Source organism: Bradyrhizobium sp. B120 (assembly GCF_049075665.1).
In the GTDB taxonomy this organism is placed as follows: Bacteria; Pseudomonadota; Alphaproteobacteria; order Rhizobiales; family Xanthobacteraceae; genus Bradyrhizobium.
Map to the genome: position 1 here is coordinate 8,988,804 of NZ_CP185242.1, position 55,829 is coordinate 9,044,632.

Here is a 55,829-nt window from a genome sequence, read left to right on the forward strand (position 1 = left end):
TTCGGCGCTCGCCACAATCCGGCCTAACGGCTGGCAATTCATCGTCCTGCCGAATTGTTCGGCTCTGACTTCCTTTCCTTCCTGCCCAGACTTTCCGCCGGGGACTCCAAGATTATGACAAAGCTTCGTCTCGTGCTGCTTGCCACGACTGCGCTGACGGTGATGCAATTCGCCACCTCAGCGTCGCACGCACAAACTTCGCCGCTGGTCGTCGCACAGGCGCAGCCAAAGGAAGAGCTCGGACCTGACGGAAAGCCGAAGCCACGGCCCGCGCCGGGCGCGCCCGCGCATCCGGCACCGCCTGCCGCTGCACCGCCCGCCGCCGCACCGCATCCGCAAGCGCCGCCTCCGGCAGCCGCGCCGCATCCGGCTCCGCCGCCGGCCGCAGCGCCTGCGCGTCCGACACCGCCACCTCCGCCACCGGCCGCTGCTCCGCCGCATCCGACGCCACCGGCTCCGCCGGCAGCCGCGCCTGCGCGCCCCGCTCCGCCTCCGCCGCCCGCGGCCGCGCCCCCACACCCTGCTCCGCCGGCCGCTCCCGCACGACCCGAACCGCCCGCCGCGCGCCCGGCACCGCCTCCGCCGGCAGCCGCGCCTGTACGGCCCGAGCCGCCTGCCGCGAAGCCGGCACCAGCGCCTGCACGGCCGGAGCCGCCCGCAGCCGCACCCGCGAAGCCGACCCCGCCACCACCGGCGGCAGCTCCCGCACATCCCACGCCGACCCCACCGCCGCCCGCTGCAGCCCCGCAGCGACCGGGCACGCCACCGCCCGGCGCAGGACCCGCGCACACGCTGCCGACCCCAGCACCGGCGGCTACTCCCGCAGCACCGGCTGCCGCTCCGGCAGCACGCCCAGGCACGCCGCCCGCGGCTGCGACGCCGACGCCGACGCCAGCCGCACCGGCGGCTCCGGGAGCTGCAACACCGGCACCGGCCGAGCGCCGGCCTGGTGATCGTCCGGGTGGCGAACGTCCTACCGGTGAACGTCCTGGCGGTGCCAAGCAACCGCCGGGCACGCCGCCCGCGGTGACGCCGCCCGGCGCGACGTCGCCGGCAACGCCCACGCCATCGACAACGACAACGCCTCCCGCAGCAGGCGGACAGCCGCCCGCACGGCCTGGCACGCCCGGCACCCCACCCGCCGTGACGCCTCCCGGCGCGACGCCGACGCCACCGGCGCCGGGTCAGCAGGGACGTCCCGCCACACCGCCCGGAACGGCTCCGACCCCGGGAGCAGCAATAGGCGCTCCCGGCGCGACACCGGCTCCGGGTCAGCCGGCACGCCCGGGCACTCCGCCGGCTGCCGGTGCTGCGCCCGCAGTGCCGTCGGCCCAAGGAGCGGCCATGGGCGCGCCAGCGGCACGTCCGGCCGGCCCCTCGGCACCGGGTGTCGTCCCCGGCTCGGCGGCGGCAACGCCCCCGCCCGACAAGGCGCAATACGCCCCGCCGACGGTCTCGTCCGCGTTCCGGGCCGCGCCAACGGTCACGGCGCCGCTTCCGCCGCCTCCGCGACGTGACAACGTCTCGCCGCTCGCGATCGGTGCCGCCGTCGGCGTCGGCGTGGTCGCCGGTGCGATCATCGGCGGGACCATCGCCGACCTGCACAACCAGCGGCAGGAAGTCGTCGAAGACGGCCGCACCATCTACACCGAGCCGGACCGCATCATCATCCGCGATCCGGGCGGTCAGGCCTATGTGCGCGGCGACGACGTCTATCGCTTCCGCTATGGCGCGCGCGACATTCGCACCGAGACGATCGGCGGCGAGACCCGCACCATCGTGGTTCGTCCCGACGGCAGCGAGATCATCACCGTGGTCGGCCCCGATGGCCAGATGCTGCGCCGGATCCGCAGGGAGCCCGGCGGCCGCGAGCTCGTCATCATCGACAACAGCTATCGTGATCCGGGCGCGGTCGGCGGCTTCTATGTCGACCTGCCTCCGCCGGTGGTCCGCATCCCCTATGATCGCTACATCGTCGAGTCCGACAGCGCGGCGCCGGACGTGATCTACGACACCATGGAGGCACCGCCGGTGGATCGGATCGCTCGACGCTATTCGCTCGACGAAATCCGCTACAGCCCGAACGTCCGCATGCTGATGCCGTCGATCGACGTCAACAGCATCAACTTCGACTCAGGGTCCTGGCAGATCCCGCCGGATCAGGCGGCGAAGCTGCAGGCGATCGCCGACGGCCTCAACCGGGCCATCCAGCGCAATCCGCGCGAGGTGTTCCTGATCGAAGGCCACACGGATGCGACCGGCAACGACACCGACAATCTGTCGCTGTCCGATCGCCGTGCGCAATCCGCCGCCGAGTTGCTGACGCAGCAATTCGGCGTGCCGGCGGAAAACCTGACCTCGCAGGGTTACGGCTCGCAATACCTGAAGGAGCAGACCGACGGACCGAGCCGCATCAACCGGCGCGTCACCGTCCGCCGCATCACCCCGCTGCTCAACGGCGGCACCGCCTCCGCCGCCCCGCCGCGCTGAGCGGGCGAGCATCGCGATACGAAATGGCCGGGAGCAATCCCGGCCATTTTTGTTTGGTGCGATTTGGAGCCAGTGTCAGGGAGTATGCGTCATTGCGAGCCACCGGGTCGCGCGAACGCGCGCCCGATGACAGGCTCCGCGAAGCAATCCATCGCGCCACAAGCGGAACTATGGATTGCTTCGTCGCTACGCTCCTCGCAATGACGGCGGAGCTACTTCCCCAGCCCCAGCGCGTCGACCATCACGCGAAACACCTCGGTGTTGTCCATTGAGCCATGGACGCGCTCGCTGCCCGGCCCGGTCGCGGTGAGGATGACGTCCTCGCCGGAATGCACGCTGGCGCCGATCATCGCCGGCAGATTGCCGAAGCGCAGCACGACACCGGGGACGCCCTTGTATTTGTCGTTGGCCTTGAAGGTGTCGGGCTGATCGCCCTTCACGGTCGGCTCGTTCGGATCGTCGAGCTTCGGGCGAAACGTCTCGTAATGGTCCGGCAGGCTGGCCGAGAAGATCGCGAGCCGCCGGCTGACATCGACGCGTGACGGATAGCCCTCGGCATCGGGCGCCGGGTAATTCGGGAAGCCGGCTTTCTCGTAGACGCCGACGCGCTCGCGCAGCGGCACGTTGGGTACAGCAGTCATGTCGTCATTGATGGTGCCGACCAGGCTGTTCGGATGGTTGTGGTCGGCGACGACCAGGATCAGCGTGTCGTCGTTGCGCGCCTTGGCCCAGTCCTTTGCCAACCGCACCGCGTTGTCGAGCATGATGGTGTCGTAGACCGCGCGCTCCATGTCGAGCAGATGGGCGTATTTATCGATCAGGCCGGACTCGACCATCAGGAAGAAGCCGGCATCGTGCTTCGACAGAACCGTGAGCGCAGCCTGGACCTGCTCGGTCAGGTCGGGCTGCTCGGGAAATTTCTTGACGCCGCCGCCCTTCAGGAACTTGCGGTCGAGCGCGCCGTCCATGTTGCCGGTGGCGAACAGGCCGAGCAATTGCCGCGTCTCCGGCCTGGCGGCGAGCGCGTTCACCTCGCCTGCAGTGGTCGCGACCGGATAGCCGGCGTCGCGGAACCGCGCGAGATAGTCGATGTCGTCCTTGCGTTTCGATCCCGCGGCCGATTGCGGCAGGAAGTTCGCGGCGCCGCCGCCCATCAGCACGTCGGGCCTGGCGTCGAAATACTGCGCGACGATCGCATCATAGGCGGCGCGGCGGCGGGTATGCGCGATCATCGCAGCCGGCGTCGCGTCCTCGACCTCGGTATTTGTGACGATGCCGACCGCGAGCCCGGCCCGGCGCTTGGCAAGACTCGCGATGGTCTCGACCCTGGGATCGTCGAGCGGATCGGGCGTGCGATCGGCATAGACGCCGAGCGCATTGACCGCGGCCTTGTGGCCGGTGGCGTAGGCGCTCGCGGCATTCGCCGAGTCGGTGATGATCGAATCCGAGCCTGCGGTCGCCACCAGAGCCATATACGGCATGTCGTCGATGGCGAGTTTGCCGCGGCTCTTGCCTTCCGCGATTCCCTTGGAGAGGATCCGCGCGGCGACGCGATGCGCCGGCGACATCCCGTCGCCGATGAACAGGATCACGTTCTTCGCCTTGCGCGGCCCGGTGTCGTAGACGGTCCAGGTCACGTTACGGCTCTGTGTGCCGTCGCTGACTTCGACAGCAACCGTGCCGGGCCTGGCGAGCGAGACATCGCGCAGCAGCAGCGCCGACTGATCCTTGCCGGCCTCGCGCGCGATGAACGTGCCGCCCTGGCCGAACACCGTGGCATAGTCGGCGCCGTTCAGCGTCACCTTCAGCCGGGCCTGATCGACGAGGCCGGGAAATTCGACCTTGAAGTCGAACTTGGCGCCGACGAGGATCTCGGCGCGATCGATCGGATAGATGGTCTGCGCCAGCGCCGGCGCTGCCGACAGCACCAGTGTGACGGCCGCGCCGGCCAATGACTTGATCATGATCGATGCTCCGCCCCTTGCGCACGATACGCGCGGGGGCGGAGGCTAGTGGCGGCGGATGACGCCGCAATGAGGCGGCGCCGGGACGTATTGCCGCAAGGCGCGGGTCAGCGCGCCATCTGCTGCGGGTCGTAGAAGAAGCGCTCTTCGACCAGCTCTTCGCCGCGCCAGGTCTGCCAGGCGACCTCCTCCATGCGGCGGACCTTGCCGTCCTTGCCGGTGAATTCGAAGCGCCAGCAGATCGCCGAATGATCGCCGTCGAGCAGCAGCGGCCCGAGCCGCGTGGTCTTCACGCCGGAGACCGCGGCCAGCACCGCCGCCTCGCGCGCCGCCAGCGCCTCGCGGCCGACGCGCCATTCGCCGTCGTTCTCCTGGGTGCGGGCATCGGCGGTATAGAAGTTCCTGATCGCACCGACATGGTCGTTGGATTCGACCGTATCAGCGAAGGCTTGCAGCGTCTTGAGCGAAGGCATCGGGCAATCTCCAGTTACCGACTTATGGTCGGTATTTATCGACTGGGAGTCGGTAAGTCAACTGGCGTCGCTGCGGAACCTGGGTTACAGATGCGCCATGGCAACCCAGGCCGAACGGCGCGAGAAGACCAGAGCCGCCATCATCAAGGCGGCGCGGCGCATTTTTGGCGAGCGCGGCTTCGCAGCTACGACGATGGACGACATCGCCAGTGGCGCGCGCGTCGCGAAGGGCGCGGTCTATCATCACTTCGCAACCAAGGAGGCGGTGTTCGAGGCCGTGTTCGAGCAGGTCTCGATGGACCTCGTCGCCGATCTCGACCGCATCTCTCGCGCCGAGAACGATCCGCTCGCGGCGATGGCGGCGGGAACGCAGGGCTATTTCGCAGCGTGTTCAAAAGGCCCGACCGGCCAGATCATCTTGCGCGACGGCCCCGCCGTGCTCGGCTGGGAACGCTGGCGCGAGATCGACGCCAAGCATTTCGGCGGCAAGTTTCCGCGCGCGCTGACGGCCGCGATGGATGCCGGCGTGATCGCCAAGCAGCCGATCGAGCCGCTGGCGCGGCTGTTGCTCGGCGCGGTGACGGAAGCGGCGGTTGCGGTGTCCGCCGGTCCCGACATCGGCAAGACCGGCACGGATTACGCGCGTGCGTTCCGCTCGCTGCTCGATGCGCTCAGGGTGAAGTAGCACAACTCTCTCCCCGCGTCGTCCCTGCGAAAGCAGGGACCCATAACCACAGGGAGCAGTCGTTGAAGCACGCCGTGGCCCCAGCGTGCTTCGTCACCATGGCCGGTGGTTATGGGTCCCGGGTCGCGCTTCGCTTGCCCGGGACGACACCGAGTTTTTGGCGCCCTCAGTCCTTGTCATTCTCGAGCTGAAAAATCTGCGAGCCTTCGCCGCTCGAGAGCAGGCCGGTCTTGTTGTAGAGGCCGAGCTTGGCGCGGGTGTCGGCGATGTCCAGGTTGCGCATCGTCAGCTGGCCGATGCGGTCGGCCGGCGAGAAGGCGGCGTCCTCGACCTTCTCCATGCTGAGCCGCTCCGGCGCATAGGTCAGGTTCGGGCTCTCGGTGTTGAGGATGGAGTAGTCGTTGCCGCGGCGCAGCTCGAGCGTCACCTCGCCGGTGACCGCGCGCGCCACCCAGCGCTGCGCGGTCTCGCGCAGCATCAAGGCCTGCGAGTCGAACCAGCGGCCCTGATACAGTAAGCGGCCGAGCCGCATGCCGCTGATGCGGTACTGCTCAATCGTATCCTCGTTGTGGATGCCGGTGACCAGACGCTCATAGGCGATGTGCAGCAGCGCCATGCCGGGCGCCTCGTAGATGCCGCGGCTCTTGGCCTCGATGATCCGGTTCTCGATCTGGTCGCTCATGCCGAGGCCATGGCGGCCCCCGATCGCATTGGCTTCCAGGAACAGCGCGACGGGATCGGCGAACGTCTTGCCGTTCAGCGCGACCGGCTGGCCTTCCTCGAAGCGCACCACGACCTTCTCAGGCTTGACGTCGCAATCGGCGCGCCAGAACGGCACGCCCATGATCGGATTGACGATGGTGATGCCGCTCGCAAGACTCTCGAGATCCTTGGCCTCATGCGTCGCGCCGAGCAGATTGCTGTCGGTCGAATAGGCCTTCTCCGCGCTCATCTTGTAGGCGAAGCCCTGCGCGGTCATGAACGCCGACATCTCGGCGCGGCCGCCGAGTTCGTCGATGAACTGCTGGTCGAGCCAGGGCTTATAGATGCGCAGGCTCGGGTTGGTCAGCAGGCCGTAGCGGTAGAAGCGCTCGATGTCGTTGCCTTTGAAGGTCGAGCCGTCGCCCCAGATGTTGACGCCGTCCTCCTGCATCGCGGCGACCAGCATCGTGCCGGTCACCGCGCGGCCGAGCGGGGTGGTGTTGAAATAGGTGATGCCGCCAGTCGAGATGTGGAACGCGCCGGACTGGATCGCGGCGATGCCCTCATGCACCAGCTGGGTGCGGCAATCGACCAGGCGGGCCTTCTCGGCGCCGAAATCCATCGCCTTGCGCGGGATCGCGTCGTAATCGGCCTCGTCGGGCTGGCCGAGATTGGCGGTGTAGGCGAAGACCTTGGCGCCCTTCAGCTTCATCCAGAGCAGTGCCGCTGAGGTGTCGAGCCCGCCCGAGAACGCGATGCCGACTTTCTCGCCGGTGGGCAGGCTTTTCAGAATCGTACTCATGGGACGGTCCAATCGGTCGAAATCGATGAGGTTTCTGCGGTGGCGATATCAAATTTCGGAAGGCGGGGCACGCCTTTAATCAGGCTTGCGTACCGCCGGGCTCGGCCTTGCCGCCCCGGCGCCAGCGCTGCATCAGCCGGTAGCCGGGCATTGCCAGCCGGGTCAGCGCGGCATCGACCTGGGCGTCGGTCAGCCGGGTCGCGGCCCAGCGGTAGATCAGGGCATAGAACAGCCAGACGGTGAAGAAGGACACCAGGCCCGCGATCGCCACGTCGGTGAAAAAGTGCCCGCCAAAGGCCATGCGAAGCCCGCTGGTGACGATGCCGAACACGGTGGCGCCGGCAAAGGCCAGCGGCCGCCAGGCGGGCGGCGTCAGCGCCGCGGGCGCATAGGTCCAGAACGCGGTGGCGCCCTCGCCGGAGAAGAACGAGCAGTTGCGCGGGCAGCCGCCACGCGGGTCCCACCACGGCATGAATTGCAAATCCCCGCCGAACTGCGTCACGAACACCGGCCGCGGCCGGCCCCAATAGTTCTTGAAGGTGAGGTTGGTGAGCACGCCGGCCGACAGCAGCATCGTGGTGAGCAGGAACACCGCGGCGCGGCCGGACATCAGCATCGGCCGATCCGGCCGGATGAATTTCCAGACGATGGTCACGATCGCCGGCAGCACCAGCGCCCAGGCGATCCACATTGCCGCATCGCGCGCGAACGACGCCACCGCGGCGAGCTTCACGGGGAAGGTATTTTCTGCGGCATCGTAGAACAGCGCCGCCAGCTTCAGGTCGAGTTCGGGATAGATCCCGAACACGAGGCCGATGATGAGCGCTAGCGCCAGCGCGATGAAAAGTCCGGTCCGGTTCATGGCGGGCGGTTTAGCCGAGGCTGTGGGGCATGAAAAGTGCGCCTTCATTCTTTACCCTCCCCTGGAGGGGGAGGGTCGGCTCACGTTGAGCGGAGCGAAATGTGAGCCGGGGTGGGGTGATCTCTCAACACGGGCAGTTCTCATGTGGAGGGATTTCACCCCACCTCGGTTCGCATTTCGCTCCGCTTCATGCGAGCCGATCCTCCCCCTCCAGGGGAGGATAAGGAATCGGGTCACGACCGCGGCGATTGCGACGGCAAGGGCGGAGGCGGCGGCAACGGACGCCGCGGCTCGCGCCAGGCGCCGGCGCTGCGGCCGGCGATCAGCCAGTAGACCAGGCCCGCGACGATGCCGGCGCCGGTCATGATCTCCATGTGCCGGCGCACGATGCCGTGGAACTGCATCATGTCGGGATCGAAGGGAACCAGGCCGAGATAGCAGGCCGCGCCGACGATCCCGCCACCGACCGCGTAAGCCAGCACGCTCCGGATGAAGAACGCCTCGGTGATCAGCACCACGACCAGCGCGGGCAGCAGCGCAAAGCCCGATATGAAGATGAAGCCGAGCACGACGTTAACAGCGCTCTGATCGATCTGCCCGCCGAAATCGCTGATCTCGGGATACAGCACCGCGACGACCACGATGATCCCTGCGACGAAACAGGCCATCAGGAAGCCGAAGGCGACGACGAACAGGCGGCCGATCAGGGCCATGCTACGAGCTCCCCGTCATTGCGAGCGGAGCGAAGTAATCCATGTCCCTGCGTGCCGAGACATGGATTGCTTCGTCGCTTCGCTCCTCGCAATGACGCTGTGGAGAGCGTTGTCGCTCACAACACTCAATCCGTCATCGCCATCGCGCGCAGCGCCTGGCGCTCGCTGGCCGAGAGCTTTTCGGTCTCCGACTTGAGCTGACCGCAGGCGGCGAGGATGTCGCGGCCGCGCGGCGTGCGCACCGGCGAGGAATAGCCGGCGTTGAAGATGTATTCGGAGAACTTTTCGATCTGCTCCCAGTCCGAGCATTCGTAGGCGGTGCCCGGCCATGGATTGAACGGGATCAAATTGATCTTGGCCGGAATGCCCTTGAGCAGCTTCACCAGCAGCTTGGCGTCGTCGAGCGAATCGTTGACGCCCTTGAGCATCACATATTCGAAGGTGATGCGCCGCGCGTTCGAGGCGCCGGGATAATCGCGGCAGGCCTGCAGCAATTCCTTGATCGGATATTTGCGGTTCAGCGGCACCAGCTCGTTGCGCAGCTCGTCGCGCACCGCATGCAGCGAGATCGCGAGCATCACGCCGATCTCGTCACCGGTGCGCTGGATGTTCGGCACCACGCCCGAGGTCGACAGCGTGATGCGCCGGCGGGAAATGCCGATGCCTTCATTGTCGCCGACGATCAACAGCGCATCGCGCACCGCCTCGAAATTGTAGAGCGGCTCGCCCATCCCCATCATCACGATGTTGGTGACGCGCCGCGTGCCGTCCTCGCGGTCGGCCCAGTCATTCAGCCGGTCGCGCGCCACCATCACCTGGCCGACGATCTCGCCGGCGGTGAGGTTGCGCACCAGCCGCTGCGTGCCGGTGTGGCAGAACGAGCAGTTCAGCGTGCAGCCGACCTGCGAGGAAACGCACAGCGTGCCGCGATCCGTTTCCGGGATGTAGACGCACTCGACTTCGTGCGGCCGCTCGACCTTGTCGCCGCTCGGCAGCCGCAGCAGCCATTTGCGGGTGCCGTCATTGGAGATCTGCTCGGCGACCACCTCGGGACGGTCGACGGTGAAATGCTTCTCGAGCTCGGCGCGCATATCCTTCGAGACGTTGGTCATCTCGCCGAAGTTCTTGGCGCCGCGGAAATACATCCAGTTCCAGAGCTGCTGGGTGCGCATCTTGCGCTGCGCGGCCTGCACCCCGATCTCGCCCAGGCGATCGGCGATCTCGGCGCGCGACAGCCCGATCAGCGACGGCTTGGCCGGCGGCACATAGGTCTCGAGCGGAACCTTTTCGACCAGCGCGCTGGCGCCGGGCACGGCATGGGTGGTCACGGTGTCGGTCATGAAACCTCAAATAGGCCTTCCAGCCGGTGCTGGAAAGCCACCAAATACCTTGATTTTTACGTCCTAGAGCCGGTCTTAACGCCGGCAGTCCTGCCCCAGCCGGTCGAGCGCCTGCGCCAGGCCCTTCAGCGAGAAGCTGTCGATCGTCTCGGTGCCCTTCGCCGAGACGGCTTTTACCGTCAGATCGGCCGATTTGCGCATGGCTTCCACCATCCGCTCCTCTTCGGCCGCATTCTTGATCCAGAGGCCGTCGCCCTGGGTGTACATCGCATAAGTCCCGCCGCCGACCTGGAGCGTCGATTCCGAGCCCGGCTTCACGGTGTAGCCGATCATGATCGAGACTTCGTTGACGACCTTCTCGGCCGGGCGGGTCGAGATGAAGGCATAGGCCGGATCGCGCGGCCGGTTCGGCGGGTTGGTCTTCGACGACGACGGCTTGGCGAGCGCAAAGCACACCTTCTTGCCGTTGGGCGATGCGGTGTAGGCGCCCCAGGTGCCGAATTGGCCGATCAGCGTCGGCTCCGCGCCGCCCGCGGCAGCCGCGGCGACCGAAGGCGCAGGCTTGGCCGCTTCCTTCGCCGCATCTTTCTTGGGCGCAGCCTGCGCCGGCGCAAGGGAGACGATCCCGCACACGACACAAACAGCCAGCGATGTCAGAATCTGCCGCACGGCCAACTGGTTCCCCCATCATTGTGACTGGAAGATGGCCCGGCGATTCCCCTCCGCCGGCTCGGATGGATAACCGGGAAATGCTTTTTAGGGAAGGCAGTTAGGCCCGGACACGCGCGCCTGCCACAGCCGCACGCGCGTCGATTCCGACTCGGTGCTTGCTCAGCGCTGATGATCGCCGATCATCCCTTGGCGCGCGCCGCGCGCTGGCTCTCCCACTGCGCATCGGTCCATTGCAGCAGGTCCTCGGCACCGGAACTGCGCAAGTGCGCGCCGCCGTCCTGCACCACCATCTCGCCATTGATGTAGCTGGCCTGATCGGAAATCAGGAAGGCCGCGAGATTGGCGAGTTCGGAATGCTCGCCGGCGCGGCCGAGCGGATTGCGCTGCGACCAGGTCTCGCCGCGCGCTTCGGGACGCAACTGTCCGGTGGCACCTGGCGTCGGGAACGCACCGGGCCCGATCGCCACGGTGCGGATGCCTCTCGGGCCCCACTCGACGGCAAGGCTCTTGGTCATCGCCAGCACCGCGGTCTTGGCCATCGACGACGGCACCGTGAAGGCACGGCCGGTGATGGTCGAGGTCGAGAGGATCGAGAGCACAACGCCCTTGTGCTTGCCTTCGATCCAGCGGCGGCCGGCGGCGAGCGTGCAGTACATCGTGCCATGCAGCGTCGGCGCGAGGATCGCGTCCGCGGCACGGAATGACAAATGTTCGCTCTGCGCAATAAAGGTTGCGGCAGCATTGTTGACGAGAACGTCGATCGGCGCCTCCTGCCAGACCTGATCCATCATCGCCTCGACCGCGGCGCCGTCGCGGATATCGCAGCGTGCGGTCGACACCTTGGCGCCGAGCTCGCGGCGGAATTTCGCCGCGGTTTCCTCCAGCAGCGCCTCGCGTCGCCCGCAGATGATCAGTTCGGCACCGAGTTCGGCAAAGCGGGCGCCCATCGCCGCGCCAAGACCGGAGCCGCCGCCGGTGATCAGGATGCGCTTTTTCGCTAGCAGGCCTTTTTCAAACATAGTTTGATCCCTCCGCACTGTATTGTCGCTCCGCCGCAAATCCGGCATGAAGCTTGTAGTCCAAGATCTTGCAGCTCTTTCTGCGTCCGAAACTCAGGTGTGTCCATGAAAGCCATCCTCTGCTCGCAATACTGTCAACCCGACGATCTCGTGTTGGCTGACGTGCCCGATCCGGTGGCGGCTCCCGGCGAAGCTGTGATCGCGATCAAGGCGGCGGCGCTGAATTTCTTCGACATCCTGATGATCCAGGGCAAGTACCAGATCAAGCCGCCGTTCCCGTTCTCGCCGGCCGCCGAAGTCGCCGGCGTGATCGAGAGCGTCGGCGCCGGCGTCACTGACCTGAAGGTCGGCGACCGCGTCGTTGCGTCATGCGGTCACAACGGCGCGCGCGAAAAGATCGCGCTCCCTGCGAATTCGATCGTGAAGATTCCCGACAATCTCGATTACGACCGCGCCGCCGGCATCATCATCATCTACGGCACCGCGCTGCATGCGCTGGAAGATCGCGCGAGCCCGAAGCCGGGCGAGACGCTCGCGGTGCTCGGCGCCGCCGGCGGCACCGGCCTTGCCGCGTGCGAACTCGGCAAGTTGATGGGCCTCAAAGTAATCGCCTGCGCATCGTCGGACGAGAAGCTCGCCTTCGCCAAGCAGCACGGCGCCGAGCTGACGCTGAACTACGCCAAGGAAGATCTGAAAGAAGGCCTGCGCAAGCTGACGAACGGCAAGGGCGCCGACATCGTGTTCGATCCGGTCGGCGGCTCCTATGCCGAGGCCGCGCTGCGCTCGACTGCATGGGAAGGCCGCTTCCTGGTGATCGGCTTTGCCGCCGGCGACATTCCGAAGATCCCGCTCAACCTCGCGCTGCTGAAGGGCTGCGACATCCGCGGCGTGTTCTGGGGCGCGTGGGCGCGACTTAATCCGGAGAAGAACCGCAAGAACCTCGAAAAGCTCGTGCAGTGGACCGCGGAAGGCAAGATCTCCTCGCATGTCGACCGCACCTTCCCGCTGTCGCAGACCGCGGAAGCCCTGAAGGTGCTCGCCGGCCGCAAGGCGATGGGCAAGGTGATCCTGCATCCGGGAAGCTGAGGCTGCGCGACCGCGCGCGTTGCCCTATCACCGTCACCCTGAGGAGCGCGTAGCGCGTCTCGAAGGGTCGACGGCCCTGCTGATGGCCGTGCATCCTTCGAGGCGCGCAAGGGCGCGCTCCTCAGGATGACGGATCGAGAGATTCATCGAGGCTGCGAAATACTCCAAGCTCCCCTTTTTTAGGGGAGACCTTGCCAGGATTACGCTGCGCTCTGGACTACGCTTCCTCCGCGGGCACCCCGCGCTTCAGTGCGGCGCGCGCGGCTTCGCGATGCTCCGGGGTGATGTGGCTTGCCACCATGCGGATCGCGGTTGCGAGCACGGCGGCATCGTCGGTGAAGCCGAGCACCGGCAGCATGTCCGGGATGAAATCGAACGGCAGGATGAAATAGGCGATCGCGCCGAGCAGCGCGGCCTGGACATGGCGCGGCGTTTGCCGGTCGAAGGCGCAGTAATAGGCGGCCAGCAGATCCTCGGCGAACGGCAGCCGCGCCACCACTTTCTTGAACTTGATCCAGAAGCGGCGGCGCACGCTTTCCTGGTCCTGCGCCAGCCGGTCGGCAGGCCCGAATCCCACGCCGCTGTCGGTCGATGGCATCGCCAGGTTCCCTTTGGGGCCGCGCGACGGATCGGCGGCGGACCACGCGAATCTGGGGATGTCGGCCAACCCTTGCAAGGTTGCGCGCAGCCGGGTCAGTTGACCCCGAACTGCCTCGCGATCGCGTTCATGGCCTTGGCGAGGTCGATATCGCGCTTGGTCACCCCGCCGACATCGTGGGTCGCCAGCACGACCTCGACCGTCTTGTAGACGTTCTTCCATTCAGGGTGATGGTCGCTCTTCTCGGCGACCAAAGCGGCGCGCGCCATGAAGCCGAAGGCCTCGTTGAAGTCCTTGAACACGAAGGTCTTTGCGATCGCCTCGCGTCCGGCCAGCTCCGACCAGCCGGCCAGTTCCCAAAGCGCGGCCTTCCTTGCTTCCGCTGACAGCCTTTCGACCATGGCAACCCTCCCGTTTGACGCCGACCTTAGCCTAACCACCGGCCTCCGGGGTGGATCCATGCCGAAAATAAGGCCGAAATAGCGTCCTATCGCCGCTGGTAACCATGACGCAGATGTAACATCTGTGGCTCCAGGAATTTGCTACAAATGCCTTATGTGTGCGCGTTGGTAGTTTTGCGAGATTGAGCCCCGACGATTGTTTGCGAGATCGATGACAGACGGCTCCGCCAGCATATCGCCCAAGCCGTTGCGCTCTGCAAAGCGACGGCTGATGTTCGTCTTGATCGCGGGCGCGCTCGCCATCATCGGCGCGACGATCGCCGGTTATTATTTCGCGGTGCGTCCGGTGACGCTGCGGATCGCGGTCGGCCCCGCAAGCAGCGATGACCTCAGGGTCGTGCAGGCGCTGGCGCAGGCCTTCAACAACCAGCAGCACACCCAGGTCAAGCTCCGCCCGGTGCAGACCGACGGCGCCAGCGCCAGCGCGCAGACGCTGGCCGACGGCAAGGCGGACCTCGCCATCATCCGCGGCGATCTCGATGTGCCGAAAAACGCGCAGGCGGTCGCGGTCCTGCGCAAGAATGTCGTGGTGATGTGGGTGCCGCCCGCAGCCAAGGGTAAGGGCAAGGGCCGCAAGGCCGCAAAGATCACCAAGATCGCACAGCTTGCCGGCCGCAAGATCGGCGTCGTCGGCCGCACGCCGGCCAACGTCAATCTGCTGAAGCTGATCCTGACGCAATACGGCGTCGACCCGATGAAGGTCGAGATCGTGCAATTCCCCGCCAATGAAGCGGTCGAGGCCATCAAGAACCTGAAGGCCGATGCCTATCTCGCGGTCGGGCCGGCCAACAGCAAGCTCACCATCGATGCGATCACGGCGTCGACCAAAGACGGCGGCGAGCCCACCTTCCTGCCGATCGACGCCTCCGAGGCGATCGCGCAGAACCATCCGGCCTATGAGGCCGCGGAAATCCCCGCCGGCTCGCTCGGCTCGGCCGACCGACCCGACGACGAGGTGAAGACGATCAGCTTCTCGCACCATATCGTCGCGCGAAAGGGCCTGTCGGACGCGACGGTCGCGGCATTCACCCGGCAATTGTTTGCGATCCGGCAGTCGCTCAAGAACGATTTCCCGCTCGCCGCCAAGATCGAGACGCCCGACACCGACAAGGACGCCACCATCCCGGTGCATCCGGGCGCGGCCGCCTTCGTCGACGGCGAGGAAAAGACCTTCCTCGACCGCTACAGCGATTACATCTGGTGGAGCCTGATGGCGTTCTCGGCGATGGGCTCGGCCGGTGCATGGTTCGCCGGCTATCTCAAGCAGGACGAGCGCAACACCAACACCTCGCAGCGCGAGCGCCTGCTGGAGATGCTGAAGGCCGCACGGCAGAGCGATTCGACCGACGAGCTCGACCAGTTGCAGGCGGAAGCCGACGACATCCTGCGCCACACGCTCGACTGTTTCGAGCACGGCGCCATCGAGGAAGGCACGCTCACCGCCTTCAACATCGCGCTCGAGCAGTTCCACAACGCGGTGGCCGACCGCAAGGCACTGCTGCTCAGCATGCCGCAGAATTTGCAGCGGACCGCGAGCCAGTTCAGGGCGGCGGGCACGGCGTAGGTCTCCATACTGCACGACTTCGCCATCGGCGAACGGGCTCTCTCCGTTCCCTCCCCCCTTGTGGGGGAGGGTCAGGGAGGGGGGTGCCGCTTGCTCCGTTCAAGTTTGATGCCGAAACGTCGCTGCGATTGCGCGAGTGTCATTTCGTCTCTGGCGTCACCGCCCGGGGCTTACCCCTCTCCCCAACCCTCCCCCACAAGGGGGGAGGGAGCCTGACGCATGTGCTCACCTTACGAAGGGCGCAGTCTCTCTAACGGTCCGCTCTCCATCCCCGCCCTGTAATCTCTCCGTCATGGAATTTTTCTAGGTCTGTGCTCGCCCGCGGCGCATTGTCGCTGTGACCTGAGGAGGCTCCCCATGACGATCCGGTTCTCGCGAAATCTGACCCGCCGACGCTTTCTCTCGACAGCTGCTGCGGCCGGCGCCGGCGTGATCGCGATGCCCTATCTGTCGCGCGCGGCCGACCGGCCCGTGATCACCCATGGCGTGCAGTCCGGCGATGTCGGCGTCGACGGCGGCGTGGTGTGGGCGCGTGCCGACCGTCCCTCGCAGATGATGGTCGAGGTCGCGACGACAGACTCGTTCAAGAACGCCCGCGCGCTGCCGCCGATCACGGCGCTGCCGGAAAGCGACTTCACCGCCAAGATGCTGCTGGAGAACCTGCCCTCCGGCCAGGACATCTTCTATCGCGTCCGCTTCCGCGACCTCGCCCATGTCGACGTTGTCGGCGAGCCCGTGGTCGGCCGCTTCCGCACCGCGCCGAGCGACCGCCGCGACGTCTCCTTCGTGTGGGGCGGCGACGTCGCCGGCCAGGGCTGGGGCATCAACCCCGACGACGGCGGCATGATCACCTTCGCCGCGATGAAGAAGCACGCCCCGGATTTCTTCCTGCATTCCGGCGACACCATCTATGCCGACGGCGTCATCACCGCCGAGCAGAAGCAGCCCGACGGCAAGATCTGGAAGAACATCACGATCCCGGAGAAGGCCAAGGTCGCCGAGACGCTCGACGAATACCGCGCCGCGCACAAATACAATTTCCTCGACGGCAATCTGCGCGCCTTCAATGCCGAGGTGCCGATCTTCGTGCAATGGGACGATCACGAGGTGACCAACAACTGGTCGCTGTCGAAGCAACTGCCGGCCACCTACAAGGAGCGCGACATCAACGTGCTCGCCGCGCGCGCGGCAAAGGCCTTCCACGAGATGTATCCGATGCGCGAGAGCATCGTCGAGCCGGGCCGCGTCTATCGCACGCTGAGCTACGGCCCGCATCTTGACGTGTTCATGCTCGACGAGCGCAGCTATCGCGGCCCCAACGGTCCGAATCTGCAGGAGACCTACGGCCCCGATGCCTATTTCATCGGGCCGGATCAGATGGCCTGGCTGAAGCGCGCGCTGCTCAACTCGCGCGCCACCTGGAAGGTGATCGCCTCCGACATGCCGCTGTCGCTGATCGTCTATGACGATGCCGCCAACAAGAAGGGCTCGGAAGCCTTCGCGCAGGGCGACGGCCCGGCGCGCGGCCGCGAGCTCGAGATCGCCGATGTCCTGCGCTTCATCAAGACCGCCGGCATCGCCAACACGGTGTGGCTGACCGCGGACGTGCACTATGCGGCCGCGCACTACTACAACCCGAACAAGGCCCAGTTCCAGGAGTTCGATCCGTTCTGGGAATTCGTCTCGGGCCCGCTGCACGCCGGCACGTTCGGCCCGAACGAGCTCGACAACACGTTTGGCCCCGAGGTGAAGTTCGTCAAGGCGCCGGGCGAAGCCAACCAGAACCTGCCGCCGTCGGCGGGCATGCAGTTCTTCGGCCACGTCAAGATCGACGGCAAGAGCGGGCAGATGACCGTGAGCCTGCGCGACCGCGTCGACGCCGAGCTGTGGGCGATCACGCTCGATCCGAAGCCGGTGTAATCAGGTCGCAGCCACGACGGAACCGCACTCCCCGTGCCGAACGCCCTTGCCCCCAAGGCAGGGGCGCGATTGACGGGGGATGGACGTGACCTGCCTCTTCCGGTACCGATATCAGAGCCGTTATGCTGGGGGCCCGGAGGGGCGGAGCATGAGGCGCTGCGAATTGATTCGCGTGCTCGGTGGCATCGTCGTGGGGCTTCGGCCGCACCGTTTGCTTGTCGTCGCGATCGCCATGTTCGCGCTGCTGCCGATCGAGGTCAGCGATGCCGGCTGGCTGCCTGATCTCTTCAAGAGCTCATCGAAGCATCCCAAGGTGCCCAAGCGCGCGAAGTCGGCAAAGCCGGCCAAATTGGCAAGGCACCACGCGCCATCAAAGCAACGCGCCACGCGGCTTGCGGCCCTTGGGCCGGTCGCCCTGCCGCCTTCCGCTTCCAAGCCGGCCGCGGCGAAATGCGATCCCGCGACATTGCGGATCGTGCTCGATGTGGGACATACCGCCGAATCGGAAGGCGCGATCAGCGCGCGCAATGTCGCCGAGTTCGCCTTCAACCTGCGCCTTGCGCGGCTGATCGAGGAGAAGCTGAAGGCCGAAGGCTTTGCCGAAACCAGGCTGCTGCTGACCGAAGGCAAAGCGAGGCCCAGCCTGTTCAGGCGGGTTGCCGCCGCCAACAATCTGCACGCGGATCTCCTGCTGTCGATCCATCATGACTCGGTGCCCAACAAGATGCTCGAGGACTGGGAATTCGAGGGAAAGAAGCGCCATTTCAGCGATCGCTTCAGCGGCTACTCGGTGTTCGTCTCCCGCAACAATCCGGACTTCAAGACCAGCCTGCTGTTCGCCGAGCTGGTCGCCAGGGAATTGAAGGCCGAGGGGCTGCAATATGCCGAGCAATACAGCCAGCCCATCATGGGCCACGACCAGCATCCCCTGTTGAACAAGGACACCGGCGTCTACAGCTACGATAAGCTCATCGTGCTGCGAAGGACCGCGATGCCCGCCGTCCTGCTGGAGGCGGGATCGATCATCAACCGGGACGAAGAACTCAAGATGGACTCGCCCGAGCGCCGCAACGCGATCAGCAGCAGCGTCGTGTCTGCCGTGAAGGAATTCTGCGAGCCGCGATGGGCGCTCCTTGGTCCGCTCTGACCGCCGAGCGATCGGCTCAGCCCGGTTTGCCGGCCTTGATCTCCGCGAATTTGGCCAGCGCCTGTTCGAATTTGGGGCTGAAGAGCCACATCGCGTCGAGGATTTCGCGGAAGCTCGCAGATGCCCTCGCCCGGTCGGCTCGACCGAAAGCAAAGATGCTGTTGTTTCGCAGATATCCCATGATCCTGGGCTCGGAAATTCTGTAATTGACGAGATCGCCTGACTTCAGCGCTGACCTGGTCGGGCTCGGAATGATCTGGATGAGCTCAAACAGCTTCATCTGATCGATCGGATTGGGCAGGGCTTTTGCGATCGCCGGGACCTGCGGGAAAATATCCGCATGCGCGTTCATCAGCGCATCGCGCACCGCGGTCCAGTGATTGAACCGGTGATCGAAATTGCCGACGCGCGCTTCTTCCATGTCGTCGCGACGGCTCAGCGCGGGATCGAGGGCCGCGATCGATGGCTTGATCGCGGCCCACTTCTTTCGACCGTTGCGATCCTCCGACGGACCGGTCTGCAGGCTGCCCTTGTAAGTGTTCGACCGCGCATTTCCGGCATTTTGCTTGCCGTTTGTCTCGGCAAAGAACAGGCCGAGGCTGATCCGGCCGGCGGTAGCGGCGGCCGCGGCATCCAGACCCCTGGCGCGCGCGATCACCGTCGCCAGATCGACCACGTCCTTGAACGGCGTCTCGGAGCTTTGCGCGCCGGCGGGCGGCGCCTCCATCGCATCGAAGAGCTTCCTGTACTCATCGAGCAGCGGCTCATTGTCGGCGTCGAAATAGGCCGGAGGGATTCCGAATCTGTTGGCCCTCCCGATCCTGGACGGAAGCGCATCCGTGAGATCCTTGTAGGCGCTCATCATCTCGACACGGGCAAGGTAGATGGCCTGGCCCGGCAAATCGGGCAGCGGCTGATGGGAATCGATCTGCGCGCGCCGCTGGCGCAGGATCGAGACGAAGCTCTTCAGCGTGTTGTCGTAGGTCTTGAGCGCGGCCGATTGCTCGCTCGTCGGTGCGGCCGGCTCGGCAACCGCGGGCGACACGAAGCTACCGACGACGGTCGAAGCGAGCAGAGACGCGAGCAGTAGCCCGAGAGAGAGCGCCGCTGCGGACGCAGCGGCAGATGTCCCGATCGCCATGACGGCTTCCCGATGCCTGTGCGTCGCCGAATCCGATAGACCGGATGGTAGACGACAGACGCACCGACGGCGAGGCCGAAGCCCGGCGATCGGTCAGTGTCGGTTTTTCAGCGCGGCTTCCAGTGCTTCGCTCGAACACGGCTTGGTCAACCGCGGCTTGCCGGCGAGCGATTCCGGCAGCCGGATATCAGCGCCATAGCCCGTGACGAAGGCGAACGGCACTTTCAGCGCATCCAGCCGCTCGGCGATCGCGAAGGTCTTCTCGCCCCTGACGAGGCCGACGTCGAGCAGTGCGAAGTCCGGTGCGCGCTCGGCGATCAATTCGAGCGCGCGGGCAACGTTCGCAGCGGTGCGCACCGTCCGGGCGCCGAAGCCCAGGATGGTGTCCTCGAAATAGAGCGAGATGATCGGATCGTCCTCGACCACGAGAACGTCACCGGGCATGCCGGTATTGGGGACGGATTCCATGGCTCGGTGTCCATTGCTTCGATGATGGATGAGAGGACCGGATCAGTCCGGCCGGATGGCCCGCGACCGGCGCCCGAAAGCACGCCGGCTGTTCCCGGGATGAAACCCATCACATCGCAAGCCGCCGCGTCTGTTCACTAGTGCACATAAAAGCTGGAACTTCTTCAGTATGGTCGGCGTTGGGTCTGCAGGATTTTCCAATGATTGCGAAACGGACCGAGTTGGCCGGGACGAATGACCGGCCGTTCAACAACCTGTTGCGCCGGCTGAATGCCGCCGACTATGCGTTGATCGCATCGCATCTTGCGGTGGTCGAGGCGGCGGCCGGCGACCTGCTCTACAATCCCGGCGACGACGTCCAGATCGTGCATTTCCCATGCGGACCGAGCCTTGCGTCCTATCTGGTGGCCAACGAGGACGGCCGCGACGTCGAGACCATCCTGGTCGGCCGCGAGGGCGCGGTCGGCGGCATCGTCAGCCAGGGATTCCTGCCGGCCTATACCCGGATCACCGTCAAGTTCGGCGGGCCGTTCGTGCGGCTGCCGATCAGCAAGCTCGACGCCGCCAAGCTCACGTCGATCTCGGTGCGCAACATCTTCGCGCGCTATGCCGACTGCATGCTGGCGCAGATCTTCCAGTCGACCGCCTGCAATGCGATCCACTCGATCGAGCAGCGCGCCGCGAAATGGATCATCTCGGCGATCGAGCGCACCAATGGCGACGGCGTGGTGCCGCTGACGCATGAGCAACTCTCGACCCTGCTCGGCGTCGGCCGCAGCTACACCAGCCGGGTGATCCAGAACTTCAAGGCGGAGGGCGTGCTGGACACGCGCCGCGGCGCGATCGTGATCCGCGACCCCGACAAGCTCAAGCTGCGCTCCTGCCTGTGCAACGACGCAGTGAAGGATCACTTCGAGGAAGTGCTGCGCGGGGTGTATCCGAGCGAGGACAACCCGACGAACTGATGCCCTGGCTTACCTCGCCCCACTTGCGGGGAGAGGTCGGATTGCATCGCCAGATGCAATCCGGGTGAGGGGGTACAGGTCTTTCAATGCTCACCGCCTGGCGGAGAGAGCCCCTCACCCCAACCCTCTCCCCGTAAGAACGGGGAGAGGGAGAACCTATATCGCCCAACGCGAAAATCACGCTACACTCGCCCCATGAGTGGGGCAGCACTTCACGCCGTTTTCGACGTCGCAGCATGGAGTGCGGCCGCCATCGCGATGTGGCGGCTGTCCCGGGTGCGGGGGCTGCAATTCCCGCGGCAATCCTTCGAGCTAACGTATATCGCCGCGCTGGTGTTCGGCGCCGGCATCGGCGCTTACATCTTCGGCACGCTGAACTTGTGGTTCTCGGGCATGTCCGGCATCGCCCGCTCGGTCGAGGGCGCGCTGGCCGGCGGTATCGTCGCGATCGAGCTCTACAAATGGCTGCACGGCATTTCGCTGCGCACCGGGGCGCGGTTCGCGCTGCCGCTTGCGGTCGGCGTCGCGGTCGGCCGGCTCGGCTGCTATTTCGCGGGGCTTGAGGATTTCACCTATGGCACGCCGACCACGCTGCCCTGGGGGCACGATTTCGGCGACGGCATCCCGCGCCATCCGGTGCAGCTCTATGAGAGTCTGGCAATGGCGGCGTTCGCCGCCTTCTATGTCTCGGCCGTTTTGAACCGCAACGCCGCTGTCATCACCAATGGATTCTACCTCGTGCTGTTCTACTACGGCCTGCAGCGCTTCGTGTGGGAGTTCATCAAGCCCTATGGCGCGCTGATCGGCCCGTTCTCGCTGTTCCACCTGCTGTCGCTGTTTGTCATGGTTTATGCCGCCGTCATGCTGGCGACGGCCCCGAATGTGAGCTTGAAGCATGAACGCGCCGCTGCGTAAGTCCCGCCCTTACATCTTCTGGGGCCAGACCCAATCGCTTTGCGAGACCTGCCTGGCCCTGGTGCCGACCAAGATCCAGATATCAGGCAACGAGGTCTGGTACGAGAAGCGCTGCAAGCAACATGGCGTGCAGTCGACCTTGGTCTCGACCGATGCGGCCTATTGGCGGCTGTGCAAGGATTTCATCAAGCCCGGCGACCGGCCGCTCGCCTTCCAGCGCCACACCGAATTCGGCTGCCCCTATGATTGCGGGCTGTGCCCGGACCACGAGCAGCACTCCTGCCTGGCGCTGATCGAAATCACCGAGCATTGCAACCTGACCTGCCCGGTGTGCTTTGCGGATTCCTCGCCGGCGCGGACCAGCTTCACGCCGCTGGCCAAGATCGAGAAGATGCTGGACGCGCTGGTGGCGAGCGAGGGCGAGCCTGACCTGGTGCAGATCTCCGGCGGTGAGCCGACGCTGCATCCGGATTTCTTCGCCATTCTGGATGCGGTGCGCGCCCGCCCGATCCGCCACGTCATGATCAACACCAACGGCCTCAGAATCGCGCGCGAGCCGGAGTTCGTGGCCAAGCTCGCCGAGAACAAGCGCGGGCTGGAGGTCTATCTGCAGTTCGATTCGCTCAAACGTGACGCGCTGGTCAATCTGCGCGGCGCGGACCTGCGCAAGATCCGCCAGCAGGCGCTGGAGAATCTCGAGCGCGAGGGCGTCTCGACGACGCTGGTCGCGACCATCAAGCGCGGCGTCAACGACACCGAGATCGGCGACATCGTCCGCCACGCGCTGACATGGAAATGCGTGCGCGGCGTCACGCTGCAGCCGGTGCAGGACGCCGGCCGCAACGAGGATTTCAACAAGGACACCGACCGCATCATGCTGTCGGAGATCCGCCGGCGCGTGATCGAGACCGGCGTGTTCGGCGACAAGGACATGATCCCGCTGCCCTGCAACCCCGAAAGCATCTCGATCGGCTACGGTCTGCGCAACGGCGACAAGGTGCTGCCGCTGACCTCGCTGATCCCGCAGGAGCAGCTCGTCGCCGTGATGCCCAACACGATCAGCCCGGAGAAATATCCGGTGTTGCGCGAGAAATTCGTCGACCTGTTCTCGCTGTCGTCGGGGCCGCTGAATACCTCTGAGCGGGTCTGCGAGTTGCTGTGCTGCCTGCCGAGCTTCGAGGTGCCGGACGGCCTGACTTACGAGAACGTGTTCCGCGTCACCATCGTGCAGTTTCTCGATCGCTTCAATTTCTGCGTCGGCAACGTCAAGCGAAGCTGCATCCATTTCGTCACCGAAAGCGGCGCGATCATCCCGTTCGACACCTACAACCTGTTCTATCGCAATGGGCTGATCGACGGCATCCGCGCTGCAATGGCCGGGCAGACCTATCGGGAGGCACGGCCGACGGAGGCGGAGGTGCCAAGGTGAGCGATACCGGCGCGTCCCCCTCGCCTCCGTCACCTTCTCCGCAGCAGCGCAACGGCTGCGTGACCGCGCTGATGATCGTCGCTGGCGTCATTCTGCTGCTGCCCGGCCTCTGCGCGCTGCTCTTCGTATTCGCCGGCATCGCCAAGACGGCCTCTGATGATCTTCAGTTCGTCGCCGCCTGCCTGCTTGTGGCGTGCTTCGGCGTGGCCCTGATCTGGTGGGCCATCCGCAGACCTGGCTCCTAGCGTTTTCGAGCGAAGTGGATACCGGTTCGCGTGAAGAAAACGCGTCAAAACAAGAATCTGGAGCCCCGTTCCGATTCGATCGGAACGGGAAAGGCTCTAGAGACGGCTCGCATCACGAACCCACTGGTGGACCAACAGCCATGAGCGAGACCAATCCCCCTCCCGTGCCGCCTGCACCGGCGCAGCCGCCCGCGCTGCCCCCGCCACGCAGCGGCTGCGCGACCGCGTTCATGGTGGTGTTCGGGCTGGTCCTGCTGCTGCCCGGGCTGTGCGCCCTCCTGTTCGGGATCGGTTCGCTGACCAACTCGAGCCTGGAGCCCGGCTTGCTGTTCATGATCCTGCTCGGCCTTCTGGTCGGGTTCGCCGGCATCATGCTGATCCGGGCTGCGATCAAGGGGCGGTAGCCGTAGGAGGCGCGACGAATCATGAGCAGCCTGGACCAACCGCCGCCGAACAGCTCTTGGCAACCGCGCCAAAGCAGCGGCTGTCTGACCTCGTTCATGCTGTTTCTGGGCGTCATCCTGCTGCTGCCCGGCTTGCTGTGTGCAGTCCTGATCGTCACCTCGGTCGAACCGGGCAGGGACCCATTCACGCCGGTGGTGATGTTGATCGCGCTTGGCGGCGTCGTATTGATCGTTTTGGCCCGTTCCCGGAAATGACGCCGGACACGGGAACCTGCCAAAACCGGCCCTTCCGGCCCTAATTTCGATCGACCAAACCGTCAATAAATCATTGTTTTTTGGCGTTTTCTGACTATATTGCGCCGCAACGCGCAAGGTGCCCGGTCCTGACGACCGGGCTTCCTTTTTGGGGTGATGCGTCCCCGTCAAATTTCTTGGGTATGAGCGTGATCCGGGCCCCGATTGGGCCACGTGAGCGAGCGGCCGGCCAAACTGGTCCGGCGAGATCGCGCATCTGACCATTGCACGACCAGAAGAAGAGCCATGAACCTTCGTAACGTCGCCATCATCGCCCACGTCGACCACGGCAAGACCACGCTCGTCGACCGCCTGCTGCAGCAATCCGGGACCTATCGCGAGAACCAGAAGGTCACCGAGCGCGCCATGGACTCCAACGATCTGGAGCGCGAGCGCGGCATCACCATCCTGGCCAAGGCGGCCTCGGTGCAGTGGAAAGATACCCGCATCAACATCGTCGACACCCCCGGCCACGCCGATTTCGGCGGCGAGGTCGAGCGCATCCTCAACATGGTGGACGGCGCGCTGGTGCTGGTCGATGCCGCCGAGGGCCCGCTGCCGCAGACCAAGTTCGTGGTGTCGAAAGCGCTCAAGGTCGGACTGAAGCCGATCGTCGTGATCAACAAGGTCGATCGCCCCGACGCACGCCCGACCGAAGTCATCAATGAGGTGTTCGACCTGTTCGCCGCACTCGATGCCTCCGAGGAGCAGCTCGACTTCCCGATCCTGTACGGGTCGGCCAAGCAGGGCTGGATGGGCGACAGCCCGGAAGCTTCGCATGACGCCGGCATGCAGCCGCTGTTCGACCTGATCGTGCGCCACGTCGCGCCGCCGAAGGTCGAAGAGGGCCCGTTCCGCATGATCGGCACCATCCTCGAAGCCAACCCCTATCTCGGCCGCATCATCACCGGCCGGATCTCATCGGGTTCCATCAAGCCGAACCAGGCCGTGAAGGTGCTTGGCGCCGACGGCAAGACCATTGAGCAGGGCCGTATCACCAAAATCCTCGCCTTCCGCGGCATCGAGCGCACCCCGCTGGAGGAAGCCGACGCCGGCGATATCGTCGCGATCGCGGGCCTCACCAAGGGCACCGTCGCCGACACCTTCTGCGATCCCAGCGTCGAGGCGCCGCTGACCGCGCAGCCGATCGATCCGCCGACGGTGTCGATGTCGTTCATCGTCAACAACTCGCCGCTCGCCGGCACCGAAGGCGACAAGGTGACCTCGCGCATGATCCGCGATCGCCTGCTGCGCGAGGCCGAGGGCAATGTCGCGCTGCGCGTCGTCGAGGCCGCCGACAAGGACTCCATGGAGGTCTCCGGCCGCGGCGAATTGCAGCTCGCGATCCTGATCGAGACCATGCGCCGCGAGGGCTTTGAGCTCTCGGTGTCGCGCCCACGCGTCGTGCTGCAAAAGGACGAGGCGACCGGCGCCTGGCAGGAGCCGATCGAAGAGGTCGTGATCGACGTCGACGAAGAGCATTCCGGCGTCGTCGTGCAGAAGATGAGCGAGCGCAAGGCCGAGATGATCGAGATGCGCCCGTCGGGTGGCAACCGCCTGCGGCTGGTGTTCTACGCGCCGACCCGCGGCCTGATCGGCTACCAGGGCGAACTGCTCACCGACACCCGCGGCACCGCGATCATGAACCGCATCTTCCACGGCTATGCCGCCTACAAGGGCGAGATCCAGGGCCGCCGCAACGGCGTGCTGATCTCCAACGACCAGGGCGAAGCGGTGGCCTACGCGATGTTCAAGCTGGAAGACCGCGGTCCGATGATGATCGAGCCGGGTTGGAAGGTCTACAAGGGCATGATCGTCGGCGAGCACACCCGCGACAACGACCTCGAGATCAACGTGCTGAAGGGCAAGCAGCTCACCAACATCCGCACCACCTCGAAGGATGAAGCAGTGCGCCTGACGCCGCCGATCCGGATGACCCTGGAAAAGGCGCTCGCCTATATCGAGGACGACGAGCTCGTCGAGGTGACGCCGAAGTCGATCCGGCTGCGCAAGAAGCATCTCGATCCGAACGACCGCAAGCGCGCCGAAAAGGCCAAGGAAGCCGTCGCCTAAGCTTTAGCGTAGCTAGCCTGTCGTGCCCCGGCTTGACCGGGGCACCCAGTACGCCGCGGCCTATCGGCTCAATCATCGCTATCTCGGCAATACGGATCACCCGCATTCACGGGTGATAACAGTTATGCGCGTGGTGACTTCAGGCGTCTTTCCAGACGTGCTAGAGCCGGGACATGAGTTCCCTTCCCTCCACGGTCGATGTCGCCATCATCGGCGCCGGCGCTGCGGGCCTCGGCGCCGCGCATGCGCTGAAGGGCACCGGCCTTTCCAGCATCGTTCTGGAAGCCCGCAACCGCCTCGGCGGCCGCGCGCATACGATCCAGGCCGCGCCTGACGTGGTGTTCGACGTCGGCTGCGGCTGGCTGCACTCGGCCGACCAGAACAGCTTCGTCGGCATCGCCCAGCAGCTCGGCTTCGAGCTCAACAAGGACCTGCCGCCGTGGCGTGAGCGCGCCTATGGCAAGGCCTTCCCGCAGGCGGACCGCGACGCGTTCATGCTTGCGCTCGACCAGTTCTACGATCGCATCGAGCAGGCCGCGCACGGCGGCAAGGACGCATCCGCCGATCGTTATCTCGAGGCCGGCAACCGCTGGAACCCGATGATCGATGCGATCTCGACCTATGTGAACGGCTGCGAGCTCGACCAGCTCTCGATCCTCGACTTCGACGCCTATGAGGACAGCAACGTCAATTGGCGCGTCAGCCGCGGCTATGGCACGCTGGTCGCGGCCTATGGCGAACAAGTATCGGTCGCGCGCAATTGCGAGGTCCGGCTGATCGATCATTCCGGCAAGCGCCTGCGCATCGAGACCTCGCGCGGCGTGCTTGAGGCGGACAAGGTGATCGTCACCGTGCCGACCAATCTGATCGCCATTGAGGCGATCCGCTTTTCGCCTGCGCTGCCGGACAAGCTCGATGCCGCGCGCGGCCTGCCGCTCGGCCTCGCCGACAAGGTGACGCTGGCGCTCGCCGAGCCCGAGGCTCTGCCCAAGGAAGGCAATCTGCGCGGCGCCACCATGCGCACCGAGATGGGCACCTATCACATCCGCCCGTTCGGGCAGCCCTGTATCGAGGGTTTCTTCGGCGGACGTTTTGCGCAACAGCTTGAAGATGCCGGCGACGGCGCCATCGCCGCGCACAGCATCGACGAGATCGTCTCCTTCCTCGGCAACGATTTCCGCCGCAAGCTGAAGCCGCTCAACGAATCCCGCTGGGCCCACGACCCGTTCGCCCGCGGCTCCTACTCGCACGCGCTGCCCGGCCACGCCGACAAGCGCGCCGTGCTGGCCGCACCGGTCGACGGCCGGCTGTTCTTCGCAGGCGAAGCGACGTCACCGCATTTCTTCTCGACGGCGCATGGTGCGCGGGACAGCGGAGAAAGGGCGGCGAAGGAAGTGGTGGCGGCCACCGCTCCTAGCTCTCAGTAGCTGGATGTATCGCTTAGACTGATCTACTCTGTCGCAATAGATGCCGTACTCGCGATAGATTGAGGCCTCAAAATGAACAGTCTTGAAGATGGCTGGGCGTGGACAGACATGACTTTCTCCGAGTGGAGCATGGCCGTCAATCGACGACTCAAGGATATTTACGCGATCAGCATTGCCGACGCAGGTATCGACCGCGAGCTTCTCAAGTCCCATTGGGAAGAGAAGGAAGCTCCGTTTGATTTTGTGTCGTGGTTTGGAAACAAATACGATCTCGACCCGAGGCAAATGTTTGGCCACTTGTGTGGATGAAATGATTTTTTCCTTGTTGAACGCAAATGGCCGACGAGAATAGATTCGGAGTGGACTGGAGCGACGATGAAGTAGACTTCATCATCGCCGATTATTTCGAGATGCTGCGCGCGGAACTGAATGGTGTCGACTACAATAAATCTGCGCATCGCCGCTCTCTTGTGGAGCGCATAGGGCGAACGGAAGGATCGGTCGAACGCAAGCACCAGAACATTTCGGCGGTTCTCATCGAGCTCGCGCTGCCGACAATCTCTGGCTACAAGCCACTTCCAAATTTCCAAAAGTCGATTATCGAAGGCATCGAGCGCTATTTGACTCGCAATCCGGGAGATTTGATTCCAGAGCCGTCGGCTAAGAGCTTCGGCGAAGCGCCGAGTCTATTTGTCGAACAGCCGCCAGTCCTTCAGACTGTCGCTCATAGAGATAAGGAGCTGGTGCGCTTGGTCAGGAAGTTTGACCCCGTTGAGCGCGACTTCCGGAACAGGTCTTTGGGAAAGGCAGGCGAAGAACTAATCTTTGCCTTTGAGCGGCAGCGTCTGATTGCACATGACCGCACGGACCTTGCGCGGAAGGTTAGATGGGTCTCCCAGGAAGATGGAGATGGAGCCGGGTACGACATCCATTCGTTCGATCACAACGGTTCAGAGCGTCTGATCGAGGTTAAGACAACCAACGGCGTTCAAACCACCCCGTTCTATCTGACAAGGAACGAACTTTCCTTTTCAAACGAGAGGCCAAGGGAATTTCGCATATGTCGACTTTACGACTTCTCCAGAAAGCCAAAATTGTTCGAACTAGAGCCTCCCATCGAGAAACTTGTTCGACTTGAGCCGCTCTCCTTCGCGGCGTCATTTCATTGATGGCGGCGCGCAGTCTGAGTAGGGCCCGCTTGCTCCGTTGACAAGCTACTCCAACACCCTCGCCCGCATGTCGGCATCCGGCACGAAACACGTCTCGTACTTCCCGAAGATCTTGTAGCGGTTGCGCGCGATGAGGCTGTAGACCGCGTCGCGCAGCGGCTTCGGGACCTTAAACAGCACGCGGGTCCATCCCCAGCCGGGGAGATGGCTCAGCACCGTCAGTGCCGCGTCGGACTTCATCCAGGCGATGCCGCCATGGACCACGGCGTTGGTGTCGGGATCCCTGGGGTCGATACCGAAGGTCTTTGCCAGCCGCGTGCCGTAACCGGACTGGATCGGCGTGAAGCAGAAGCGGCGCGTTGTGTCGCGGGCGATGACGAAGCGAACCCAGCGCGAGCAGAAGATGCAGACGCCGTCGTAGAGGATCACGTCGTCATCCGGCCACTTGCTCATCTTGATTTCCTCGACGCGTTTTCTTCACGCGAACCGGTTCCCACTTCGCTCGAAAACGCTATCGGTTATCCAATATCAGTAACGCGACGAGCATCAGCACGATTGCAGGCCCGGTCTTCACCAGCGCGCCGAGCGGCTCGATCCAGAGATCGGGCGTCAGGATCGCCGATCCGGCCATATAGCCGAGCGAGGCGATGATGCCTGCAACAAGACCAAGCGCCGCGGTGCGGCGGAAGGCGATCAGCACACCGATACTCATGTCCATCAGGCTGGTCAGCACCGTCACCGGCCCGACCAGGGCAGGCGGGAAATGGTGCGCGCTCAGCATGCCGGCTGCGGCGTCATAGGAGACGACCAGCGAGATGAAGCCGGACGCCACCCAGAACAGCACGAGGCTTGCGAAGATCAGCGCCTTGATCAGGAACAGCCGGGCAAACCATTTGTCCTGAATGGTCGCGGGGCGGCCGCCGACGGCTTGCGCGATGGTCTTCGGCACGATGCCGGTCGTGGTCATCCAGGCTGTGGGATCGCCGGTGACGCCGCGGCGCAATTCGGCGATCGCGTTGGAGCGCAGCGGCGGCATCCACCCCAAGCGGCTCGAGAGATCGCCGAGACGGGCGCCGAGATCGATCAGGAACGGCGGCGTCGGAAGGCGGACATATTTCGTCGTGCCGAACGACCAGCGGAACTGAGCGATGACGCCGCCAAGCGAGATCGGCTGCGGCTGCATCAAATCCCATGTCACCGATCGCACCGCTTCATCGGCGACGTCGCGCGCAGCGAGCCAGGCGATGGTCGCGGCGATGTCCTCGACTGCAACCGGCTGGAACGGCGTCGCGGCCTCATCGGCCGGCAAATCGACCGGCAGCGCCGCCAGCGCGCGCAGCATGGCGCTGCCGCCATAGGCCGAGGGCGCGATGACAAAACCGGGGCGCAGGATCGCGTAGGCTAGGCCGGACGCCGCGATCAGCCGTTCGGCCTCGCGCTTGGTGGTGCTGAAGGCGGTGCGGTCCTCGTCGGCGGTACCCGGAATCGAGATGTGCACGAGGCGGATAGCGCGGTGGCTGTCCCTGACAGCCTGCAACAGCCGCGCGACGAAGTCGCGATGCACCGCGCTTGTGTCACTGCCCGGACCATCCTGCAGCACGCCGAGGCAATTGACGACAATGTCCGCCTCGTGGGTGCGAATAAGCTGCGTCAGCGCTGCGGCATCCATCGACATCACGGGAAGCTCGAGGTCGGCCGCGCTCATCTTTTGTGCAGGCGTGAAATGCCGCGCGATCCCGATCACATGAAGGCCGCGCGCCCTTAGATCGTCGGTGACATAGCGCCCGATCAATCCTGACGCGCCGAGCACGAGGATGTTGTGTGATGCGTCGTCACTCATGAGAGTCGGATCATGCGCTAAAATGGCTTCGCGATCATCAACCACAGGATGATCATCACCGATCCGAAGCCGGGAATCCCGAACAGGAACCAGCGGCGAAACAGCGCATCGTAGCGCGGCGGCAGCGGAAGACCCTTCTCTGCGGCCGCCTGCGCGAGGTCGCGCATCTCCATCTGCATGAAGATGACGGGAACCCAGAACGCGCCGGCCAGCGCGTAGAGCGCCAGCGAAACCAACAGCCAGCGCTCGGTCAGGCTTGTGGCCGACAGCATCATCAGCAGTCCGCCGCTCACCGGCTGCAGCAGCACGGCGCTCAGCGTGAAGATCATGTCGGCGATCACGACGGTCGACGCCGTGCGCGCGATGAACGCCGCATCGTGCGTGCGATGCGCCGCCAGCATGAAGAAGGCGATGCCGGTCCCGGTGCCGAGGATCACGATGGCGCCGAGCACATGCAGATATTTGATCAGGAAGTAGAGCGTCATCGCAGTCCGCTCATGATCAGGCCGGTCCCAGCGCGCAACAATACCGCCGCTGCCATAGGCCGGGCGCGCGCGGAAATCCACTGCGGCGGCGCGGACGCAGAACGCGCGATGCATCCACGTTGCCACTGGATTCGCTCGCAAATTCCTGCACCGAATCAGCTCCGAACGGCCTTTTCCCGAACTGCGGCATTGTCATACAGCGCTCGCGATCCACGCTTTGCACAGGCCGGGATCGGCGATTGGCCGCGCGAGCCCGGCGAGTGTCCTCTTTCGGTACAAGTTTTCATGACACTGATGCAAAAAATCCACAGGTTAACCGATAATTAACGATGGACCTTGAAGGCGGCCCTCCGACTTGCTTTGATTACATGCATGAGCACAACGCTAATCGAGGTCCGGCCGGCCAAAGCTGCAGACGCAGCCTCGGTGGCGTCTACCCATGACGAAGCCTGGCGCTCGGCGTATCAGGGAATCATCCCCGGCGCCGAACTCGAAAAGCTGATCAATCGCCGTGGCCCGCAATGGTGGGACAGCGCCATCCGCAAGGGCAGCCGCGTCAGCGTGCTGGTGTTCGGCGACCGGATCGCGGGCTACGCCAATTACGGCCGCAACCGCGCCCGCAGCCTGCACTTCGAAGGCGAGATCTACGAGCTCTATCTGCGGCCGGAATTCCAGGGCCTCGGCTTCGGCCGGCGGCTGTTCGCCGCAGCCCGCCGCGACCTGCTGCAGAGCGGCCTGAAGACCATGGTGATCTGGGCACTCTCCGACAACGAGCCGGCGACCGAGTTTTACCGCGCGCTGGGCGGCCGCATGGTGGCGCGCTCCTCGGAGCGGTTCGGGCCGAAGTCGCTCGACAAGGTCGCTTTCGCCTGGACCAACTGAAAATCCTGCTTCTCTCACAGCTGCAGCAAGGCTAAACAGCCTGAGCGTTTGCGCGCGACGGCCAGCCCGGCTCCCAAGGCCGGGCCTGATGTTGTTTCGCGGCCTGGCGGCGCCAAGCAAAAAATCACATCCTTCTCAACTTCCAAAGGCCACGCGGAGCAATCCATGCGTATCGACGCCATATCGATCGGAAAAAATCCGCCCCACGACGTCAACGTCATCATCGAGGTTGCCGTCGGCGGCGAGCCCATCAAGTACGAAATGGACAAGGAGGCCGGCACACTGGTGGTGGACCGCTTCCTCTACACGCCGATGCGCTATCCCGGCAATTACGGCTTCATCCCGCACACGCTGTCGGGCGACGGCGATCCCTGCGACGTGCTGATCGTCAACACCCGCGCGATCGTGCCGGGCGCCGTGATGAGCGTCCGCGTGGTCGGCGTGCTCCTGATGGAAGACGAGGCCGGCGGTGACGAGAAGATCATCGCGGTGCCGTCGTCGAAGCTGACCCAGCGCTACGACAAGGTGCACAACTACAGCGACCTGCCCGACATCACGCTGCAGCAGATCCAGCACTTCTTCGAGCACTACAAGGATCTCGAGAAGGGCAAGTGGGTGAAGGTGCTGCGCTGGGGCGACGCCGACGAAGCCCGCAAGCTGATCCTCGAAGGCATCGAGCGCGCGAAGAAGAAATAGGGAAGGACTGAAGTCCTTCCGCCTTCTCCGTCATTGCGAGGAGCGTAGCGACGAAGCAATCCATAGTTCCGCGAATGCTGCGCGATGGATTGCTTCGCTTCGCTCGCAATGACGGCCTAGAGATCTTTGCGCTTGCTCACACCGCCGGCGCCGGCAGGCCGGCAATCGCGCAGGCGGCGCGCAGCGTGTTGACCAACAGGCACGCCACCGTCATCTGCCCGACGCCGCCGGGCACCGGCGTGATCGCGCCGGCGATGTTGAGCGCTTCCTGGAATGCGACGTCGCCGACCAGCTTCGGCTTGCCGCCGGCAACCGGAATGCGGTTGATACCGACATCGATCACGGTCGCGCCCGGCTTCAGCCAATCGCCGCGCACCATCTCCGGACGGCCGACCGCCGCATAGACCAGATCAGCCTGCGCGCAGAGCTTCGGCAGATCGCGCGAGCGCGAATGCGCGATCGTCACCGTGGCGTTCTCGTTCAGCAGCAATTGCACCAGCGGACGGCCGACCAGATTGGAGCGGCCGATCACGATCGCGTTCATGCCCTCGAGCGAAGGGTGCACGCTCTTGGTCAGGATGATGCAGCCGAGCGGCGTGCACGGCGACAGCGCGGCCAAGCCGCCGGCGAGCCGGCCGGCATTGTTCGGATGCAGGCCGTCGACGTCCTTGGCCGGGTCGATCGCATTGATGATGGTCTCGGTGTGGAGCGATTTCGGCAGCGGCAGCTGCACCAGGATGCCGTGCACCTTCGGATCGCGGTTGAGCTGTGCGATCAGCGCCAGCAGGTCGGCCTGCGACACGTCCTCCGGCAGCTTGTGCTCGAACGAGGCCATCCCTGCGGCCTGGGTCTGGGTGTGCTTGCTGCGGACATAGACCTCGCTCGCCGGATCATGGCCGACCAGCACCACGGCGAGCCCTGGCGTGAGCGCATGGTCGCGCTTGACGCGGGCGACCTCGCCGGCCACGCGGGCGCGAAGCTCGGCGGCGATGGCTTTTCCGTCGATGATGCGGGCAGTCATGTCAGTCCCCTGTTTCCTGGTTCGGCCCGGCCGCCGTCAACTTCCGCAATGTTTCGCCAAGCCCTTTCGGGTCACCGTCGACCGCCACCTGCTTCAGCCGCGAGGTGGCGCCGGACAACAGCTTCACCCTGGCCTTGGGCACGCCGAGCGCCTTGGCCAGCAACTCGGTCACCGCACGATTGGCCTCGCCGCCTTCCGCAATGGCGCGGACCCGCACCTTCACCACCGAGCGGCCGTTGGCCAGCGTTTCGATCCCGTCGATGTCGTCGCGGCCGCCGCGCGGCGTCACCCGTAACGCAATGCTGATGCCCCCGGTGGAATAGCGCCACGGATCCATCGCCAGGGCTCCATCAGCAAGGGTCGATCGCGAGGGATCAGATCACGTTGGGATAGATGTAATAGGCAATCACGCGCTGGATGAACATGATGATCAGGATCACGATGATCGGCGAGATATCGAGACCGCCCAGATTCGGCATCACGTTGCGAATCGGCCGCAGCACCGGCTCGGTGATCCGGTACAGGAACTCGGCCACCGCGGAGACGAACTGGTTGCGCGTGTTGACCACATTGAAGGCGATCAGCCAGGACAGGATGGCGGAGGCGATCAAGAGCCAGACATAGAGGTCGAGGACGATGATGACGATGTCGAGAACAGCGCGCATATGATGGGGGCTCGCGGGTGGGACGACCAGGTGAAGCGCGACGAGACCGGACTGAACCGCCAGCGCGCTTCTCGTTTGAGCAGGATCTTCTCGGAAAACCGCTACTACTTTTCGCTGGCGCGGCCCGCCGGGTCCGGATCATGCTCTAAATATCGGTTCATCCCCCCGCAAACAAGGGAAGTTCCCGGCGGGACGGGCCGAAAACCGTTGTTTCACCGTTCTTGACTTGACCTTGGGCGGGACTGTAAATGGCGCCCGACTGACGGCCGGGATACTCAGCAACACCCGGCCGCAATGGGGCCATAGCTCAGCTGGGAGAGCGCGTCGTTCGCAATGACGAGGTCGGCGGTTCGATCCCGCCTGGCTCCACCAGCCTTCGCTCGCTTCGCGAGCTTCGGCTCGGCAAGCCCGGAAAGTCCATCGTAGCGTAGCGAGCGAAGGCTGCCGCGGCGTAGCCCGAAGGGCGAAGCCGGGCTGAGGCAATCCTCCCTCACGTTCCCGTAAACCGTGGCGGCCGTTTCTCCACAAAGCTCGCGACGCCTTCCCGGAAATCATTGCCCTTCAGTGCGATCTGCATCTCGCGGTTGGCGTCGATGGTGGCTTCGGCAAGCGTTTGGAACGGCACGTCGTAGACCTGGCGCTTGATCACGGCGATCGCGCTCGGCGAGACGAAATCGGCGAGATCGCGGGCATAGGCATAGGTTTCCTCGCGCAGCTTCTCCGGCGACGAGAGCCGGTTGACGAGGCCGATGCGCAGCGCCTCCGCCGCCGACACGCGCCGCGCCGACATCAAAAGATCGAGCGCGTTGGCGTGGCCGACGATGCGCGGCAGCATCCAGCTGATGCCATGCTCGGCGATCAGGCCGCGCCGCGCGAAGGCGGTGGTGAACACCGCGCTGTCGGCCGCGAAGCGCAGGTCGCAATACAGCGCGTGGACCAGGCCGATGCCGGCGGTGGCGCCGTTGAGCATGGCGATCACGGGCTTCTTGATCGCGGGGTAATAGGCGTAGCGCGTCTGCCAGTCGGCGCGGCGATTCATGTCGAACGGAATGCTCTCGCCGCGCCTGACCTCGTTGGGATCGATCCCCTGCAGCGCTTCCATGTCGGCGCCGGCGCAGAAGCCGCGGCCCGCGCCGGTCAGCACGATGACGCGAACATCGTCGTCATCGGCCGCCGCCTCCATCGCGTGGCGCACGTCGCGCTCCATGATCGCGGTCCACGCATTCATGCGGTCGGGGCGGTTGAGCGTGATGGTCGCGATCCGGTCGCTGACCTCATAGAGGATGTGTTCGTAGCTCACGGCGATCTCCCTGTGCCTTGTTGTTATTGATACGCGCGGCGATGCGGACCGCGCGGCGGCAGCCGCGGCAAGACTAGCACATCCCTGCAAATGAAAAGGCGGCGCGAAATTCCGCGCGGCGGCTATTCCGCGGCCTGCAGCATCACCGGCCGTGGCACGCGCGCGATCCAGCCGTCGATGAAATGCTTCAGCCAGGCGCGCTCGGCGGCATCGTGCACGGCGCGCTCGGCGAAGTGCAGATGACCGGCCTGAGCGCCCGGCGAATCCATCCGCGCGCAACCGCGCGTGGTCCAGCGATGCATCATTGCGTAGGTCACGTCGGGATGGAATTGCAGGCCGAAGGCATTGCCGAACTGGAACGCCTGCACCGGGAAGTCATCGCCCGCCGCGAGCAAGTCCGCACCCGTGGGCAATTGAAAGCCCTCGCCATGCCAGTGATAGACCCGCGCCGGCCAGTCCGGGCACAGCGCGCGGCCTGCCTCCGTCGGCCGGACCGGGTAATAGCCGACCTCGACGCGGCCTTGCGGATGCGGCGCGACCTCGGCGCCGAGTTGCCGCGCCAGCATCTGCGCACCGAGGCAGATGCCCAGGAACGGGCGCTGCTCGCGCAGCGGGACCGAAATCCAGTCGATCTCGCGCCGGACATAGTCGTCGGGATCGTTGGCGCTCATCGGACCGCCGAAGATCACCGCGCCGGCATGCGCCTCGAGCGTGTCGGGCAGCGCGTCGCCGAAACGCGGGCGGCGGATGTCGAGGGGGTAGCCCAGCGCGCGCAGCGCGTTGCCGATCCGGCCGGGGGTCGATGTCTCCTGATGCAGGACGACCAGCACCGGCCGCAGCGAGGTTTGATCCGAGATCCGATCCTCGAGCGTGACCGCGGCCGGCCTTCGGCTCGCGAAGGGCACCACGACACGGCTCTGGTCAGACCGGAACAACATTGCCTCTGCTTAAAGTTTCGGCACGTAAGGCACGATCATAGCTAAGTGGTCGTTAACATCGTGTGAGTTTGCGCACACCCGTGCGAAGCAAATCGCGGGCCAGAAACAGGCTTAACGGCGATTCGGGTGAAGCTAGCGCTTGCGGAGCTGAAATCCGCCGACCGCGGTCAGGATGAAGGAGCGCGGAAACAGCCGGAGCAGGAACGGCACCATTTTGATGAAGGCGCCGGGCAGCACGGCGCGCTTGTTGGCCATCAGGCCGCGATAGGCCTGGCGGGCGACCTCGGCCGGCGGGACGTTGAGGATGGCGGAATCGAATCCGGGGGCAAAGCCGGCCCGGTCCTGGAATTCGGACGGCACGGGACCCGGGCAAACCACGGTGACGCGCACGCCCTTCGGCGCCAGTTCACAGCGCAACGCCTCGGAAAACGACAGCACATAGGCCTTGCTGGCATAGTACACGGCCATGCCGGGGCCCGGCAGGAATCCGGCGATCGAGCCGAGATTGAGGATGCCGCCGCGGTTGCGGATCAGCTGATCGGCAAAGCGCAGCGTCAGGTCGGTCAGCGCGCGGATATTGACGTTGATGATGTCGAGCTGTTCGGCGCGGTCGCGCTCGACGGCGAGGCCGAACAGGCCGAAGCCGGCATTATTGACGAGATATTCGACCTCGACCCCGGCATCGGTCAGGGCCTGCGCGATCCTGTCGCCGGCATCGGTCTGCTGGAGATCGCAGGCAATCACGATCGGCGCCGCGCCGCCCTTGGCGCCGAGCTCGTCGGCAAGCGTCTTCAGGCGATCGGCGCGCCGCGCCACCAGCGCCACGCGGTGACCATTCGATGCAAACACGCGCGCCAGTTCGGTGCCTATGCCCGCCGATGCCCCGGTTATCAGCGTCACACGCTCAGTCACGTTTCAAACTCTTACTGCAAATTCTAGCGAGGTCCCCAACGGGGCGACGAGAGCATAGGGATGCGGTGTGACGCAAGCCGCGTATGGGCTTGTGGATAGCGGCGGGGCCGCTGGTTTCGTGACGAAACGACCGATTTTCAGTCGGATCGCCCACAATCGCGGCGGACATTAAAATTTCGTCATCCCCAACGCCAGCAGGGGGGCGTCCGCCTGCGCCGGCAGCCGTGTCAGATTGCCGCGTCTGCCGTACCCCAGGGGCCCTTTGGCAGCTCCGCCTGCTTCTCGGCGACCCGGTGCTTGAGATCGATGCGGTCGCGCGAGGAAATGCCGAGCAGATCGGCAGCACGCCAAACCACATTGTCCTCGAACTCGCTAACCTGGCCGTCGGCATAGACCAGCTCCCACATCATCTCGACGATGCGCAGCCGTCCCTCTTCATTCACCGAGCGCATGATCACACTGGTAAAGTGATAGAGATCCACGGCCTCGCCTTCGACGCGCATGGCGGAGGCGATCAACTTGTCGGCGGTGCCGGGATCGAGCTGAAAGCGGCTCTCGATCAGGCTGTGCAGCTTGCGCGTCTCGGCCGGTGTCGGCTCGCCGTCCAGTGAGACGACATGCACCAAGAGCGCGGTTGCCGCCAGGCGGTAGTCGCCATCATCGAAGGCGCGGTCAGCCTGGGCATCGGGGGAGACGATATCGGCAATGAATTGGCGGAGTCCGTCGAGCATCGCTCTCTCTGTGGGATGAAGCCTGGAAGCTTTGATTGAGCATCTGTCCGGAACCGCTACTCACTTTTCCGGACCATGCGCTGTTGAAATCTATATGGCGTGGAAACAGAACCGGCGCAATCCGCGCGGGTTCCCGCCGCGGCATTACGTTTCAGCAAGCATTACGTGTCGGCAATGTGACTACGGTATCTCGTACACCACGAGCTTATCGGCAATGCCGCGCAGCGCCGCTTCCTTCTGGATCGGCTTGATCGCCGCCCGATCGAGGATGCCTGCGACCTCCGCTGCTTCCATCACCGGCTGGGTCAGATGGATTTCCTGTGACGTCGACAGGCTCTGCACCCGTGCGGCGATATTCACGGTCTGGCCGAAATAATCCTGCCGCTCGTTCAGCGTCACCGCGAGGCACGGCCCCTCATGGATGCCGATCTTGACGATCAGATCTTCCTTGCCGCGCTCCGTGTTGAGCTGCTTCATCGCGGCCCGCATGCGCAGGCCCGCCGACAATGCGTGCTCGGGCTTAATGAAGGTCGCCATCACGGCATCGCCGATCGTCTTCACGACTGCGCCGTGTTCAGAGGCGATGATCTCGAGCAGCGCGTGGAAATGCGCGCGCACCAAATCGAATGCGGCGAGATCGCCGACCCGCTCATAGAGCGCGGTCGATCCTTTGAGATCGGTGAACAGGAAGGTCAGCGCGGTGATCTTCAACCGCTGGTCGACGGTGAGGTTGTCGGCCTTGAACACGTCGCGGAAGGTCTGGTTCGACAGCATCCGCTTCGCGGTGAGGATCGGCTTGCGCTTGCCGAGCAATTTGTGCAGCGGATCGCCCGCGATCCAAACCGAAGGCAGCACGCGGACGTCGGCATGATTCTCCAGCGAGAGCCGCAACGGTCCCGGCCGCATCGTCGAGGTGCCGGTCGGCGCATGCGAGTTGTTAAACGCGATCGAGAACTGCTGACGCTCGGTGGTCGGCTCGCCCTCGACGGCCAAGAAATGCGCCGAATGCGTCACCGGCTCGAACAGGATGACGAACTGGTTGGGCAGGTTGAGCGACAGGATCGCCTTTTCGCCGGGCGGCAGCTCGAGCCCCTCCAGCGTCACCTCGTTGATCAGGGTCGACACCGAGCTCTCGTCGAACTCGATCCCGGAACTCCAGAACATCTGCCGGAAGTATTCCCAGATCGGCAGCGTGTTGGGATCGTGCGCGGCAATGCGACGAACGCGCGGACTGACCGTGAAAGCAACCTCGACCTGCTCGTCGACCGAGGCCTCGTAGCCGGCTGCGCACAGCGCGCAATTATAGTCGTCATGGCGCAACGACTTCAGCGTGGTGTGGGCGTCGAGCACGCCGCCGCATCCCGGACACAGCACGTTCCAGCTCATATCGAACAGCCCGAGCCGGGAGGCATGCAGGAAGCCGGAGATCACCTTCTCCTCGTCGAGCCCGGTCCGGCGCGAGAAATCCAGAACGTTGATACGATTGAGCTCGCGGTCATGGCCGTCCGCGATCAGCTGCTGCATGGCATCGACGACGGCCGGATCGGTCGTCTGCCTCAGGACTGCGAAGTGGGCTTGCGTATCGCTCATGGTGAGCCCCTAGAGCATGATCCGGAAAAGTGTGTAACGCTTTCCGCAAAGATCAAGCTCAAAACAAAGAGATAGAGCGGGATGACGATTCGACGAAGAGTTATCCCGATCTAGATGAGCATTGGGACACCGCCGCGCAAGGTCAGCGCGGCTTGATCGTGAACACCGGGGAGCGGTTCGGCTGTGTCGTCACCACGCCGATCGGAAGCACCGGATCCTTGTCCGCCAGCGCGACGCGGAACGTGCCGATGATCCGCGCCAGCGCGAGCGTCGCCTCGACCAGCGCGAAATGTGCGCCGATACAGACCCGCGCGCCGACCCCGAACGGCAGATAGGCGAAGCGATCGGGCGGCGTTTCCGTCATGAAACGCTGCGGCACGAACGCGTTAGGATCGCGCCACAACTTTTCGTGCCGGTGCAGCAGCCACGGCGCGATCAGGATTACGTCATGCTTCCTGACCGGACGGCCCGCGATCGTGTCGGGACCACCTGCCGCACGCGCGATCAGGAACGCCGGCGGATAAAGCCGCATGGTTTCGTCGATCACCGCGCGGGTGAATTTCAGCCGTTCGATGTCGAGCACGCCTGATGTCGTCACGCTCCTGACTTCTGCTGCCAATTGTTCCTGGGTGTCGGGATCGAGCGCCAGCAGATAGAGCGCCCAGAACAGCGCGGTCGCGGTCGTCTCATGGCCGGCCAGGATCATGGTCGCGACCTGGTCACCGAGCTGGGCGTCGGTGAAGGCCGCGCCGGTTTCGGGATCGCGCGCGGCGCCCATCAGGTCGAACAGGTCGCGCCCCGGCGCCTTGTCATCCTTGCCGGCGACGCGGCGCTCGGCCATCAGCTGGCCGACAAACGCGGTCCAGCGCTTGCGGAAGCGGGCGCGCCGGAAATCCTGCAGGGTCGGCCAGCCCAAGGGCAGCACCAGGTCGAGCATATGCGGCCGCGCCAGCGTGTCGCCATACTCCATCACGAAGTCGCGCAGCGCCGCGCCGTGGCGATCCATGCCGAACGAGAACATGGTGCGACCGGCGATCTCCAGCGTCATGCGCTGCATCACCTCGCGCAGATCGACCGGGCCGCCGCTCGCGGCTTTCAGCTTGGCGATGGTCTCGTCGACCGCCGCGATCATGTATGGCACCAGCGTCGTCACCGCGCGCGGCGTGAACGCCGGCGCCAGCGTACGGCGCTGATGCTTCCACGCACGGCCCTCGGCGATCAGCAGTCCCTCGCCCAGCATCGGACGCAGCACGCGAAGGCCGGCCGGCGTGCGGGTGTAGTTCTCGTAATTGTCGACCAGCACGTGGCGGATCGCATCCGGCGTGTTGAGGATGAAGCTCGAGTGGTTGAGGAAGCGGCCCTGGACGATGTCGTCCTCATAGGCGCGCTGGCCCCAGGTCTCGATCGGCGAGTTGCGCATCACCCGCATCCGCTCGAACGCACCCATGTCGTCGGGGGCGCGCGGCGGCGCCGGCGGGACCAGGGGACGCCGCGTGACCGTGATGTCGTAGACTTCGGCTATGCTCATGGTCCTCGCTTCCTGCCTCACGCAACGGCCGATCCGGCCATGCGATCCCGGCGCCATGAAGGCGCGCGGACCCTGCACCAGACCTAATAAGTCAGCTCGGCGACTGCAATCCGATTCTCCGACGCCGGCCAGGCCCGCGCCACAATGCGCTCCCCGTTGAAGATCGCGGCCACCGGACGGCCGACATCGGCTGCGGCGAGCCGCAACGTCGTCGCCGCATCGGTCGGCACGCCGGATTTGACATCGGCCGGTTCCTTGCCGTCCAGCAGCACGATATCGCGCGGTAGCCCGAAATAGCCGCGCGGCCGCGACATCAGCACGATGGCGCCCGCACCGGCATCGGCAGGCAGCAGCGGTCGTGCCGCGCGCAGATGCACGATCTCGGACGAGCGTGGAAACGGCGAGCGATAGATATGCGTCGTCACCGCATCAGGCGAGGTCAGCACGAATTCGAGCGGCCAGGATGGATCGACCTGCGCCGGGCCCCAGCGCCCGTCGGCGCCGGTCTGCGAGCTGTGCAACGGGCCGCCGATGCGCTCGCCGGTCTCGGCCGACACGCGATAGATGTCGACCGTGGCACCCGGCACCGGCCGGTTGGTCGGCACGCCACCGGGCGTGCCCGTGACGAGGCCGCTCAGCCGCACCGCCGTCTCCGGCACGATCTCGATCCGCGACGGCTCGTGCCCCGCGATGAATTTGTAGATCTCGCGAAAGGCGCGCGGATGATACGCGGTCTCGCGATGATCCACGGCGCCGAGCACCAGATTGGTCGCGCCTTTCAGCGCCGGACCTTCGGCCGTGACGTTGGTCGGCGTGCCCGGCTTGCCGATGAAGCGACCGTCGGCTTGCGCATATTTGTCGAGGCCATCGCTGCGCAGGGTCATGAATGCGGTGCCAGCAGTCACTTCGCTGTCGCCGTCGTTCAGCCCGCGCAGGAACGGTCCGCGCCCGTTGAACTCGTTGCCGAGCCCGTCGTCCGAGGCATACACACCATGATTGGGCGTGCCGCACAGCACCGCGTGGCTGATGTCGCCGCCGCCACCATTCTTGATGGTGTTGCGGATCGCATTGCCGCCGCGCGAATTTCCGACCAGCGCGATGCGTGCTGCGCCGCTCTTCTGCTTCAGCTCCCTGACCGCCTCGGCGAGCTCGCGGCGCTGGTCCTCGGTCGAGGAGCGGCCCGCCTGCTCGACCTTGTCGTCCGTGCGCGCCAAGGGATCGGTGAAATTGATCGCGGCCATGCGCTCTCGCGGCACGCCGTTGGATTCCATCCGCCAGAGCGTCGTCAACCAGAGCGCGGCGTGATCGCCATTACCGTGCACGAACAGGATCGGCGGGATGTCACCAGCGGGCGCCGGCTGCGCCAGGGCCGACTGAACCAGGGCCGCCTGAGCCAGACCCGGGACGGCAAGACGGCCGGACAGCAGGGACAGCGCGCCGGCCCCTTGCAGAATTGTTCGCCGCGACAGCGCCATTGGTCCCCTTCCTCAGGTCTTTCAGTGCTTTAGCTGTGTCCTACAGCCGGTAAGGATACCGTAAACGCTGGACAGGACACGCATTTGGCGGGCATCAGTTGATGCAGCCGGAATCATTCAACAAGCCATAGCAGGCCAACCGGAACCGGATATGACCGCACCGCCTGATCGACCCGACAGTATCACTGCACCGTTGCGGCATTCAATCTTCAGGCGGATCTGGCTCGCCAGCCTGCTCTCCAATCTCGGCATCCTGATCCAGGGCGTCGGCGCCGCCTGGGCGATGACCCAGATGACCGCGGAGGCCGACAAGGTCGCGCTGGTGCAGACCGCGCTGATGCTGCCGGTGATGCTGATCGCGATGCCGGCCGGCGCCATCGCCGACATGCATGACCGCCGCATCGTGGCGCTGGTGTCGCTGGCGATCGCACTCTCCGGCGCCACCACGCTGACGGTGCTGGCCTGGCTCAATCTGGTGACGCCGAACATCCTGCTTGCGCTGTGCTTCGTCGTCGGCAGCGGCATGGCGCTGTTCGGCCCGGCCTGGCAATCCTCGGTCAGCGAGCAGGTGCCGTCGGAGACGCTGCCCGCCGCGGTCGCGCTGAACGGCATCAGCTACAACATCGCGCGCAGCTTCGGCCCGGCGATCGGCGGCCTCGTGGTCGCCTCCGCAGGCGCGGTGGCGGCATTCGCTGCCAATGCCGTGCTGTATCTGCCGCTGCTCGCCGTGCTGTTCCTGTGGAATCGCGTCAGCGAGCCGTCGCGGCTGCCGCGCGAGCGGCTGAACCGCGCCATCGTCTCCGGCGTGCGCTACATCACCAATTCGCCGTCGATCAGGATCGTGCTGACCCGAACCATGGTGACCGGCATCATCGGCGGCTCGGTCTCGGCGCTGATGCCGCTGGTGGCGCGCGACCTGCTGCATGGCGGCGCGCAGACCTACGGCATCATGCTCGGCGCCTTCGGCATGGGCGCGGTGATCGGCGCGCTCAACATCAGCGAGATCCGCAGCCGGCTCAGCGGCGAAGCCGCGGTGCGCACCTGCGCGCTGCTGATGGGCGTCGCGATCGCCATCGTCGCCGTGAGCAGGCAGCCGGTGCTCACCGCCGCCGCGCTGGTGGTTGCCGGCGCGGTGTGGATGCTGGCGATCGCGCTGTTCAATATCGGCGTACAGCTGTCGGCGCCGCGCTGGGTCGCGGGCCGTTCGCTGGCGGCCTTCCAGGCCTCGATCGCCGGCGGCATCGCAATCGGAAGCTGGTGCTGGGGCCGCATCACGGACCTCGGCGGCGTCGAGATGGCGCTGTTGATCTCCGCCGGGTTGATGCTGCTGTCGCCGGTGCTCGGCATCTGGCTCAGGATGCCGCCGGTCGGCGCGCGCAACGAGGACGCGACCGATACCCTGGCCGATCCCGAGGTGCGGCTGCAACTGACCGGGCGCAGCGGCCCGCTGGTGGTCGAGATCGAATACCGGGTGGCGCAGGACAATGCCCGCGCCTTCCACAATGTGATGCAGGACGTGCAGCTGAGCCGGCAGCGCAACGGCGCCTATGGCTGGTCGATCGCGCGCGACATCGCCGATCCCGAATTGTGGACCGAGCGCTATCATTGCCCGACCTGGCTCGATTTCCTGCGTCAGCGCAACCGCGCCACCCAGATCGAGCGCGAGCTGCATCAGAAGGCGGCCGACTTCCACATCGGCGCCGAGCCGATCCGGGTGCGCCGGATGCTTGAGCGTCCGTTCGGCTCGGTGCGCTGGAAGGACGAGACCCCGGACCGCGCCGCGAAGGAAGTGATCCCGGTGGTCGCGACCGCGGCGGGCAGCAGTACTTAATTCTCTGCCGTCATTCCGGGGCGCGCGAAGCGCGAGCCCGGAATGACGATGGTGGAGACTATTACTGCCCGTTGTCGATGAGCGTCTGCTGGCAGGCCTTGCTGAGGCGGCTGCGGTGCTCCTTCAGGCAGGCCAGCACGACCTGATCGCCCTCGCTGAGATGGGCGCGGCAGAACCGCGAGGCGTCGCGCGAGCAGGCATCACGCCCCTGCTGCTGTGCCGAGGCGGCCGACGTCAACAGAACCAGCGGAACCACGGCGAACAGAAATCGGGTCATCTTCAAAGCCTCTAAGGAATGCAACGCCGGTTCTATAGCGTTTCAGGGCCGCGAAGAAGCTTGAAACCGAGGGCGAATCGGCAGGTTCCGCCCCGGGATGACCATCCGGAGACGGCCTGCGTCTCGTCGCCGCAGGTTTGCCCCGTCAGATGCCGCGCAAGATCACTCCGCGGCGGCCCTGCGCTGGGCGGCGAGATCGCGATCCAGCACCACGCGGCAGCCGCTGCTCAGCTGGGAGCGATTCTTGACCATGCAGGCGGTGATCCTGGGGATGTTCGGGATCTCCGCGCTGCACAGGCGGAACGCGTCGCCCGAGCACATCTGCTGCGCCTCGGCGCTGAACGCAAAGCTCGCGGTCGACGACAGCACGGAAAAACTAGCCGCAAAAGCCAGCGCGACGCCGACGCTGCGAACTACATGCTCCAGAACCTGACTCTTCAAGACGGTGGTCATGATCGGCTCCCATCGGCGCCGCAAATGGCGGGGCCCGTTGTTCGATCGTCCGATCCTGAACGGCAGCGCGTCTGAAGACTGTGACGGTCATCACGCATGGGTAAGGCCCGCTTTTTGTTGTCCTTCCGGCGCCTTGTTGGGATCGCGTTAAGACCTTGTTGGCATTAATCGCTCGTTGCGGCTGTGGCGTATCCCGAGTTCCAAGAGAGTGTTAGCGATGCGTAGTGCGTTGGGCCTGATGCTGGCCAGTGTTGTAGCGGCGATCGTGATCGCCGGTGTGTGGTTCTGGACCTCCTCCCCGCGTGCCGACGCGGCTCCTCCGCAGACAACTGCCGCAGCCAAGGCCGAGCCGCTTCCTACGGCCGCGGCAAAGCAGGCTGCCAAGGACGATGTCGAGACGACCGCCGCGCTGTCGAAGCGCGCCGATGCCACCCAGGCGGCAGCCCCGGCCGCAGCCCCCGCGCCGGCGCCGGCCCCGGTTGCCGCCGCACCCAGATGCGCCAATCCCGACGCGCTCGGCATCAGCCGCACCGTCGTCGTCGACACCACAGGCGGCCCGGGCTTCGGCTTCCTGCAGTACAAGCAATATGACTTCCTGACCGACCATGAGGTCGTGCTGACCTTCGACGACGGTCCGTGGCCGACCACGCCCGCCGTGCTCAAGGCGCTGGCGGACGAGTGCACCAAGGCGGTGTTCTTCCCGATCGGCCTGCACACCACCTATCACCCGGACATCCTCCGCCAGGTCGCCGCCGCCGGCCACACCATCGGCGCCCACACCTGGTCGCATGCGCATCTGGCGAGCAAGAAGCTCACCGAGCAGCAGGCCAAGGACGAGATCGAGAAGGGTTTTAGCGCGGTGAAGCTGGCGCTGGGTGCGAACCCCGCTCCGTTCTTCCGCTTCCCGGCGCTGGCGCATACGCCGGCGACAACAGCCTATCTCGGCACCCGCAACATCGCGATGTTCTCGGTCGACGTCGACTCCAACGACTTCAAGTCCAAGAGCTCCGACGAGGTCATCAACAACGTGATGACCAAGCTCGACAAGGAGCACAAGGGCATCATCCTGATGCACGATTTGCAGAAGCACACCGCGCAGGCGCTGCCGACGCTGCTGCGCAAACTGAAGGCGGGCGGCTACAAGGTGGTCTGGATGAAGGCCAAGACCCAGATCGAGACGCTGCCGGAATACGACGCGATGATGGCGAAGACCGAGAAGCCGATCGCAACGGGCCGGCCGATCGGCAACGTCGTGCAGACGATCGCCGACTAGCGCAGCCCGCGCATCGAATACGCCCAACGCAAAGCGCCCCCGGATCCGATCCGGGGGCGCTTTCGCTTTCTGATCGCAGCCACCTTCTGCTGGTCCGACATGGCCAAACGACCTTGAAGGCCTATGCGCCTTAGAGTGGCGCCATCGCGCCCGGTAGCTGCGGTTCCGACCAAAATATCGAAAACAACCCCATGCAAAGTAGCTGGCGGGTGCCGGCGCTCGACAAGGCAACTTGACCCGTCGGGCAAAGACGGGGATGCCCGGGCCGATTTGCCTGAAGACGCGCCTTCGCGCGCTTGCCCGGGCATGACGAAACTGAACGCGTGACTACCAGTAAATCCCGTGGCGATGCAGCTCGCCGATGATGCGGCCCTCGGTCCATCGCCGCGCGTGGCGGCGATGGCTCGACCTGTACGAAGTCGTCCGCTGCTCCGGCGCCGGCCTTGCGTCCGGCGCCGCTGAAGGCTCGACATTGGCTTGCTGCTGCACCGACGCCTGCGGCACGGTCGGCTGGGCTTGCGGCTGCGGAGCGGGCGCTGGCACTGCGGCCGGCGCTGTGCGCTCGACATATTTTGGCGCCTCCGGCGGCTTCGGTGGCGCTTCGACGGCGGGCACCGACGGCGCATCGGCGACTTTGCTCGCCGTAGTGACCGAATTCGACGCGGCGGCCGGCAGCGACCCTGCCCCGCCCAACGACAGGCTTCGTTCGCCGGCCTGCGCGCAAGCGGAAGCCAAAACCATCGCCGTGATCAGGATGAGTTTGCGCATTGTTGTTCTCCCGTTGGTGGCCGGAAAGCTAGCCAAGTCGTACCAGCGACTATGTGAGCTGCTTCACGCAGCCATCGCGTGCCGCATTCATCTCCCTGTGATCGCCTTCCGCAATAACGCCACCACCGCGGCAGCGTCATGGACAGGGTAATCTTCGAAGCGGCATACGGCGTCCATCTCCTGGAGAGCCGCGCGATATAGGCTCCGCGTTCCAGTGATGCCGACGGCATTGGGCTGGCGGCGGCGCCTCAAGATATTGCAGCGTTCGTAGATCTCGGCGACGCCATCGCGGCAATCGCGCGCATCGAATCGCTTGGCAACGCGAAAGCGTGATCGGTGGCGTCTTCCGTCACGCCAGCAGGACATTAGTGCCAACGGGCTCGCAGCCGCCGGACTGATCGCGATTGCGATCATGAGCGGGCTGTGCGGAGCGCGGATCTAGAGCGTTTTCGAGCGAAGTGGACACCGGTTCGCGTGAAGAAAACGCGTCAAAGCAAGAATCTAGAGCTTCGGTTCTGATTCAATCAGAACCGAAATGCTCTAGGCGGCGCAAATCGTTTGATAGGCGGCCAGTTGGAGCGCGACGACGCGCTGCGCGGAATGACACTTCTCGAACCACAGACGCGCGGCATCGCCGCGGCCGTTGCCGTCCAGCGGATCAGCAAGAACCTCGAGAATCCGGGCCGCGCACGTCTCGACGCTGTCCGCGACCAGGCAGGGCGGCGCCGCTCCGAAGAACTCCGCTGATTGGGTTTCATCAAGATTGGTTATAACGCGGCGTCCGAGCGCCATTGCCTCAAAGGTAACGCCGCCAATCGCTGGTATCCTGAACTGATCGACGACGACGTCGCTCGAACAGTACCGCTGTCGAAGCTCCGCCTTGTTCAACGACGGTATCCACGAAACCATGTCTTCAATTTGAAGTTCCTGAATGAGTTCCTTGCTTCGGTAAACGTCAACACCCCACTCGACCAGGATGATGCGAAAATCGCGATCCGCTTGCGCAACCTGCGCTGCCGCCCTCAGGAAAAGATCATTGCCCTTCTGCATCGAAACAGGTGCTGCGTGCCAGTGATGGCGCGTCGGGCTGAAGAATGTGGTGACCTTGGGGTCCCGCTTCGGAATCCTGATGCCTGCTCGAAAGCTTGAAATCTTTTCATCGTCGAAGGCATGCGGAAGATAAACGGTCCGCTCTCTCTTCAACTTCAGCCGCGCCACAGACGGCAGCACGTCCGAGTTGGTCACGAAGGAGAAAGCCGCATTCTTGTACGACGCCGAACAAAGAATGCCATTATAGGTCTTCTCAAAAGGCAGTTCGCGCAACGTGCCATGCTCGTAACAGGTGTAATTCTTGAGTCCGTTGATGAACGGAATGAACCCGTCGATCGAATAACCCTGAATGATGTCATAGTGCTCCAATACGTCGGCGAATTCATTGGCAATGGTGGATGCGAAGGCTTCGACCAGGACCAGGGCTTCTGCCGGATAATCCGTGAACTGTCGCATCAGGTCACCAAGACGTGCCGCACGTTGCGAAGCGTTTCGATCCTCTCCCTTGCCGTATTTCTCGAAATAGCGAAACTCCGGGCGGTCGACGATGGCCGGTTGGGTCACCACGGCAATGCCTGATGAACCGACGTCAGTAGCCGCGCCGTTGCTTGCGGCCGGCGTCACAGTGTCAAGATTTGGGATCGTGAGGACATCGCTTGCGCTTGCAACCGGCGTCGCGGCGTCAGCACTTGGGATCGTGAAGGCATCAGCAGGAAACTCGAAACCAAAACGCGGCAAGCCGCGGCTGCGTCTCTGACTTCGCCAGAATGCGACCGCTACACTCGACCAGGAGGCAACTCCGGTTTCCGCCTCACGCCGCAAATGCGCAAATACATATTTCGTCAGCAAGGAGCGATAGATCGATGTGAGGCGACCTGGTCCTTCGTGACTTGATGACCGCGTATTGCGAAACTCTCCATCCTCATTGCTTTCGCTTGCCGGCGTCGCGGCGTCGGGATTCGGGATCGCGAAGACCTCAGCGGGAAACTCGAAGCCAAAACACGGCAAGCCGCGGCTGCGTCGCTGGCTTCGCCAAATGGCAACCGCCAAACTCGGCCCAGCGACAGCGCCGGTTTCCGCCTCACGCCGCAAATGCGCAAATACATATTTCGTCAGCAAGGAGCGATAGATCGATGTGAGGCGATTGGGGCCTTCAGGATTTGGTGACGACGCCACGATGTCAGGATTCGGCATCGTGAAGGCATCAGCAGGAAACTCGAAGCCAAAACGCGGCAAGCCGCGGCTGCGTCTCTGGCTTCGCCAAATCGTGACCGCCAAGCTCGGCCCGGCGACGACGCCGGTTTCCGCCTCACGCTGCAAATGAACAAATACGTACTTCGTCAGCAGGGAACGATAGATCGATACGAGGCGGCTTGGCCCTTTGGCACTTGATGACCGCGAGTCGCGGAACGTCCGATATTCCTTGCCTTTGCTTGCAGCCGGCCCCGCGGTGTCAGGATTCGGCATCGTGAAGACATCGGCAGGAAACTCGAAGCCAAAGCGCGGCAAGCCGCGGCTGCGTCGCTGACTTCGCCAAATTGCGACCGCCAGACTCGCCCCGTCGACAACGCCGGTTTCCGCCTCACGCCGCAAATGAACGAACACGTACTTCGCCAGCAAGGCGCGATAAGTTGATACGAGGCGGCCTGGTCCTTCAGGATTTGGATAGTCGTTGGCGAGAGATCGGCTTTGCTCAGGCTGCGGATCTGGCGAGACCAACTCCGATGAGTTTGGCAAAATCGCGGAGAGTGCAGACTCAGGCTCTATGGTCGCCTCTGGCAGGACGATGGTCGGCTGATCGCGCCGCGGCGCGATTCTGGATGCCTTGCTTGACTGGAAGTCCTGAAACTCGCGCGCAATGGAAATTTTGTCCGCCAGATGCTCCGGCATCGGTGGACGGACCCGGCTCTCTGCGGCAGCGATGCCGTCAAGCATCTCCCAGTACCTTGCCTGCAGCAGCGTCCAGAAAAATGCCGCGGCTTCGCTGTCACCGGCGTTCTTCGCACGAAGGTACGAGAGGCAATCGAGAACGGGGCCTTGCACAAACCAATCCGGTCGCCGCCAACCGCCCAATTCGGTGGCCCACCAATCCGGAAACATGTTGTCGACGTTGCCGTCGAAGCTTGCGGCCTCCCATTCCGGGCAACCCATGACGTGATAGTAGTTGTAGCAAATGACATCCGCCTCGATTCCGAAGCGCCGCTGAATCAAAGCATTGTTGTAGGCGTTGTTCGCGATATTGCCGATATGCAGGACGCGCAGCGGGCGATTATGGGCGCGTTGGAACTCCCTCAGGAAGGCAAGCTGTAGTTGAAATTCGCTATCGTGATTCTTCTGTCCCAACGTCGCTCCCCAGCAATCGCATTTTAGTTATTAAGTCTTCCGCACGAAAACGCTCAATCAACGAACACCGACTCCGCAGCGGTTATTCTGCTCCATGTCGCGTCACATCTCACCAATCATTTAGTCGGCTTGCGCACAGGGTGCGGCTGGTGTTGCGCTGGAGTTCGCTACCGCCGGATGTGTTCCGGGTGTTGCAGATCGGCCCGGGCGTTTAACTCGTCACGTTCATCGCACCCATCTGAATACCCCGTTGATCTCGGCGCGGGGTGTGCATTCGGCGTTTTCTTCGTGTTTGGGCATCTCGCGCCGGGGTTGCGCCATGTCCTGACGCACCGCGGGGCCGCCACAGTCGCCAACCGGCGGACCGGTCGCGATTGCGATCATATGCAGATTGTGCCGCGCGAGAATCCAGGCGAGTAAATCTCGCCTGCGCATGGAGGCGGGAGATGGTCCCGAAGAGTGGTGCCGCAAGAGGGACTCGAACCCCCGACCCCGTCATTACGAATGACGTGCTCTACCAACTGAGCTATTGCGGCGAACCGTTCGGCAACGGCCTGACAGCGCGCCACCTGATATCGGGCATGATCCCGATTGGCAAGGAAAACGCGGTTATTGAACCACACACCGGTTATCTAACCGCCAATTAGCTTCCCAAACGTGACAGAAATCCACGCCAACCGCCGATCTGGGCCTTAGGCGGGCCGATTTGTTCCGCAAATTCGTCCACCGCGCCGTCCTCGTCGACCCCGGGGTCGTCGGGGGCCCGGACGATCGGGATGACGGCCGGAATGGGCGCAGGCGCCGCCTTCGGCAGGTCGGTCCGGGAACGGAACAGGGGGGCGGGCGCCGGGGGCGCCGATTCGGCGGCCGGCGGTGGCTCCGGGGCGGGCGGATCGGCGCGAATTGGGGCCGGCTCGGCCTCGATGGCTGCCGACAGTGGGGCGTTATCCTGAACGGGCGATGTGGCCGGCTCCAAGGGCTTCGTCTCGACCGGCTTGGCCTCGACCTTGGTCTCGACCGGCTTCGCCGCCTCGGGCTCGCTGACCACTTCCTTGGGCGGCTCGACCCGGCGCGGCGCCAGCATCGCCTCCTCGAACGGCGAGGGCTCGATCGCATGGCCCTTGTCGGACGGCAGCGCCGCCACCGGGGTCTGCCACTGGAAGGCATCGAGACGGCCGGTGACCGGCGACACCGGACGCCAGCGATCCGAGACATAGCCGTCCGCGGTCCACACCGGATCATGCAGCGCGCGCACCGCGCGCAAGGTCCAGGCCCGCGCCCGGCCGCTGTCGCCATGCTCGGTGCGCTCGAGCTCCGCCATCAACAGCGCGACGCGCTGTGTCGGCGCTGCCGTGAACGGCTCCAGCGCCGCACGCGCCTTGGCGAATTCGGTCGCATCGATCGCGGCACGTGCGATCGCCAGCGCGCCTTCGATATGCCCGGGCGTTTTCGCCGCCAGCGTCTCAACGCGCACCAGCCGCTGGCGCGCGGCATCGCCGAGCCGCACATGCGAATAGGCATCGGCGAGATCGGGATGCGGCTGCGCCAGCCACGCGGTCTCGACGATGCGCATCGCACGGCGCACCTGATGCGCCTCGCTCTCGAATTTGGCTGATAGCACCGCGGCCGGGATCAGCGTCGGCGCCAGCTTGAGCGCCTCCACCGCGCTCGCGCGCGACAAATCGCGATCGACGGTCTCGAACTCCAGCGCACGCGCCGTGAGCAGCACGCCGCGTTGCCGCCGATAGGTCGCCTTGTCGATCAACCCGGCGGCCTGGTTGTTGTCGATGATCGACAGCGCGCCGGCCCAATCGCCCTTGGCGCAGCAGAACCCGAGCACCGCATGGGAAGCCCAAGACGAGGACGGCGACATTTTCAGCGCTTCCTCGGCAATCATCACGGCCGCAACCGGATCGTCGGCACGCTGCGCCTCAATGAACAGGCCGCGCAGCCCGAGCAGCCGCGTGTCCGCGCGCTCGGCCATGGCGCGGAAGGCACGCTGCGCGCCGTCGCGATCGCCGTCGAGCTGCGCCGATTGCGCGTGCAGCAACAGCGCCAGCGGATCGCCGCCGGCGTGACGTCGCGCCACTTCGGCATGCGCGCGCGCTGCCGAGGAATCGCCATGCCCGATCGCGAGCAGGCCCTGCGTGATGGCATGACGGCCGCGCGCGTGGCGCCGCTCGCGCCTGCCGCGGCGGACATGGCCCGGGATCTTCCACAGGCCGCGCAGGATCACGCCGGCGACCATCGCGACGACGATGACGAGGCCGAGCAGATACATCGGCTGCTTGGATGTCAGGCGCAGACCGCCCCAATTCAGCACGAGATCGCCGGGCTGATCGGCCAACCAGGCCGCACCCGCTGCAGCGAGCGCGATCAGCAGCAGGAACAGAATGATGCGGATCATCGAGAGCCTATTGCAAAGACTTACTGGTTGACCGTGGCGAGCGCCGCCATGGCGTTGTCGGCAAATTTCCGCGACGCGTCGAGCGCGGCGCGGCGCGCGTCCACCTTGGCGAGCCAGGCTTGCGCCGCGGTGCGATCGGCCGGCGGCAACGACTTCAATTCGCGCTCGGTCAATGCAAGATCATTATGCACGGCGGCCGATGTCACGCGCGCGACGATGCTGCCGCGGTCGGTCCCCGTGCCGTCGGTCCGCTCGATGCGGATCAGCTTGGAAGCGCCGGCCTGCAGACGATCGACCAGCCCGGCGCCGGCCGCCGCGGCGTCCGGCGGCGGCGGTGCGAGCTGCGGCACGATCTCGATCAGATCGCGGCACAGCTTGTTCGGACTAGGCACGCCTGACGCGGCGAAGACGTCGAGCGGCTTCAGCGCGTCAGGATTGTCGGTGATCGCTTTCGCGGCCTCGAGCGCCGAGGCATAGGGATCGCCGTGACGAACCGCGACGTCGAGCAGCGATGCCGCCACCACGCGGCGCAGCGGCACGTCGTCCGCCTTCGCCTCGGCCTTGGTGTCGGCGATCTTGCTATCCTGCTTGGCGATCGCGGCACCCTGCGCCTTCACCGCGCCCTCGACCTTGTCGATGCGTGCCGTGATGCCGGAGATGTCGGGCGCAGCCGCGCCATCGCGCGGCGCGGCCTTCACATCATTGACCGCCGCCGCAAGCTTGTCGGATTGCGCCCGCGTGGCGGCGAGCTCGGTGCGCAACGCGGCGATCGATTTGTCGAGCGCCTCCAGCCGCGCGGTTGCCGCGGGATCGGCGGCCGCAGTGACCGGCCTGCTCGCTTTTGCCTCAAGCGCGGTCAGGCGCGTGCCGAGTTCGTCGACCGCAGCGGCACTGGGCTGCGGCGCGGACGCCGGCGGCACCGCGGGCCAGCCGAGCAGCCAGCCGACCCCGATCACCAGCGCTGCCGCGACCGCGCCCGATACCGGCGCCACCACCCAGGGCGACACCGGCCGCGACGGCTCGGCCACGGACGCCGCGGGGGCGGCCTCGGGCTGCGGCTCTGCCTGGGGAGCAGGATCCGGATGGGGCTCCGCCTCAGGCGCAGCCGCCTCCGCCGCCTTGTCGGTATCCTTGGCAGTTTCCTTGGCGGCTTCCTCGCCCCCCTCCGCCCTGGGCGGTTCGCTGGAGATCTCGGTCGCCTGAAGATCGATGGTCGGCGGCGCGCGCTTGGGCCGGGAATCCGGCGAAGGTCCTGGGTCGTCGGGCCTTTCTTCAGCCATCGCGAGGGTCCTCAAAACTACTGGCCGCACATTCTAGCAGAATCGGCCAAGGTTCTTAGAGCACGATCCGAAAAACGGAGCATTGCCTAACATCATGGTCAGACGAAAGAATTATTCCGCTCACGGCCGCAGGGTGCGGCCGAGCGCCTCCAGCAGGGCGCTTTCGTCCGGCCGCGCCGCCACCACCACCTTGGTCGCGCCGGCGTCATGGAGCACCGCGGCGACCGCGGCCGAGATGCAGCATTGCGGGAGAGCAAGCGCCGAAATCTCGATTCCGTCGGCCCGCACCGTATTCAGGAACGCCTGCGCGCTGCGGCGGGAATAATGCAGCACCGCGGTGATCCGGTTGGCGAGGAAGGCGTCACTGACCTCCGTTGGGAAGCCGGCCACCGGCGCCATCCGGTAGGTGGTGTGGGTGACGACGGTAAGGCCGGTTTCGCTGAGCTCGCCCGCCAGATCGCGCGACAGGTCAGCGCCGGCGAGATAGAGCAGCGTGGCCGAAGCCTCCAGTTCGCCGGCCTTGACCCGCGCGAGCACGAGATCGCGCAAGCTCACCGCATCGCCCTTGGCCACCATCACCTTGCCGAAGCCCGCGGCGCGCGCGGCGTCGGCGGTGTGCGCGCCCACCGCGAACAGCGGCAGCCGCAACAGCCGGCTGCCGGCGAGATCGATGGCACGCGGCGCGTTGGCGCTGGTCAGGATGACCGCGTCATAATCCGCGTCGTCGTCATGAAACGGTAACGGCTCGAAGCGCAGCACCGGCGCCGCGAGGGCCTCAAAGCCGCGTTGGCGCAGCGTCGCCAGCGTCGCTTCATTGTCCGGATGCGGTCGTGTGACAAGGATGGTCACCGATCAGGTCTCCCGGCTTGCGAATTGGACCTTGCCGACCGATTGCACTTTGAGACCCCGCAATGCTACCCCGGAGGGGGCATTCTGATGAACATGATCTTGCCGGAAACCGGTTCCGGCCTGTCCGGATCATGCTGGTAGCACAAGGGCCGAAATTGGAACACGAACCACCGATGCTGGTGCTGGGGATCGAGACCACCTGCGATG

General features: G+C 65.0%; 53 protein-coding genes and 2 tRNA genes (1 of these 55 only partly in view). 22 read left to right on the top strand and 33 right to left on the bottom strand.

Features of this window, described 5'->3' with window-relative positions; all coding sequences use genetic code 11:
• Nucleotides 1-114: 114 nt before the first annotated feature.
• On the top strand, nt 115-2,490 hold the full coding sequence (locus ACOIX3_RS41660; protein ID WP_420967746.1) for an OmpA family protein: 2,376 nt from the start codon (nt 115-117) through the stop codon (nt 2,488-2,490).
• Nucleotides 2,491-2,702: 212 nt separating this feature from the next.
• Here ACOIX3_RS41660 and ACOIX3_RS41665 read toward each other — a convergent pair whose 3' ends face one another.
• Nucleotides 2,703-4,454 (bottom strand): alkaline phosphatase, encoded by a 1,752-nt coding sequence (locus ACOIX3_RS41665; protein ID WP_420967747.1) that lies wholly within the window; start codon nt 4,452-4,454, stop codon nt 2,703-2,705.
• Nucleotides 4,455-4,561: 107 nt separating this feature from the next.
• Complete coding sequence (locus tag ACOIX3_RS41670) at nt 4,562-4,927, bottom strand: nuclear transport factor 2 family protein (RefSeq protein ID WP_229171998.1); 366 nt, start codon at nt 4,925-4,927, stop codon at nt 4,562-4,564.
• 97 nt (nt 4,928-5,024) lie between these two features.
• Here ACOIX3_RS41670 and ACOIX3_RS41675 point away from each other — a divergent pair, with 97 nt between their 5' ends.
• Nucleotides 5,025-5,612, top strand: a complete 588-nt coding sequence (locus ACOIX3_RS41675; RefSeq protein ID WP_420967748.1) for a TetR/AcrR family transcriptional regulator — start codon at nt 5,025-5,027, stop codon at nt 5,610-5,612.
• Between the two features lie 166 nt (nt 5,613-5,778).
• On the opposite strand, the gene argG is transcribed toward ACOIX3_RS41675, so the two are convergent.
• The 6 genes from argG to ACOIX3_RS41705 all read right to left on the bottom strand — a co-directional run bounded on the left by argG (nt 5,779) and on the right by ACOIX3_RS41705 (nt 11,722).
• The gene (gene argG, locus ACOIX3_RS41680; protein WP_212320105.1) at nt 5,779-7,116 is read right to left on the bottom strand and encodes an argininosuccinate synthase; all 1,338 of its coding nucleotides are present in this window, start codon (nt 7,114-7,116) and stop codon (nt 5,779-5,781) included.
• A 79-nt stretch (nt 7,117-7,195) separates the two neighbouring features.
• A complete protein-coding gene (locus tag ACOIX3_RS41685; protein ID WP_420967749.1) occupies nt 7,196-7,978 on the bottom strand; it encodes a phosphatase PAP2 family protein in 783 nt (260 codons plus the stop codon).
• 233 nt (nt 7,979-8,211) lie between these two features.
• Nucleotides 8,212-8,691, bottom strand: a complete 480-nt coding sequence (locus ACOIX3_RS41690) for a hypothetical protein (RefSeq protein WP_420967750.1) — start codon at nt 8,689-8,691, stop codon at nt 8,212-8,214.
• 125 nt (nt 8,692-8,816) lie between these two features.
• A complete protein-coding gene (rlmN, locus tag ACOIX3_RS41695) occupies nt 8,817-10,031 on the bottom strand; it encodes a 23S rRNA (adenine(2503)-C(2))-methyltransferase RlmN (protein ID WP_420967751.1) in 1,215 nt (404 codons plus the stop codon).
• A gap of 75 nt (nt 10,032-10,106) precedes the next feature.
• The gene (locus ACOIX3_RS41700) at nt 10,107-10,664 is read right to left on the bottom strand and encodes an invasion associated locus B family protein (protein WP_420971930.1); all 558 of its coding nucleotides are present in this window, start codon (nt 10,662-10,664) and stop codon (nt 10,107-10,109) included.
• 218 nt (nt 10,665-10,882) lie between these two features.
• A complete protein-coding gene (locus ACOIX3_RS41705) occupies nt 10,883-11,722 on the bottom strand; it encodes an SDR family oxidoreductase (protein WP_420967752.1) in 840 nt (279 codons plus the stop codon).
• 105 nt (nt 11,723-11,827) lie between these two features.
• On the opposite strand from ACOIX3_RS41705, the gene ACOIX3_RS41710 reads away from it, so the two are divergent.
• Nucleotides 11,828-12,808 carry an NADPH:quinone oxidoreductase family protein gene (locus tag ACOIX3_RS41710; RefSeq protein ID WP_420967753.1) on the top strand — a complete coding sequence of 327 codons (981 nt, stop codon included), beginning with the start codon at nt 11,828-11,830 and terminating at the stop codon, nt 12,806-12,808.
• 217 nt (nt 12,809-13,025) lie between these two features.
• Here the strand turns inward: ACOIX3_RS41710 and ACOIX3_RS41715 are convergent, their stop codons facing one another.
• Complete coding sequence (locus tag ACOIX3_RS41715) at nt 13,026-13,406, bottom strand: YkvA family protein (RefSeq protein ID WP_420971931.1); 381 nt, start codon at nt 13,404-13,406, stop codon at nt 13,026-13,028.
• A 95-nt stretch (nt 13,407-13,501) separates the two neighbouring features.
• Nucleotides 13,502-13,807: a 4a-hydroxytetrahydrobiopterin dehydratase gene (locus tag ACOIX3_RS41720; protein ID WP_092121323.1), complete on the bottom strand. Its 306-nt coding sequence runs from the start codon at nt 13,805-13,807 to the stop codon at nt 13,502-13,504.
• A gap of 211 nt (nt 13,808-14,018) precedes the next feature.
• Between ACOIX3_RS41720 and ACOIX3_RS41725 the strand changes: the two genes are divergently transcribed.
• The 3 genes from ACOIX3_RS41725 to ACOIX3_RS41735 all read left to right on the top strand — a co-directional run bounded on the left by ACOIX3_RS41725 (nt 14,019) and on the right by ACOIX3_RS41735 (nt 18,498).
• On the top strand, nt 14,019-15,431 hold the full coding sequence (locus ACOIX3_RS41725) for a TAXI family TRAP transporter solute-binding subunit (RefSeq protein WP_420967754.1): 1,413 nt from the start codon (nt 14,019-14,021) through the stop codon (nt 15,429-15,431).
• A 357-nt stretch (nt 15,432-15,788) separates the two neighbouring features.
• Nucleotides 15,789-17,351, top strand: a complete 1,563-nt coding sequence (locus ACOIX3_RS41730; RefSeq protein WP_420967755.1) for an alkaline phosphatase D family protein — start codon at nt 15,789-15,791, stop codon at nt 17,349-17,351.
• A 148-nt stretch (nt 17,352-17,499) separates the two neighbouring features.
• Nucleotides 17,500-18,498, top strand: a complete 999-nt coding sequence (locus ACOIX3_RS41735; protein ID WP_420967756.1) for an N-acetylmuramoyl-L-alanine amidase family protein — start codon at nt 17,500-17,502, stop codon at nt 18,496-18,498.
• A gap of 16 nt (nt 18,499-18,514) precedes the next feature.
• Here ACOIX3_RS41735 and ACOIX3_RS41740 read toward each other — a convergent pair whose 3' ends face one another.
• A complete protein-coding gene (locus tag ACOIX3_RS41740; RefSeq protein WP_420967757.1) occupies nt 18,515-19,639 on the bottom strand; it encodes a hypothetical protein in 1,125 nt (374 codons plus the stop codon).
• 93 nt (nt 19,640-19,732) lie between these two features.
• Nucleotides 19,733-20,107: a response regulator gene (locus ACOIX3_RS41745; protein ID WP_420967758.1), complete on the bottom strand. Its 375-nt coding sequence runs from the start codon at nt 20,105-20,107 to the stop codon at nt 19,733-19,735.
• Nucleotides 20,108-20,307: 200 nt separating this feature from the next.
• Here ACOIX3_RS41745 and ACOIX3_RS41750 point away from each other — a divergent pair, with 200 nt between their 5' ends.
• The 10 genes from ACOIX3_RS41750 to ACOIX3_RS41795 all read left to right on the top strand — a co-directional run bounded on the left by ACOIX3_RS41750 (nt 20,308) and on the right by ACOIX3_RS41795 (nt 29,028).
• The gene (locus ACOIX3_RS41750; protein ID WP_420967759.1) at nt 20,308-21,072 is read left to right on the top strand and encodes a Crp/Fnr family transcriptional regulator; all 765 of its coding nucleotides are present in this window, start codon (nt 20,308-20,310) and stop codon (nt 21,070-21,072) included.
• Nucleotides 21,073-21,267: 195 nt separating this feature from the next.
• Complete coding sequence (locus ACOIX3_RS41755; RefSeq protein WP_420967760.1) at nt 21,268-21,987, top strand: prolipoprotein diacylglyceryl transferase; 720 nt, start codon at nt 21,268-21,270, stop codon at nt 21,985-21,987.
• Complete coding sequence (locus ACOIX3_RS41760) at nt 21,968-23,416, top strand: radical SAM protein (protein ID WP_420967761.1); 1,449 nt, start codon at nt 21,968-21,970, stop codon at nt 23,414-23,416. The genes ACOIX3_RS41755 and ACOIX3_RS41760 overlap by 20 nt, the downstream gene beginning before the upstream one ends.
• On the top strand, nt 23,413-23,661 hold the full coding sequence (locus ACOIX3_RS41765) for a hypothetical protein (protein ID WP_420967762.1): 249 nt from the start codon (nt 23,413-23,415) through the stop codon (nt 23,659-23,661). Before ACOIX3_RS41760 ends, ACOIX3_RS41765 begins: the two co-directional genes overlap by 4 nt.
• A 140-nt stretch (nt 23,662-23,801) precedes the next feature.
• Nucleotides 23,802-24,065 (top strand): hypothetical protein, encoded by a 264-nt coding sequence (locus tag ACOIX3_RS41770; RefSeq protein WP_420967763.1) that lies wholly within the window; start codon nt 23,802-23,804, stop codon nt 24,063-24,065.
• Nucleotides 24,066-24,086: 21 nt separating this feature from the next.
• Nucleotides 24,087-24,320 (top strand): hypothetical protein, encoded by a 234-nt coding sequence (locus ACOIX3_RS41775; protein WP_420967764.1) that lies wholly within the window; start codon nt 24,087-24,089, stop codon nt 24,318-24,320.
• A gap of 285 nt (nt 24,321-24,605) precedes the next feature.
• On the top strand, nt 24,606-26,432 hold the full coding sequence (gene typA / locus ACOIX3_RS41780; RefSeq protein WP_298370832.1) for a translational GTPase TypA: 1,827 nt from the start codon (nt 24,606-24,608) through the stop codon (nt 26,430-26,432).
• 173 nt (nt 26,433-26,605) lie between these two features.
• Nucleotides 26,606-27,859 carry a flavin monoamine oxidase family protein gene (locus tag ACOIX3_RS41785; RefSeq protein WP_420967765.1) on the top strand — a complete coding sequence of 418 codons (1,254 nt, stop codon included), beginning with the start codon at nt 26,606-26,608 and terminating at the stop codon, nt 27,857-27,859.
• Nucleotides 27,860-27,931: 72 nt separating this feature from the next.
• On the top strand, nt 27,932-28,168 hold the full coding sequence (locus tag ACOIX3_RS41790) for a hypothetical protein (protein WP_420967766.1): 237 nt from the start codon (nt 27,932-27,934) through the stop codon (nt 28,166-28,168).
• A gap of 26 nt (nt 28,169-28,194) precedes the next feature.
• The gene (locus tag ACOIX3_RS41795) at nt 28,195-29,028 is read left to right on the top strand and encodes a DUF3883 domain-containing protein (protein ID WP_420967767.1); all 834 of its coding nucleotides are present in this window, start codon (nt 28,195-28,197) and stop codon (nt 29,026-29,028) included.
• A gap of 45 nt (nt 29,029-29,073) precedes the next feature.
• On the opposite strand, the gene ACOIX3_RS41800 is transcribed toward ACOIX3_RS41795, so the two are convergent.
• From ACOIX3_RS41800 to ACOIX3_RS41810, 3 genes are read right to left on the bottom strand one after another with little or no spacing between them, the layout of a single operon-like run.
• The gene (locus tag ACOIX3_RS41800; protein WP_420967768.1) at nt 29,074-29,481 is read right to left on the bottom strand and encodes a thiol-disulfide oxidoreductase DCC family protein; all 408 of its coding nucleotides are present in this window, start codon (nt 29,479-29,481) and stop codon (nt 29,074-29,076) included.
• Nucleotides 29,482-29,539: 58 nt separating this feature from the next.
• The gene (locus tag ACOIX3_RS41805) at nt 29,540-30,868 is read right to left on the bottom strand and encodes an SDR family oxidoreductase (protein WP_420967769.1); all 1,329 of its coding nucleotides are present in this window, start codon (nt 30,866-30,868) and stop codon (nt 29,540-29,542) included.
• 17 nt (nt 30,869-30,885) lie between these two features.
• On the bottom strand, nt 30,886-31,353 hold the full coding sequence (locus ACOIX3_RS41810) for a DUF2269 family protein (protein ID WP_420971932.1): 468 nt from the start codon (nt 31,351-31,353) through the stop codon (nt 30,886-30,888).
• 372 nt (nt 31,354-31,725) lie between these two features.
• On the opposite strand from ACOIX3_RS41810, the gene ACOIX3_RS41815 reads away from it, so the two are divergent.
• Together ACOIX3_RS41815 and ppa are read left to right on the top strand one after the other, a co-directional pair.
• Nucleotides 31,726-32,235 carry a GNAT family N-acetyltransferase gene (locus ACOIX3_RS41815; RefSeq protein ID WP_092121284.1) on the top strand — a complete coding sequence of 170 codons (510 nt, stop codon included), beginning with the start codon at nt 31,726-31,728 and terminating at the stop codon, nt 32,233-32,235.
• 165 nt (nt 32,236-32,400) lie between these two features.
• On the top strand, nt 32,401-32,931 hold the full coding sequence (gene ppa / locus ACOIX3_RS41820) for an inorganic diphosphatase (protein ID WP_021078233.1): 531 nt from the start codon (nt 32,401-32,403) through the stop codon (nt 32,929-32,931).
• 136 nt (nt 32,932-33,067) lie between these two features.
• Here ppa and folD read toward each other — a convergent pair whose 3' ends face one another.
• Genes folD through ACOIX3_RS41835 form a run of 3 tightly spaced genes read right to left on the bottom strand, consistent with a single transcriptional unit; the run spans nt 33,068 to nt 34,617 of the window.
• Nucleotides 33,068-33,952, bottom strand: a complete 885-nt coding sequence (gene folD / locus ACOIX3_RS41825) for a bifunctional methylenetetrahydrofolate dehydrogenase/methenyltetrahydrofolate cyclohydrolase FolD (protein ID WP_420967770.1) — start codon at nt 33,950-33,952, stop codon at nt 33,068-33,070.
• Nucleotide 33,953: 1 nt separating this feature from the next.
• Complete coding sequence (locus tag ACOIX3_RS41830) at nt 33,954-34,289, bottom strand: DUF167 domain-containing protein (RefSeq protein ID WP_420967771.1); 336 nt, start codon at nt 34,287-34,289, stop codon at nt 33,954-33,956.
• 37 nt (nt 34,290-34,326) lie between these two features.
• Entirely contained in the window at nt 34,327-34,617 is a 291-nt protein-coding gene (locus ACOIX3_RS41835; protein ID WP_212320146.1) for a YggT family protein, read from the bottom strand.
• Nucleotides 34,618-34,913: 296 nt separating this feature from the next.
• On the opposite strand from ACOIX3_RS41835, the gene ACOIX3_RS41840 reads away from it, so the two are divergent.
• A tRNA-Ala gene (locus ACOIX3_RS41840) sits at nt 34,914-34,989 on the top strand.
• A gap of 118 nt (nt 34,990-35,107) precedes the next feature.
• Here the strand turns inward: ACOIX3_RS41840 and ACOIX3_RS41845 are convergent.
• From ACOIX3_RS41845 to ACOIX3_RS41875, 7 genes are all read right to left on the bottom strand, one after another.
• Nucleotides 35,108-35,917: an enoyl-CoA hydratase gene (locus ACOIX3_RS41845; protein ID WP_420967772.1), complete on the bottom strand. Its 810-nt coding sequence runs from the start codon at nt 35,915-35,917 to the stop codon at nt 35,108-35,110.
• Nucleotides 35,918-36,039: 122 nt separating this feature from the next.
• A complete protein-coding gene (locus ACOIX3_RS41850) occupies nt 36,040-36,855 on the bottom strand; it encodes a glutamine amidotransferase (protein ID WP_420967773.1) in 816 nt (271 codons plus the stop codon).
• Nucleotides 36,856-36,987: 132 nt separating this feature from the next.
• Nucleotides 36,988-37,767 (bottom strand): SDR family NAD(P)-dependent oxidoreductase, encoded by a 780-nt coding sequence (locus tag ACOIX3_RS41855; protein ID WP_420967774.1) that lies wholly within the window; start codon nt 37,765-37,767, stop codon nt 36,988-36,990.
• Nucleotides 37,768-37,994: 227 nt separating this feature from the next.
• A complete protein-coding gene (locus ACOIX3_RS41860) occupies nt 37,995-38,498 on the bottom strand; it encodes a TerB family tellurite resistance protein (protein ID WP_092121262.1) in 504 nt (167 codons plus the stop codon).
• Between the two features lie 180 nt (nt 38,499-38,678).
• Nucleotides 38,679-40,088 carry an adenylate/guanylate cyclase domain-containing protein gene (locus tag ACOIX3_RS41865; RefSeq protein ID WP_420967775.1) on the bottom strand — a complete coding sequence of 470 codons (1,410 nt, stop codon included), beginning with the start codon at nt 40,086-40,088 and terminating at the stop codon, nt 38,679-38,681.
• Between the two features lie 142 nt (nt 40,089-40,230).
• Entirely contained in the window at nt 40,231-41,616 is a 1,386-nt protein-coding gene (locus tag ACOIX3_RS41870) for a cytochrome P450 (protein ID WP_420967776.1), read from the bottom strand.
• Between the two features lie 83 nt (nt 41,617-41,699).
• Nucleotides 41,700-43,091, bottom strand: a complete 1,392-nt coding sequence (locus ACOIX3_RS41875; RefSeq protein WP_420967777.1) for a hydrolase — start codon at nt 43,089-43,091, stop codon at nt 41,700-41,702.
• Nucleotides 43,092-43,242: 151 nt separating this feature from the next.
• On the opposite strand from ACOIX3_RS41875, the gene ACOIX3_RS41880 reads away from it, so the two are divergent.
• Nucleotides 43,243-44,922, top strand: coding sequence for an MFS transporter (locus tag ACOIX3_RS41880; protein ID WP_420967778.1), 1,680 nt, complete (start codon nt 43,243-43,245; stop codon nt 44,920-44,922).
• A gap of 61 nt (nt 44,923-44,983) precedes the next feature.
• Here ACOIX3_RS41880 and ACOIX3_RS41885 read toward each other — a convergent pair whose 3' ends face one another.
• On the bottom strand, nt 44,984-45,199 hold the full coding sequence (locus ACOIX3_RS41885) for a cysteine rich repeat-containing protein (protein ID WP_092126426.1): 216 nt from the start codon (nt 45,197-45,199) through the stop codon (nt 44,984-44,986).
• Between the two features lie 162 nt (nt 45,200-45,361).
• On the bottom strand, nt 45,362-45,652 hold the full coding sequence (locus tag ACOIX3_RS41890) for a hypothetical protein (protein WP_420967779.1): 291 nt from the start codon (nt 45,650-45,652) through the stop codon (nt 45,362-45,364).
• Between the two features lie 217 nt (nt 45,653-45,869).
• Between ACOIX3_RS41890 and ACOIX3_RS41895 the strand changes: the two genes are divergently transcribed.
• Nucleotides 45,870-46,925: a polysaccharide deacetylase family protein gene (locus ACOIX3_RS41895; protein WP_420967780.1), complete on the top strand. Its 1,056-nt coding sequence runs from the start codon at nt 45,870-45,872 to the stop codon at nt 46,923-46,925.
• 327 nt (nt 46,926-47,252) lie between these two features.
• Here the strand turns inward: ACOIX3_RS41895 and ACOIX3_RS41900 are convergent, their stop codons facing one another.
• From ACOIX3_RS41900 to ACOIX3_RS41925, 6 genes are all read right to left on the bottom strand, one after another.
• A complete protein-coding gene (locus ACOIX3_RS41900; protein WP_420967781.1) occupies nt 47,253-47,693 on the bottom strand; it encodes a hypothetical protein in 441 nt (146 codons plus the stop codon).
• Between the two features lie 540 nt (nt 47,694-48,233).
• A complete protein-coding gene (locus ACOIX3_RS41905) occupies nt 48,234-51,086 on the bottom strand; it encodes a glycosyltransferase family 4 protein (protein WP_420967782.1) in 2,853 nt (950 codons plus the stop codon).
• 460 nt (nt 51,087-51,546) lie between these two features.
• Nucleotides 51,547-51,622: transfer RNA gene (locus ACOIX3_RS41910), tRNA-Thr, on the bottom strand.
• Nucleotides 51,623-51,729: 107 nt separating this feature from the next.
• Nucleotides 51,730-53,493 carry a heme biosynthesis protein HemY gene (locus ACOIX3_RS41915; RefSeq protein WP_420967783.1) on the bottom strand — a complete coding sequence of 588 codons (1,764 nt, stop codon included), beginning with the start codon at nt 53,491-53,493 and terminating at the stop codon, nt 51,730-51,732.
• Nucleotides 53,494-53,513: 20 nt separating this feature from the next.
• Entirely contained in the window at nt 53,514-54,773 is a 1,260-nt protein-coding gene (locus tag ACOIX3_RS41920; protein ID WP_420967784.1) for a hypothetical protein, read from the bottom strand.
• A 120-nt stretch (nt 54,774-54,893) separates the two neighbouring features.
• Nucleotides 54,894-55,622, bottom strand: coding sequence for a uroporphyrinogen-III synthase (locus ACOIX3_RS41925; RefSeq protein ID WP_420967785.1), 729 nt, complete (start codon nt 55,620-55,622; stop codon nt 54,894-54,896).
• Between the two features lie 173 nt (nt 55,623-55,795).
• On the opposite strand from ACOIX3_RS41925, the gene tsaD reads away from it, so the two are divergent.
• Nucleotides 55,796-55,829, top strand: partial view of a tRNA (adenosine(37)-N6)-threonylcarbamoyltransferase complex transferase subunit TsaD gene (gene tsaD / locus ACOIX3_RS41930; RefSeq protein ID WP_420971933.1) — the start only. The gene runs 1,040 nt beyond the window's last position; only the first 34 of its 1,074 coding nucleotides appear in the window; the start codon lies at nt 55,796-55,798; the stop codon falls past the right edge of the window.

Bases quoted from the DNA above. Each gene is read 5' to 3' on its own strand.
- ACOIX3_RS41660 (WP_420967746.1), top strand. From the start codon at position 115: ATGACAAAGCTTCGTCTCGTGCTGCTTGCCACGACTGCGCTGACGGTG.
- ACOIX3_RS41665 (WP_420967747.1), bottom strand. From the start codon at position 4,454: ATGATCAAGTCATTGGCCGGCGCGGCCGTCACACTGGTGCTGTCGGCA.
- ACOIX3_RS41670 (WP_229171998.1), bottom strand. From the start codon at position 4,927: ATGCCTTCGCTCAAGACGCTGCAAGCCTTCGCTGATACGGTCGAATCC.
- ACOIX3_RS41675 (WP_420967748.1), top strand. From the start codon at position 5,025: ATGGCAACCCAGGCCGAACGGCGCGAGAAGACCAGAGCCGCCATCATC.
- argG (WP_212320105.1), bottom strand. From the start codon at position 7,116: ATGAGTACGATTCTGAAAAGCCTGCCCACCGGCGAGAAAGTCGGCATC.
- ACOIX3_RS41685 (WP_420967749.1), bottom strand. From the start codon at position 7,978: ATGAACCGGACCGGACTTTTCATCGCGCTGGCGCTAGCGCTCATCATC.
- ACOIX3_RS41690 (WP_420967750.1), bottom strand. From the start codon at position 8,691: ATGGCCCTGATCGGCCGCCTGTTCGTCGTCGCCTTCGGCTTCCTGATG.
- rlmN (WP_420967751.1), bottom strand. From the start codon at position 10,031: ATGACCGACACCGTGACCACCCATGCCGTGCCCGGCGCCAGCGCGCTG.
- ACOIX3_RS41705 (WP_420967752.1), bottom strand. From the start codon at position 11,722: ATGTTTGAAAAAGGCCTGCTAGCGAAAAAGCGCATCCTGATCACCGGC.
- ACOIX3_RS41710 (WP_420967753.1), top strand. From the start codon at position 11,828: ATGAAAGCCATCCTCTGCTCGCAATACTGTCAACCCGACGATCTCGTG.
- ACOIX3_RS41715 (WP_420971931.1), bottom strand. From the start codon at position 13,406: ATGCCATCGACCGACAGCGGCGTGGGATTCGGGCCTGCCGACCGGCTG.
- ACOIX3_RS41720 (WP_092121323.1), bottom strand. From the start codon at position 13,807: ATGGTCGAAAGGCTGTCAGCGGAAGCAAGGAAGGCCGCGCTTTGGGAA.
- ACOIX3_RS41725 (WP_420967754.1), top strand. From the start codon at position 14,019: ATGACAGACGGCTCCGCCAGCATATCGCCCAAGCCGTTGCGCTCTGCA.
- ACOIX3_RS41730 (WP_420967755.1), top strand. From the start codon at position 15,789: ATGACGATCCGGTTCTCGCGAAATCTGACCCGCCGACGCTTTCTCTCG.
- ACOIX3_RS41735 (WP_420967756.1), top strand. From the start codon at position 17,500: ATGAGGCGCTGCGAATTGATTCGCGTGCTCGGTGGCATCGTCGTGGGG.
- ACOIX3_RS41740 (WP_420967757.1), bottom strand. From the start codon at position 19,639: ATGGCGATCGGGACATCTGCCGCTGCGTCCGCAGCGGCGCTCTCTCTC.
- ACOIX3_RS41745 (WP_420967758.1), bottom strand. From the start codon at position 20,107: ATGGAATCCGTCCCCAATACCGGCATGCCCGGTGACGTTCTCGTGGTC.
- ACOIX3_RS41750 (WP_420967759.1), top strand. From the start codon at position 20,308: ATGATTGCGAAACGGACCGAGTTGGCCGGGACGAATGACCGGCCGTTC.
- ACOIX3_RS41755 (WP_420967760.1), top strand. From the start codon at position 21,268: ATGAGTGGGGCAGCACTTCACGCCGTTTTCGACGTCGCAGCATGGAGT.
- ACOIX3_RS41760 (WP_420967761.1), top strand. From the start codon at position 21,968: ATGAACGCGCCGCTGCGTAAGTCCCGCCCTTACATCTTCTGGGGCCAG.
- ACOIX3_RS41770 (WP_420967763.1), top strand. From the start codon at position 23,802: ATGAGCGAGACCAATCCCCCTCCCGTGCCGCCTGCACCGGCGCAGCCG.
- ACOIX3_RS41775 (WP_420967764.1), top strand. From the start codon at position 24,087: ATGAGCAGCCTGGACCAACCGCCGCCGAACAGCTCTTGGCAACCGCGC.
- typA (WP_298370832.1), top strand. From the start codon at position 24,606: ATGAACCTTCGTAACGTCGCCATCATCGCCCACGTCGACCACGGCAAG.
- ACOIX3_RS41785 (WP_420967765.1), top strand. From the start codon at position 26,606: ATGAGTTCCCTTCCCTCCACGGTCGATGTCGCCATCATCGGCGCCGGC.
- ACOIX3_RS41790 (WP_420967766.1), top strand. From the start codon at position 27,932: ATGAACAGTCTTGAAGATGGCTGGGCGTGGACAGACATGACTTTCTCC.
- ACOIX3_RS41795 (WP_420967767.1), top strand. From the start codon at position 28,195: ATGGCCGACGAGAATAGATTCGGAGTGGACTGGAGCGACGATGAAGTA.
- ACOIX3_RS41800 (WP_420967768.1), bottom strand. From the start codon at position 29,481: ATGAGCAAGTGGCCGGATGACGACGTGATCCTCTACGACGGCGTCTGC.
- ACOIX3_RS41805 (WP_420967769.1), bottom strand. From the start codon at position 30,868: ATGAGTGACGACGCATCACACAACATCCTCGTGCTCGGCGCGTCAGGA.
- ACOIX3_RS41810 (WP_420971932.1), bottom strand. From the start codon at position 31,353: ATGACGCTCTACTTCCTGATCAAATATCTGCATGTGCTCGGCGCCATC.
- ACOIX3_RS41815 (WP_092121284.1), top strand. From the start codon at position 31,726: ATGAGCACAACGCTAATCGAGGTCCGGCCGGCCAAAGCTGCAGACGCA.
- ppa (WP_021078233.1), top strand. From the start codon at position 32,401: ATGCGTATCGACGCCATATCGATCGGAAAAAATCCGCCCCACGACGTC.
- folD (WP_420967770.1), bottom strand. From the start codon at position 33,952: ATGACTGCCCGCATCATCGACGGAAAAGCCATCGCCGCCGAGCTTCGC.
- ACOIX3_RS41830 (WP_420967771.1), bottom strand. From the start codon at position 34,289: ATGGATCCGTGGCGCTATTCCACCGGGGGCATCAGCATTGCGTTACGG.
- ACOIX3_RS41835 (WP_212320146.1), bottom strand. From the start codon at position 34,617: ATGCGCGCTGTTCTCGACATCGTCATCATCGTCCTCGACCTCTATGTC.
- ACOIX3_RS41850 (WP_420967773.1), bottom strand. From the start codon at position 36,855: ATGTTGTTCCGGTCTGACCAGAGCCGTGTCGTGGTGCCCTTCGCGAGC.
- ACOIX3_RS41860 (WP_092121262.1), bottom strand. From the start codon at position 38,498: ATGCTCGACGGACTCCGCCAATTCATTGCCGATATCGTCTCCCCCGAT.
- ACOIX3_RS41865 (WP_420967775.1), bottom strand. From the start codon at position 40,088: ATGAGCGATACGCAAGCCCACTTCGCAGTCCTGAGGCAGACGACCGAT.
- ACOIX3_RS41870 (WP_420967776.1), bottom strand. From the start codon at position 41,616: ATGAGCATAGCCGAAGTCTACGACATCACGGTCACGCGGCGTCCCCTG.
- ACOIX3_RS41875 (WP_420967777.1), bottom strand. From the start codon at position 43,091: ATGGCGCTGTCGCGGCGAACAATTCTGCAAGGGGCCGGCGCGCTGTCC.
- ACOIX3_RS41880 (WP_420967778.1), top strand. From the start codon at position 43,243: ATGACCGCACCGCCTGATCGACCCGACAGTATCACTGCACCGTTGCGG.
- ACOIX3_RS41885 (WP_092126426.1), bottom strand. From the start codon at position 45,199: ATGACCCGATTTCTGTTCGCCGTGGTTCCGCTGGTTCTGTTGACGTCG.
- ACOIX3_RS41890 (WP_420967779.1), bottom strand. From the start codon at position 45,652: ATGACCACCGTCTTGAAGAGTCAGGTTCTGGAGCATGTAGTTCGCAGC.
- ACOIX3_RS41895 (WP_420967780.1), top strand. From the start codon at position 45,870: ATGCGTAGTGCGTTGGGCCTGATGCTGGCCAGTGTTGTAGCGGCGATC.
- ACOIX3_RS41900 (WP_420967781.1), bottom strand. From the start codon at position 47,693: ATGCGCAAACTCATCCTGATCACGGCGATGGTTTTGGCTTCCGCTTGC.
- ACOIX3_RS41915 (WP_420967783.1), bottom strand. From the start codon at position 53,493: ATGATCCGCATCATTCTGTTCCTGCTGCTGATCGCGCTCGCTGCAGCG.
- ACOIX3_RS41920 (WP_420967784.1), bottom strand. From the start codon at position 54,773: ATGGCTGAAGAAAGGCCCGACGACCCAGGACCTTCGCCGGATTCCCGG.